Source organism: Bacillus sp. 01N45, assembly GCF_056399205.1.
The window spans coordinates 1-57,671 of sequence record NZ_JBFTQW010000018.1; the positions used below are offsets into that span (position 1 = coordinate 1).

Sequence of the window (57,671 nt, forward strand, 5' to 3'; positions counted from 1 at the left end):
GGGGATTCCTAAGTAAAGAGTTCTATCGAACTCTAATTGATTAGGCTAACCCCGCAGTCCTTGCGGTTAGAAGCCTTATTGCTTCATTCTTTATATTGATACTTGCGTTAATATCCCTATCATGGTGTGTACGACAAGAAGGACAGTCCCATTTACGTAGGTTTAGRTTTTTAACGTCTTTGTTTTGATATCCACAACAAGAACATAATTGGCTGGAAGCAAATGTTTTCGATACGACAATGACTTGTTTGCCATACCATTTTGCTTTATATTCCAACATGGTTCGAAACTGTGACCAAGATACTTCACTAATTGCTTTTGCTAACTTACGATTTTTTAACATATTCGATACTTGCAAATCCTCTATACCGATAACATCGTGGYTTTTGATGATTTYAGTTGAGATTTTGTCTAAGTAATCTTTTCTAGCATTTGATATRTATTCATGAATTCTAGCTACTTTTACYCGTTGTTTATTCCAACGAGAAGATCCTTTCATTCTTCTAGAAAGAACACGCTGTRCTTTCGCCAACTTATCTTCTAATGATCGGAAAAACTTCGGATTTTCATAGGGKGTTCCATCTGACAAAATRGCGAAATCTTTTAGTCCTACATCTATCCCAATGTAAGAATGTGTTTTCGGAAGTTCTTGTACTTCTGTTTCAACTAATAGTGACACAAAATATCTRCCAGAAGGGTTCCGTCTAACTGTAGCATTTACAATACGTCCCGTTATTTCACGACTTTTGGCAAATCGAACAAGACCTAGTTTTGGCAATTTTATTTTGTTTCCTACAACGGCAATGTTTTCATTTGTTTGTTTTGTGATATAAGATTGTACGTTATTCTTCTTGGATTTGAAACGCGGGGCACTATTTTGTTTTTTGAAAAATCGTGTATACGCATCCGCAAGGTTGCGAACAGACGACTGAATCGCAATACTATCCACTTCTTTGAGCCAAACAAACTCTTTCTTCATGGCAGGAAGTTTGGCAGAGCATGTACCATATGTTAAACCTTTTCCAGTTTCTTTATATGCGTGATCCCATAGGGATAGGAAATGATTAAATACGAAGCGAGAACAACCTATCGTTTTATTAATTAGAATTGCTTGTGCTTGATTTGGATAGATACGAAACTTATAGGCTTTATTGATCATCATTTCATTCACCTCCATTTCGGTATATAACTATTATACAGAACATATATTCGACAGATAGTAAAGTAACACCTTCTGTATGTCGAACAATTAAGATGGCTTCCTGCCATCCCTTGTTCGAAGCCAATTCATCTCCCACCTACTCACTTCGCGTTCCTTGAGGAAGGAGTCTTCTTGGCTAAAATGATAAACAATAAGATTCTTAGAGAATAGTTTAAAAAAAGTTAAGGAAGTTTAAATAAATGTGGTTGCAATTATTTAAACCATTGAAGTTAAAAAACTTTTATGAATTTTTCGCTAGATTATAAGCTTTAAATGTTGAAATTTATTTACTTATTTCGCCAAATGAATACATTTATACAATTAGATGGAAGTTATGGGTGTTGAATCAAAACATAATAGTTTGTTATTGATGAGTTTATCGTAAAGTTGTTATTTAATGTGTCATCAAATAGTATTTGTATACAATGATAAATAAAGAAAAGGAGATTATTATGAGAAAAAATAGATTAAAAGATACAACATAGATAGCATGAATAGCTTGGGGTGTAAAAACATAAAAAACAAAAATCCTTAAGTGCATTAAGGAAAAATGAGGGAGTTAATATGGGGAATAATTCAAAACATAAAACTAGAAAAATACTTGCAGCCACCGCTACAGTAACTATGCTTGCAACTGGAATGATTTCTACAACAGATATCATTGCAGAGGAAACGCAGCAGCAAAATAAAATATCGACATCACTTCAAGAGGAAAAGTCAGTTAAATCAGAAAACAGGACATATACAGTCCCAGGAAAAGGGGATGTAGAGGTACTGAAACAACAGGAAAGAAAAAGTATGGCATTTAGTCCATATGAACCGACTGGTTTATATGCAAAGCCAAATGAACAAATAACGATTAATGTAGAAGGAAATCAAAATATTCAAGCATACATTGGAACGTATTCGTATGATGCTTCTTGGAGAGAAGATTCTAAAATAAAATCATTTACATTAAAACCAGGTATAAACACAATCCAATCTCCAAATGGAGGAATGATTTATTTTTACAATAAACAACAAGGTGGTACCATTCGAACAACAGTCACAACTGGTGGAACGACTACTCCTCTCTTTGAACTAGGCAAGCATACAAAACAAGATTTAATAGACATGCTGAACCAATACCCAAATGCACATGCAGTGGAGCTAAAAGGAGAACGTGTATTAATTACGGCCAGCCCTGCACGTGTTAAGAAATATTTGCTAGGTTCTAATACAGATCCTGTACAACTCTTAAAAAAGATGGATGAAGCTACCCGAATTCAAGACAAAGTAGCTGGATTATCCGAAGAACAAGCAGACAAGCATTATATTCATTACGTAGAAGAAAATCATTCACCAGATTATTATATGTATGCGACTTCTTATCGAACTGCATATGTAGGAGATGCAATTCAATACGTGTTAGATATTAATAAATTTATAAAAGATGGTTGGGGTCCTTGGCATGAGGCAGGGCATTTGAGACAGCAATCACCATGGAAGTTTTATAATATGACAGAAGTACAAAATAATATTTACAGCCTTTCTGTAGAAAAAGCATTTACATCTAATCAACCTTTTAGATTGCAACAAGAGGGCGCTTATACTAAGGCATTTCAATACTTAGAACAACCTAATAAAAATTATGACGAAGTTAGTGATGTTTTTGTTAAGCTTGTTATGCTCTGGCAACTACAGTTAGCATATGGAGAAGACTTCTATCCTAAATTGCATCAATTGTATAGAGATATGCCTTCTAATGAACTTCCACAAACTGATGAAAATAAAAAACAATTATTTATGATCTCAGCATCAAAAGTAGCCAAACAAAATTTGATGCCTTTCTTTGAGAAGTGGGGATTACGTCCAAATAATGATACCATTCAAAAAGTGGCTGCATTAGGATATCCGATTTTAACAGCAGAGATTTGGAAGGGGACGGATTCTAATCCGATTAAACCAGATATGCCTAATGTAAATAATATTTTAGAAGGAAACCAGTTTGCATGGTCGCTGAAAGGGATTGGAGATTTTGAATTCGCAAAAGTAAATTTAAATAAATCAACAGAAGAAATGCAAATTGATCTAAAAGCAGGTGTACCACATAACTACTTTGATAGTACATATGCAAGTATTAAAGTGCAAAACACATCAGGTAAAGTAGTATATAACAAGGAGTTTTATGGGAATAAACAGCAAAATGCTGGAACACAAAAAGTTTCAGTAAAGACCGGCGATTTTATTGAGCTTACACATTTAGAAGGTGGAGAGAGGGCAACATTAATAAATTTAGATAATAATAAACGTGAAAGCCTTGATAAAAAAGTAATGTATGAAGTTACAAAGGATGGCCTGAAAAAAGTAAATCAAATTGTTAATCCGAAACCAGATACAGAAGCTCCCACACAGCCACAAGGATTATATGCAAGCAACCTTACTTCTAACAGTGTAGAGCTAAAATGGAATCCTTCTACAGATAATATAGGTGTAAAAGAATATCAGGTATTACGTGATGGACAATTGATTCAAACTGTACAAGGAACGACATTTATTGATCAAAACTTAACAGCTAATAAGGAATATAAATATGCAGTGAAGGCTGTAGATGCAGCTGGAAATACATCTATTCAAAGTGAAATTCTTCCGGTAAAAACCAAAGATCAAAATGTATCTTATGAAAAATGGGATCCAAAGAAGGCATATACAAAGGGCGATAAAGTAGAACATCAAGGGACAGTGTATGAAGCGGTTCAAAATCATCAAGGAAATGGTGACCCGAATTGGATATTTGCGTTATCTTTATGGAAACCACTTACAATAAAATAACATGTAAGAATCAGATGTGAAGATAGAACAACATAAAATTGGGGCAGTATTTTAAAGATTTACTGGATGTTGCTTGAATTTTGATAGATTTCTCTACTAAGTTATTATTCAATATTGAACTACTCACCACTTAACGCCCTTACGGACTTTTTGAAGTGGGAGATTCCTGCGAACACCGGTGTATCCACCGGTTATCTTAGCAGGCTCTACCCGTAGTCCCTACGGTGAGAACATAAGTATCTTGTACGTTAACGCACCATACTCCCTACTTTAGCTTGGTTTTCGCAACTTCGGCAAGCATGGGGCGATAGAACGTTGAAGATTTTACGGTTGCAACGTTTTTCTGCAACCAACCTCATATCTTCAGTTTTCGAAGAGCAATCTGTACAAGTAAATGATAGCAAACATCTTGGCTTATGCCAACCGACATTCATCTCCCACCTAAAATTGGTGTTTCACACCTTCACATTTTTGAGGAAGGAGTCTTCTGTCGGAAAACGATAAAAATTAGAAAAGGATGTAGATTAGTGATTAGTCAGAAAACGAAGAAAAGATTTAATAAAGTTATTATAATGACCGCAGCATGTAGCATGTTTTCTATGTTTGGAACGTCTATTTTGCACACTAAAGCTGCAACACATTCAGCTGCTCCAGCAGTTTATGTGAGTCCCAAAAATATACCTGCCTCAGATATTATTAGTATAGACTGGTCACCAGTTCAGACACCACCTTATACGTACTGGGCTGTACACAACTGGAATGCAGGTGGTGAAGCTGGAGGATATGCTGGTTTTCAACAACAAAGTGGGTTTGATGAAAATGGAAAACGTACTTTACATTTTGCCTTATGGGATCCAATTTCCTCTAAAGAAGCAATAAAGGCCGAATACTTATCTCCGAATTCGCAAGCTGGACCCTTTGGAGGAGAAGGAACAGGAATGAAGGTTCAAACAACTTATGGTTGGAAAGACTACAATTGGTACACAATGACAATGCGTTCATGGCAAGAAAATGGTCATACTAAATTTGGACAATGGATGAAAGATGTAACAAAGAATAAATGGCATCAAATTGCAATTATGGACTTTCCGGTTGCTAATGTTGCATTTAATCATGGATTAGGAATGTTTCAAGAAGACTGGGCTGATAGTGGACAGAACGTTCGAGAAGCGCGCCTAAAAAATGGTTATAGCCGAAAATTAGTTGATAAACAATGGAGTTCTTGGAATAATCAAAGTATTTCTGGAACGCATGATAATACTTATCAATATGATGGAGGATCTACTTCAGAATATGTATGGGTCAAAGCAGGAGGTAATACGCAGTCTACTATTGGGTCAGGAAAAATATTCACGCTAAATCAACCTACTCAACCTGAAATAGGAAAACTAGATTTTGATATCCAATCTATATATTATGAAAATGAAAAATTAAATGTATCTTGGAAACTAAAAGAAAATAGTACACCACAATTTAAGGGGAAAATTGAAATTTATAACAATGAAAATATGACGGGCCAACCTATTAACGTAATTAATGATATTAAATCTTATCAAAATGGAATCAGTCAATCTATATCATTACCAACAAATGCTTATGCAAAAATTGTATTAACGGATATATTTGATCAAACTGTTGAGAAAAAGGTACAAATCAAAAATGAATCTCCAAACATTTTTGAAGGTAATGAATTTGCATGGTCGCTGAAAGGGATTGGAGATTTTGAATTTGCGAAAGTAAATTTAAATAAATCAACAGAAGAAATGAAAATTGATCTAAAAGCAGGTGTACCACATGACTACTTTGATAGTACATATGCAAGTATTAAAGTGCAAAACACATCAGGTAAAGTGGTCTATAACAAAGAGATTTATGGAAACAAACAGCAAAATGCTGAATCGCAAAAAGTTCCAGTCAAAGTAGGCGATTATATAGAGTTAACACATCTAGAAGGTGTACATAGAGCTACTTTTACAAATGTAGATAATAGTAAACAAGAGAGCTTTGGAAAAAAAGCCATATACGAAGTTACAAAGGAAGGCCTGAAGAAAGTAGAAAAAATGCCAGAAGCAACAATTTTAGAAGGAAACAAGTTTGCATGGTCATTAAAAGGATATAGTGATAGAGAAATTGCAAAAGTAGATTATGATAAAACGGTAGAAGAGATGAAGGTAAAACTAGAAGCAGGTGTACCACATTCCTATTTTGCTAGTACGTATGCGAGTATTAAGGTCCAGAATTCTTCTGGTAACGTTCTGTACAATAAGGAAATCGTGGGAAATAAACAACAAAATGCTGAAAGCCAAACTGTGCCCGTTAAGGTAGGGGATTACATTGAATTTACCCATATAGAAGGAGAAGCAACAAAGGAAAAAACGCGAGCAACTTTAATTAACCTTGAAAATAACAAAAATGAAACCATTGGAAAAACAGCAAGATATCAAGTTACAAAAGAAGGCTTGAAGAAAGTAGAGAAAATGCCAGAAACAACGGTTTTAGATGGAAATCAATTCGCTTGGTCATTAAAGGGATATAATGATCGAGAAATCGCGAAAATAGAATATAACAAAGCAACAGAAAAAATGCAGCTTAAATTAGAAGCGGGTATACCCCATTCTTATTTTACTAATACGTATGCAAGCATTAAAGTCCAGAATTTATCCGGTAATATTTTGTACAATAAAGAAATTATAGGAAATAGACAACAAGATGCTGAGAGCCAAACCGTTTCAGTCAAAGTAGGAGATTGTATTGAGTTTACTCATATAGAGGGAGAAGCACAAAAGGAAAAGACACGCGCCACACTTACTAATCTTGAGAATAGTAAACAGGAGTATATGGGAAAGAAAAGAATATATCAGGTTACCTCTATGGGATTATTAATAAAGTCATAGATTTCACTACAAAAGTTAAATTATAGATTTATATATTATATAAAAATCTTAACCATTATACGCATTAAAAAATTCTCAAGAGATTATAGATTGGCGGGTATAGTATGAACATATTCAAAGGGTTTCTAATTTCATCAATTGCAATGACCACATTTGTAGGAACAGATCTAATTCTACAAAATGATAGTATTCATAATAAAGTTTACGCTGAATCTTATAATGTCACATACAAAGAAAGAGATTCACAGGAAGAAAGATTAGTTGTAAAGTTTAAAAATCAAATTGACTTACCTTATGAAGATGGTATTGAGAAACGAATAAAAAATGGGGATTATGATAACAATTTAAAGAAGTTATTTTCCGAAAATACAGAACTTACTTTGAATCGTCTGTTCTCATCTGTAAATCCGATAGAGATTGAAAAGTTATCAGTACAATCTAAATCAGTTGTTAATGAATCAGCTAATAATTTATTAAATTATTATATTGTACAAGCTCCTAATAACATAGAAATAGAATTATTACTGAAAAAATTTGAAACATCTCCTCTCGTAGAGGAGGCTTATATACAAGAAAAACAAATTTTGACACCCCCTGAAATACAGTTACCAAATTTATCTGTTAATCCGTACGATGATCCTAGATTTAAAAATCAAGGATATCTTGAAGCGGCACCAAAGGGAATTAATGCCTCGCATGCTTGGAGCATTAAAGGTGGTGATGGGAAGGATACAACTTTTGTGGATATGGAATATGGATGGTTATTGAATCATGAGGATTTAGTCAATAAAAATATTAAGCTTATGTCGGGACAAAATATAAGCCAGCATAGAGCTCATGGTACTTCTGTATTAGGAATTGTTTCATCTGAAGATAATCAAATTGGAAATATTGGAATTGCACCAAAAGCAAATGTAAAAGTAATATCCCAGATCAGGGATAATGGAATTTATAATACGGCGGATGCTATTTTAAGTGCTGTACATAATTTACAAGCGGGAGATATTCTTTTATTAGAGGCACAAGCTGCGTATGATGGGTATGGGGATAAATATTTACCTGTAGAAGTACATCCAGATATTTTTGATGCAATTCGTGTTGGTGCAGATAAAGGGATTATTATTATAGAAGCTGGCGCAAATGGTTCAAACGACTTAGATAATTTTAAAGATCGTAATGGAAAAAAGATCTTAAATCGAAATAGTCCAGACTTCAAGGATTCAGGTGCTATTATGGTTGGGGCGGGATCATCAACTGTTCCACATAAACGTTTATGGTTTTCAAATTATGGAAGTCGATTAGATGTATATGGATGGGGAGAAAATGTTGATACAACATCAGCAAATCCAAGTCAAAATACTACAAATTTATATACATCAACATTTAGTGGAACATCAAGTGCTTCACCAATTATTGCTGGAGCAGCAACTTCGATTCAAGGTATTGCTAAAGAACATCGAGGTTCTCCTTACACACCAGCCGAATTAAGAAATATCTTAAGTAATCCAAATACAGGAACAAAATCTCAAGATCCGTGGAATGATAGAATAGGTGTTTTGCCTGATCTAAAATCTATATTAGATAACTTAGATTTTAATTCAGATATACCGAACTCTTCTAGTATTTTAGAAGGAAATCAATTTGCATGGTCACTAAAAGGAATAAGTGATTTTGAGTTTGCTAAAATCAATTTCAATAAGTCGACAGAAGAAATGCAAGTGGACTTAAAAGCAGGCGTACCGCATCATTATTTTAATGAAACATATGCGAGTATTAAAGTACAAAATGCATCAGGCAAAGTAGTATACAATAAAAACATTTATGGAAACAAACAACAAAATGCTGAATCGCAAAAAGTTCCAGTTAAAGTAGGAGATTATATTGAGTTAACACATCAAGAAGGTGTGCATAGAGCTACTTTAACAAATGTAGATAATAGTAAACAAGAAAGCTTTGGAAAAAAAGCAATGTACGAAGTTACAAAAGAAGGTCTGAAGAAAGTAGAAAAAATGCCAGAAACAACGGTTTTAGATGGAAATCAATTTAGTTGGTCTTTAAAAGGATATAGTGATAGAGAAATTGCAAAAGTAAATTATAATAGGGTAACAGAGAAAATGCAGGTGAATTTAGAAGCAGGCGTACCACATTCTTATTTTAATAATACGTATGCGAGTATCAAAGTACAGAATTCATCCGGTAGTGTTGTGTACAATAAGGAAATAGTGGGAAATAGACAGCAAACTGCTGAAAGCCAAACTGTGCCGGTCAAAGTGGGAGATTATATCGAGTTTACCCATATAGAAGGGGAAGCAGTAAATGAAAAGACACGGGCTAAACTTACTAACCTTGAGAATAATAAACAAGAATATATAGGCAAAAAAAGAATCTATCAAGTTACTTCAACGGGATTAAACAAAATAGATTAACATGAAAAACATTCAAATTTTTAGTTTGATGCTTAATAGTCGTTCATTATGAACGACTATTTGGCATTTATTTAATATAAAGTGAAATTAATTTTAAAAATATGTTTGAGGACTGAGTGATGTTTAGGTGCTATAGATTTGAGAAAAAAGAAACAGAATAATAAGGTATTTGTTGATAAAGACTCTATTGTATTACAATATTTTACATATTTGGTATGATGTATATGAGTGCTATATAATAAGGGAGGAATGAGAATGAAGTGGTTCATAGCTCATGCAAATGGTAATAATATCTTTAAAAAGTTAGTTTTAATGGTGTTACCAATGGTTCTAATGATAATGATGATAACCCCATCGAATGATGCATTGGCAGCCAACCAATCAAATGCAAGTTCACTAAAAGGTGTGAATCTATTTAATGGAAGCTGGACTGTTGCTATACAAGCTGCAAATTTACAATATGTGTCTGCTGAGCCATCGGGCAATGTAGTAGCAAATCGTAATGCAGTTAATGAATGGGAGAAATTCGAATTAATTCCGACTGGGGAATTATATACGTATGCTTTAAAAGCGAAAAGTAATGGCAAGTACGTTTCGTTTGAGCCAAATGGTAGAGTAGTAGCAGATCGTACATCAATTGGGGCATGGGAAAAATTTATTTTATATAATGGTGGAGACAATAGGATATATGTATTACAAGCGTTAAGTAATGGTAGATTTATATCAGCAAATAGTGGTAGAGAATTAACTGCTAATAGTTATGTAGCTGGAAGTTGGGAAAGATTTGTTATTGTGTATTTCTAAATTTTGAAGTGTTTTATATATAAATAATAATGACTGGTTTAGTTCATATGCATGCTAAATAAAGAGTTAAGTACTTAATACAAGTGTATATTAAGGTGTAAAAAGGACTGACTGCAAGTAATTGTCAGTCCTTTTTGTATGTTAAATAAGTAATTACGGAGGATATAATGAGAAGAAAAAGAACCCTATTGGGTTCTTTTTCAAGGCATATTAACAGTAAGGAGAATCATGAAATGCTACTTCAAATCTTTATTAGGGGAAAGATTTTGAAAAAGCTTAACATACATCTATTTTTACATAAATGTAAGATATAGTAAATTGATAATGTTTATACTTACTATTACTAATATTCAATTAATATAGTTAACACTATGTTTATAGTGTTAATTGATGTTTCGTGTAGTATACATTTAGAAATCTAGTATTAGATTATAATTGTCAAAAAAGCTAATAGATTTATCATTTCAAATTCTAACTAACATTTAAACGATTTTAATTGAAATGGGGTGTGTATTAACTCTTATAAGCTAATGAAAGTAAATAAAATAAACAAAGACCCTGTAAAAAAATACAGGGTCGGATACAGGGTTAAGGGAACGCATAGTTTCTTAAAAACATAATAGCATATATATTTTGTGTAGCTATATGAGGATTTTGACAAAATTAAGAACAAGACAGAAAATCTTTAAGAAATTATATTGGTGGAGATATGATTTGGAAGTGAACTGTTTACCTTTTGATTTAGATGAAAGTTTTTGAGCACTGTGATCAAACGGTCTTTAAATAAAAGGTTTAGGCTAGTGAGATAATTGAATCTTCCTGAAAAAGAAAAATGTTTCTTTATTAAAAGAAGAAAAGACACCTTTCGGGTGTCTTTTCTTTTGGTATACAGCTTACATATTGCTGAATTAGATACGAAATCATAATTCGACTATGAAATAAACAACTTAAGAAATTTTAACATAATATGGACTGAAAAGAATATGTAATAGTGCATTTTTAGTTTTCAATTTATTTATTGGTATAGAAAAGCAGTATAAATAAAAAGGGCATGCAGTCGTATCTGCCGCCCCTTTTAGGAGGAATTCAAGACACCGATAGAACACGTATTGGTAAAAAGGCTCAAAAATAGTATATGTAAAAAGAAAAAGTCCTATACCAAAAGTGGACTGAGCCATATCTTTTTACTTATTTAAAAATTAAATTTCATTCTTTTCAAAATCAGTACGGTAAACATATGGTTTGGAATGAAATTAGAAAAAGTATACATGAAAATGGCAGACAACAATTTTGTCGTCTGCCAGTGCCAATGGACTGAATGAGTTAGTCAATTACTATATATTGCTACCCCATTACCAGAAGAGTGAAGCCGCTAGTTCAAACGGCTTAAACCTAGTGTGCCTAATAAAGAAAAAATTATGAGTAGAAATTTTGTTTGCACTATATGAAAAGATAAATAGATATTCATCAGACAAGGATAATACAGCATACCTTGAATAGGGTGTAGGAACGAATTAAGGAAAAGAATGTAATGTTATTAGGGAAGGGACTGAATCAGGAGTGGGAATTTCGGACAGGATTTGGGGAGCCGTGGTTGCCTTTGGTATTGCGACTAATATCACTGCTTGTATAATGGCATTATACATTCAAAAGTATGAGCTAATGATAAACTGCCTTATAAATATTTTATTTTTAATACTTATAGCTAAAACGTTTATTAAGATGAAAATTAACAAATGGATGGCATTAGGATTTACGTTGGTTGTAATAGAAAAAGGTATTAAGGCAGGTTATGACTTCTACACACATGATTACTATGGTGTCAGTTGGAGTTTAGCTATCATTATCTATTGCATATACGAGATGGAAAATTATTATGTTGAAACAAATAATTAGCCGCAAAAATAAGGATTAGTAGGCGTAATTCTTATTAAAGTATACAATTTTTTTGAACAATGATATTACGATCCTGTTTTTTCTTCAAGAACATAAAAAAAGACGCCATAAGGCGCCCCCAAATTGGGTAAATGAGGTTTTAGTTTTCCAATCTAAAGAAATTATGTATCAGCTCACAATGAGAGTATATCATAATATGTAATCAAAATAATATGCATTATTACATATCCGAGTTTAACAAAAGTAAGATGAGAGTAAACTAAAATATTATAAAAAAGACACTACAAGAGTGTCTTTTTTGGGGAAATACTCTATAATTAACTTTGGGGAAGGCAATGTTAGAGTATTCGTTTAGCATTATCTTTATATTTGATAAACCATGAAATCGAAAGATTTTGTGGTTTATTTTTTGAACAATAGATATTACAGTATTGGCAGTGAGCTATTGATTATTATAAGCATTGGGAGAGAAGGGATTAAAAGTCTAACATCGAATAACGGTTCCGGAATATAGTGTTGCGAAATGATCTCCCATATCCCAAACGGTACTTGCTTGTATATAGCCCTTAAAGCCTTCTGAAGAATAATAAATCTCTTTTGGTATACTTTCTTTAGTTTGGAAATGTGCTTTAGAGTACTTTACATAATGGTTTTTAATAACTTTTGATTCTGGAACAATAGTGTTTTTTTGTTCCAATGTTTGCCTAGCACTAGAAGGTGGTATGAATCTTACAGTGTCTTGGTAATTATGATCTAAGGTGTCAGCCTGTACACTGTGTGACGACACAAAGACGCTTAAACCACTTCCCACAATTAATGTTGCAAATGCTAACTTTGAGAATTTTGTTAATCTACTCATTTTACAATCTCCTTTTCATTATTTTGTAAGGTATCTCCTTACACCTCACAGTCTATATCCACTACAAAAGGGTGTACATACATATTGATAGACAAAATTCTACAAAATACCTCATCTTTTTGGGGATTGTGTATAATAATCCAATGTTTAATAATTTATCAGAAGTAAAAAAGTAGGTCTTATATAAAAGAAAATGAATAATTTATGCAAGTAATGTATATAAAATTATTGTTTAAATATTCTAAAATGAGTTGATAAAGATGTGGGAATTTTTTTAGAAAATAAATGATTCCAAAGATTAAATTTGGAAGTTAGATACTTTTTTTAAGTTTATTTTTATAGTATTATTCACATGTGTGAATTATTAAGATTTAAATATAAAAAAGTGAGAAAAATGATAAACATTCTTCTCACTTTCATCAATTAGGGTGGCATATACATAAATATGCGTTTAAGAGGATTTTTGGATGAAAAATCCACATGAATAGTATAACAAAATATTTAGAACTATTCGCATGTAATATTGCATATGAAGAGTCGGTAGTTATAATAGTTAGCGTATTTCCATTATTGTTTAACAGATTTTCCTAAAAGATTCACCTTCCTTAAGCGTGTACAGGGTGATACGTGAGAGATAAATTTTTATATGTAAAGCCCCTCCGAATGGAGGGGCTTTACATATACTTACATTAAGTTTGTTGTGGTGCACCACCATGATCGCCAACACTATATGTGGGAGCGGGGTAATGTCCATGAGTAGCAAACTGATCCGCTTTAGAAAATTGAGAAATTCCCACCGTTAGAACCCCAATAAAAGCAATACCCGATAATAATAGGCTGATTTTTTTCATTATTTCAGCACTCCTTTTTCGATTGATTTTCGTCTTGCTTGGTAACAAATATGGAAATAGTCACTTACCTTTTGGTGGTTCTCTAATTGTCTACATTTTGTGGCAAATAATTCGGCGTATTCGACAACATATTCCCATAATTCTTCTTCCTCAAAGTATAAGATTCCTTCTTGAATGATTTTTTCTAATTCTTCCAGTGGAATATTTTCATTTAATCTTTTTAAAATAGAGAAGTGGTGTGTGTATTCTTCGTTATGAATTCCTCTGCAAATCTGTAATCCCTTATCAATGAGTTTGCTAGCTGCTGATTGTTCTCCTAATTTATAATGTTCCTTAGCTTGTAGGAAGATAGCCTTGAAGTGTGTAGGGATTTTTTCTGTTACTTCTGAAAGGTGACGAATAGCTAACGTAGACATACTTTGATCAGAATACAGCCACCCCATAGTACTTTTTACGTATAACAAGGAATCTTCTTCCTTATTATTCTGTAGTAATTCAATTGCACAATGTAGATATTCTTCTGCTTGTTCGTACTGCTTTAAATAGATACAGCAACCACCTAGCAAATTATTACAAAAGGCTGTTTTTACTTCATAACCTTCATACTTCGAAAAGATTGCCCTTGATTTATTTGCGTATTCGATAGAAGCGAGCATGTTATAGGTATGGTGATAAAAAGTAGCAATTCTATAGTAGAATTCAGCGTGTTCAATTTCATCTGGAATGTTTACTAATATCTTTTCTGCCAGTTTATAATGTTCCTCTGCCTCAGTAAAACTTGATATAAAAGTGGAATGAATGGATTTAAAAAAGTGATAATAGAAGCGTAGAAAATGGTCTGTAGGCATATCATAATCACTAATAGCATCAAAACTATTTTGTTGAATACCGAGGCTATCTGTTAAGACCGTGTAACGAAATTCAAGTAGTGAGTAATAAAGTAACAAATTTTGATCCTGACGTTCTTGATTTGGCTCAATGCTTAACTTATTAATTTTTTCATCAATTTTCTTTTTTAGATTAGTAGCTTTTATCACTTGTTGAGATAGCATAGATCGATACCAGTCGTTCAATAGAGAGGTTAATTGCTCATTTCCCTTTACTGAAACACTCACTATATACGCCCCCATCCTATAGAAATATCTTAATCCTATATAATTGTAACTATCATAGCAAAATAAAAGAAAAAATGGAGGTATTTTACAATGTTTTTCAATAAAATTCATAAAAAACAATCAATTTATGTCGAATGTACTTAGAATTTAACACAAATGTATAAACTTTGCGTATGTAAATAAGAAGAGAATAAAGAAAGAAAAAACTTGTAGGAATTCCTACAAGTTTTTTTAGATAATGTAAAAATGTGAAACAGACTATCTCATTACTCGTAACAGGGAAACTATCTTACTTATGGCTTGCTTTCATTATATAACGAGTTTTAGCATTTAGAATTTTTGTGTTTGAAAATTATGTGAATTTATGCTGAAGATGTACTATTTTAAGGATTTGTTCTCGCTGTGATTAAGACAAATTAAAGAAAGGTAGTGGAAAAGGCGCATAAAAGGGAAAATTTCCTTTAAACGTTCTAAAAAGATGATTCTAAAAGTTAGTTGTCTGTAGAATAAATAGTTCATGAAATTATCCCCATTGGTGAAAGTAAATGAGAGACTCGATATATAAGTAAGAACTTTGGGGGAGTATATACCAGAAAGATATAATTATAAAATTGTTAAAGCTTAGTTTAATTATCGAGATTTTCACCTTGTTTGCTTTTCTAATAGGATAAGTTGAAGAAGATAGGAAGTTTTTCTTTGAAATAAGCTTTTTTGATAGGAAAAAGTTTTTTTCATAACTAGAACAAATAAATGGATAAGTTCATATACTGTATTGTCGTTAAAGTAAGACATTATTCTCTCTGAACCAAGGAATCACTAGCACAATATGTGATTCCTTGGTTCTTAAGTATAATGTCTATGAGTAATTTGAAATAACCGAAGAAATAAAATCTTTGTTAATGGGCAGTCACAGGATTCTAGGTATAATAGGTTCACAATTTAGACTATAAAAGTTAATGTCTCTTTAGCTAAGAAGACTCCCTCCTTAAGAAACAAGCAGTGAGTATGAGTAAGGGGGATAGTTTAAAGTGCGGAATATTGTTTGATTTGGTTAACACATAAATTTAACATCTCTGTACTGGTGTAAGAATTATAATGTTTATACCATTCTATTGTATTTTCTAAAGTCTGTTGTAGGGACCACCTCGGTTGCCAATTAAGCTTGAATTTTGCTTTACTAACGTCAAGGTTTAGTAAATTTGCTTCATGGAAATTCATTGGACCCATATTTTCTGTTGTCCAATCCCCGCAACCCCAAATATCTAGTAAACTCGTCACTAATTTTTCTACTGGAACAATATTGTCTAGGGATGGTCCGAAATTCCATGCACCTGAAAAAATAATATCATTATTAATAATTTTTTCTGTGAGGAGTAAATAACCGCTTAAGGGTTCTAATACATGTTGCCAGGGTCTAATAGCAGTAGGATTTCTAATAATAATCTTTTTATTCGATTCTAATGCTCGTATACAATCAGGAATAATCCTATCTATTGACCAATCACCACCACCAATTACATTACCAGCTCGAACGCTTGCAATTATTTTCTTGTGGTGAGAAAATTTTTCTTCTGATAAATAAGAATTTCGATAGGAAGAAATTAAAAGCTCACAGCATCCTTTACTTGAACTATATATGTCATGACCGCCCATAGGATCAATTTCACGATAACCCCAAGGCCATTCTTTATTTTCATAGCACTTGTCACTTGTCACCATAATTCCTATTTTAGCGGATTCATGTAATCGAATTGCCTCTAGTACATTCATAGTTCCTAGAACGTTTACCTCGTATGTTTCTCTAGGATATTCATATGAATACTTAACTAGCGGTTGTGCAGCTAAATGGAATACAATTTCAGGGTTATAATCTGTAAAAACTTTATTTAGTTTACTAAAATCTCTTATGTCACCGCGAATGTCTATTATATCATTTTGAAGATTGGTAACATTAAAGTTGTCGTTTTTATTTTTAGGATCCAATGAATATCCAATTACAGTGGCACCTAATTCCTTCAACCATAGGGATAACCAAGAACCTTTAAAACCAGTATGTCCTGTAATTAAAATTTTCTTTCCGTAAAAAGCGTTATTAAAGTTTTTGTTTAACAATTAATCCACCTCCTTTAGTACAATATTTTCAGGGGATTAGATATAAATGTGTATTGTTTTTATACCAATCAATAGTTTTAATAATTCCTTCTTCAATATTAATTCTAGGTTCCCAAGAAAGAGATTCTTTAATTTTGTGAACATCTGCTTCAGGAACCCATCTTTCATTTGTTCTAGAGGAAATTGCACCGTAATTTGGTCTGGAATTGGTGTTCAAATGTTTGAATAATAATTCTACATAATGTTTTAAGGGATGAATGGTACCACTCCCAATATTAAAGATATCATTTTGTACAGTGGTATTTTCTACTGCTAGGATACAGGCATCTATTATATTTTCTATATAACAATAATCTCTTAATTGATTGCATAAAGTTAAATTTACATCTTTATTTTGCAACACTTGCAAGATAATATAGCTGAATATTTTATGTGGCTCCTCAGCCTCTCCGAATATGCCAAAAGGTCTTAGTGTTATAAGATTAATATTGTTTTCGCTTGCCATTTGATGGGCTAATATAGTAGCAGCAGCTTTGGTACTTCCATAGATATCCACAGGAGTTAGTAGCATATTTTCATGAATAGGTTCCATTTTATTGCCGTATTCAGAACTACTACCCATATGAATAATTTTTTTACAATTTACTAATTTTGCTGCCTGAATTATGTTACATGTCCCTATAATATTTGTTTCTATAGCGTGCATGTAGTCTATATGGGCAGAATTTACACCATAGGCTGCCAGGTGAAAGATATAATCCGGGTTAACTTTCTTTATTACATCTTGTACTTGTTTTTTGTCTCGTATATCTATTTCATAGGTTTCAATATTTTTTAGAATATCCTTTAGTCTCCAAGAATTGGATGATGTTCTTATAAAAAGAACAATTTTTGCTTGTAAATTTAAAAGTCTTCGTACCAAGTGAGAACCAATAAAACCATATCCACCAGTAATAAGAAAAGTTTTATTTTTAAATGAAGTAATCATAGTGATAATCTATCCTTTATTAAGATGTATTTTTAGTTAATGGAATAAATTCACTTATTTTAACATAAGGAGAATATCAGTCTTAATTGTGATGAGGGGAGGAGTATTTAAAATAATTTTTTATTGTATTTGTATCAATTTGGCCAGCAAATAAAGGGGATGGGGATTTTTGAAAAGTGTTATGAAGGATATGACATGTCTTGTTCAATTGTTCAATATAAGGAATATATATATGATCTAAAATCGTTGGAGGTAATTCTAAAGTTTCATGTTTCCACAAGTCGAACTCATTTGGATTAATAATCTGCATACTTCCAAAATGAAAAGCAATTAATTCATCTTGATCAATAAGAACTTTATTATCTGTTTTTGATATAGAACTGCTATTTAGAATTACATTCCAAGGTGCTGCATCAATACCTTTATGAGTCATGATTTTTATATTAGAAAAAATGTTAGGAATGTGATTTAAATATTTTTGGTCACCCCACCTATTCATTTCAACATCATAATGATTTTTGCAATATTCTAGGCATTTATCTTTCCACCATGTTAAAATTTCTTTACTATTTTGATCGTTTTTAAAGCCAACTAAACCAGCTTGGTATATACCGTGTATGCTTTCAATTTCAGTAGAACTTCTTTGGGGGCATAGGAATATAGAGTATTTCCACCATTCATCAAGAATGATATTAGGTGCTGTAAAGAAATACATATCAGCATCACAATGTATAATGTGATCAACCTCGGGATAAAGACTAAGGACATGTAGACAAAGAGGTGCTTTTAATGTCCAACAATATTCTTGTAAATTTCTCTCATTTTTTATACTGAGGAGTTCATGATTTTCAAGATCTTTTACCGGAATGAGTATGGCGTGCTTTAATTTTAAATTCTCCAATATTTGATAAGTTAAATCATCCATACAACAGATCCATACAGTAAATTTAGTGTTGAGATTTTCTAAGGAATAATAAGAGGTCAATCCTTGAATTAATCGTTCTTTACTTATAATCATAGAAAAGTTCATAAAATGGTTGGATTGATTCATTTTTCTTCTTAATTGTGAATCTTTATATAAGGTTTGAGCTTCATTTATATCTTTTTTACTTAAAAATTGTTTCGTATTTTTATTAAATTTTTCTTTTAATTGCTTTAAAACAAATTGGATTCTCTCTAAATAAGGAGTGTAAATATGGTTTAATATATTGTTTGGTATTGAAATTGCTCCCAAAGACCATAGATCAAAATCATTTTCAGTAAAGATAGTAATACATGCAAAATGGTAAACAACTAGTTTATCATTTTCAATAAATACATCATTGTTACTCTTGTCAATTTTGTAATCGTTATTATATATACAGTTCCAAGGCGCAGCATTTATACCTAAGTTATTGGAAATTTTTACTTTTGGAAAATAGATAGGGATATAATCTAAATACTTTTGATCGCCAAACTTTCCCTCCTCAGGTTCGGCACTACACCAATCTATACATTTATTTTTCCACCAACTTACACTCTTTAGTCCATAGAGATCATTCTTAAATCCAATTAGACCAGCCTGATATTTGCCGTACATTTTTTCTACCCAATCACGATCTCTTTGGGGAGTAAGGAAAATAGAATGTTCACCCCATTCCTCAAAAATAATATTAGGATCAGAGAAAAAGCATAAATCACCATCACAATATAGAATAGATGGTAAATGGTAATTTACCAATAAATATTCTATCAAGACAGATTTTAAAGTCCAACAATATTCATTTACTTTTCTTTTTCTCTTAATTGCTTTTAGTTCACTATCTTCTAATTCTTCAACTTGTAAAAGGTTTACGTTAATTAGATTCATTTCTTTTAATAATGAATATGCAAAAGGATCTATACAACAAATCCACAATGTAAATTTTTCTGAGTACTGCATTAATGATTGCTGTAAGGCAATGATTTTCAAGACATATTCACTACCTACAATGACACAGAAATGATTATTTAGATCATGTTGTTGATTATAGAATTGAGGGTTAATTAGTTTTTGAGTATTTTTAGGGGAGAGATTTGAAGTCTTAATTTCTGTTGAAAGCGGGTTAATTATTTTCTCATTAGAGGGGATATATAATCGAGGTAAACCTATTTTTTTATCATTAAAGCTCAATGTTTATTCAGTCCTCTCCACTAAAATTTATTAGGATTCCAACTTTCATCTACGGTTTTTAAATCTTTAGGTGTATCGACACTAGCCCAAAAATCATTGTGTTCATAGACTGCCAGCTCATTATCTTTTATTAAATTTCGGAGAGGAGCTTCTTCTAGAACACAATCATCACTATTACCTAAATAATTGAATATTTCTTTGTTAAATACAAAAAACCCGCCGTTAATTACTTCATCAAGTAAGGGTTTTTCTTTAAAATCAATAGCAATTCCATTTTCAACCGCCAATAGGCCATATTGACTATTCTTTTTAATTCCAGTTAATGTAGCAATTTTTCCTTTTTCTTTATGGAATGCTATTAGTTGATCAATATCTATATTGGCTAATCCATCGCCATAAGTTAATAAAAAGGTTTCACCCTGTACAAAGGGTTCAAGTTTTTTTAGCCTTGCCCCGGTCATTGTATCAATTCCTGTATCTATAAAGTGTATATTCCAATTTTCTAATTCCTGAAGTAGCGTATATTGACTGGTTTTAAAATTCAAACTAAAGTCATTCTCTTTCCAGCTAAAATCCATAAAATATTCTTTAATTTTCTCACCTTTATATCCTAAGGGCAAAATGAAATCAGAATGTCCATATTTTCTATACCAATTCATTATATGCAAGAGGAGAGGCTTTCCTTGAACTCGAACTAATGGTTTGGGAATGTCCTCTAAAATTCCTTGCATCCGAAGCCCTTTTCCGCCACACAAAATTATGACTTTCATAGATCTATTTCCTTCCTCTCTATATATTTTACTAATTTAAACTATGTAGCTTGTTTGATAAATGTATACACGGTTGTACCATAATGACAATCAACTAAAAAAATATGTTAGATTTATAATTCAAATGCTGATTAAATGTGGAGAATACGCACTGTAGTTTATCATCAATTGTATGTAAATTAGGTTATTTTAAAAATTAATGCTTTAGTTATATTTAATACTAATGAAAGACATTGCTTGTTTGTAAGATAAAAGAGGGGGAGGGAAATCAGGGGAATTGAAGAATCTTATAATGAAAAATCTAAGAAGACAAAATTATACTAAAAATAAGATAAAGTGTGGAAGTAAGTAGTCATGAACATATTACGTAGCAGAATAAACTGATTGTATAAATGATTTCAAAGAAATTAACTATTTAAAGGAAAAGTGAACAAATATTACATTTTACATTCTAGAAATCTAAAAAAGAGCACCGCATAAAGGTGCTCTAGTCATGAAATTAATTTTGTAAAGAACTATTGATCCTATAAAGAAGGACTTATGAATTATTATATGAACGGATAATGAATTAAGTGTGTATCAATTAGAGGGGAATTTTATTTCTCTACGCCTATTTTAATCTACAGACAAAATTATGTGAAAAGTAAAAAGAAAATTAATAAGTTAATGCTATTTTATTTAAAATATAATCCCAATCGGAATCATCACCTTCCCATCTATCCTGATAACGTGGGAGTTCAATTGAACAAACCCTCGGTATGCCCCAATTTTGTTCAACAATATTAGATAGACCCTCCTTAAAATTAACGATAAGAATATTAAAATCTTTATTTGTAATTTTGGATAATACGTTTTCTAATTCAACTGCTTCATCTCGATTTCCCCAAATTCTAATGAATAAAATTGATTCACTACTAGTTATTTTTTCAAGGAATCGATTAATTTTAGTGTCTAATTTAGCTTTAAAAGAAGGATAGATTACTTTCCAATCCTCATCTGAGTTAATAGGAAAGTCATGCATTGAAAAACAATTATAATAAGTGTCCTTTATACAGTGGGTAATTCGTTCTGCCCATTTAGTTTGATTATCAAATTCTGATTCAATAAGACCGTAACTTTCTGAACCTTCTATGACCATATTTTCCAACTTCATAAATTTTTCAAATCGATTTTGAAGTAATCTGTTTACATCTGAAAGTGATGGATAATAAAACCAATCTAAAGGTCCAGAAAATGTTCTTAAATGGTGCCTTTTGATTTGGTTAGTAACTTGGCACAATCCTCCTAAACTTACAATTAGGCCATAGGATTTTTGTATATCCTCTAGGTTCATCCTCATCATCCTTTGTATAGAATAATTTAAATTATCTCTTCAGTATATGATGCAATAATATATTGATGTGGACCTATATATCAAAGTAGATAAAGCCAATACATTCATACAAACTTAAAAAATCAAAATGCCTAAGTTAAGGAATTTAATCTTTGATGTTATATCATGGAGTTGCCATTGGAATGAAAGTGGTAGGGAGATTACACGAGGGTTATATATTCTCCAGCAACCTAAATTAGAAACCTGTCCTTGTTTACTTCAGTAAAATTTTAATCCTTTTAAAAAATCCTTAGATAAAAAAGAAAAATCTATTGGTTAGCATTTAACCAGTAGATTTTTCTTTGAATTAGCATCTTTTACATAATAATTATTGAAGATGGAAAATTCCATTAAGAAATGCTATTAAATACTAGACTAATTTCTAATGGTCCCAGTATCTTTTATTTTGACGTGTGTTTTTACATTTATTTTAGCCTCTGCTAACGATTGTAACCAATCTCCTTTTACTTTTTTCCACTCTTTATATTGAAAGGCTCTAGCGTATAGGGATAATCCAATTGGATCAATTTTATTCTGCTGTATCTCATTTAATATACTTTTTAAATTATTATTAATTTCTTTTTCAATAGCACTTTTTAAATTATTTATATTTTTTTTATTATCATAGTGCCCCTTCTTTAAATTCGGATTGGTTTTTTCTATTAAAGCTACATTGGCATTGATATCGAGATTAAATATAAACTTTCCGTTTTGAAAAGTAACATCTACCTTCCTTGTCGCATTCTGTATGAAGATAGAAGTGTTTGTTTTTTTGTTTGATTTTTTAGGCGGAAGCGCAAGGTGTAGTATCATTCGGCCGTTACTTTTTGGCTTATTTATAAGATTGAAAAATTTAACATCTTTTTTAGGAATATGAGTTAAGTATTTCCCTTGGCGATTTAAAAATGCAATTCCTACCGTGTCGATTTCATTCTTTGTTTTTTTAATAAATGGAACAGTTTGCGTCATTCCTTCTTCKTTTTGTTCTCTCATTAATTGTTGAATTGTAGAAGAGACGGATTGGTTATTTTGAATGGAGGATTCGATTACACCATTTATATAAGATGAAAGTGATGGTTTACTAGGCTTGTGAATTTTAAAAATTTCTTCTGCAGATCCATCTACAAGTACTATTTTAGCATTAATGGTAGCGTAAGGATCACGGTAAGAAGAATCAAGCTCCTGCAACCAATTTGCTTCTTGCGCTAATTTTTTCCCAATTAAAATGATTTCAGCTTTGGAAGCTGTCATAAAGCCCGTTAACTTCGTATCTATCTTACTGAATCCAGTATATACAGTTGATGCTTGTGTCCAATGTTCTATAGTACTTTTTGGCTGTTTATGATGAAAGAGTGGTATACTTGTTCCAACTTTTATGTCTCCATTAGAAGTTCTATCCAGGCCAATTAACAGGATTAATGAAACCTTTTCAAGAGGAATTCTCTGACTACAACCAATTATATATACACAACAAATTACAATCCATATCCATTTTCGAATCAAAGTTGTTTCCTCCTAGTAACCCAAGTAAAAAGAATACTGTAAACGAAAAATAAGATCGGTAATAGAATAAAGAAAATGACATTTAAGATATCCATAAGAGAATAAATAAACAAATATTGATCTACATCGGGATTTACGAAAATAAATAGGCCAACTATAAATAACACAAAAGCAAGTAGCGCCCAATTTCGGGCGTTTTTTTGAAGTGATATGGTCATAGATTTAAAACTGAAAAATAAATACGGATATAAAGTAGTGGAGAATACAATTAAATAGTAAGCGATATAAATAATTTCTAAACGTTCCACGAAAGAAAAACGAACCCCTTTTAACAAATGAAATACGGGCCAAATTACGTCTTTTATCCCCTCGGGACTAAAGTATATATAAGAAAGAATAGTCACATATAGATAGAAAATCATAGTTCCAGTATTAGCTATTAGTAGTCCTTTTATGGCCTTTTGTTTTTTTTGCAAGAACGGATATATATAATATGCAATTTCTAAGCCAGCATAAGGAGTAATAGTTTCTTTTGTTGCCTTTAAAATAGGGTATAATCCCTCTTTAAAAATAGGTAGTAGGTGTAAAGGGTTGTAGTTACTCTTTAGTGAAAAAAGAAGAAATAGTGGCATCCAAGTAGTGAAGAAGAAAACAAGCATAGAATAACTAGTAAGAGCCCTTAACCCACTCAGAGCTAAAATAATAAAAGGTAATAGTAATAATATGGTGATTTGATAAGCAGGAGTGGAAGGGAATATCCACACTTTTACAATATTAGTTGCCTTTAATAAAGTATTGAAGCCAGCAAAAAATAGATAAAAGGCATATAAAAGAAAAAGAATTGTCCCTATCCATTTACCAAAGTATGTTTTTAAGATTTGTGAGAAGTTTTTGTTAGGATTTTTTTGTAACATTAATATAATAAACACGCCAATTATAGAAGTAGCTATCCATCCAAGAATAATCGAAATCCAGCCATCTGTCCCTGCCGTGGTAGCAAGTGGGCTTGGCATAATTAACATACCAGATGCAAGTTGCAGTGAATGAATGAAAATAATGAATTCGAATAAAGTTAATTTTTGAAACTTAAGATTCCCCATGTGAACCACCTTCTTTTTTCTTTCTTTGTTTCGGCTGACCTATACTCGAGCGGCTGGTAAGCATAGAAATAGGAAATCTTACAAAAGAATCTTTTAACTCTTGGAGACGAAATGGTGCTATTGGCAATCCGTATGGTGAACCATAAGAAGTTAGTGAAACAAAATGAGCAAATAAGAGCATTAATCCACTAACAATACCTACAATCCCATAAAAGTAAGCCAATAACATCATTGGAAAACGAATAAGGCGTATAGAACTCGATAAATCATAATTAGAAACAATAAATGAGGCAATGGCTGTAATAGATACGATAATAACCATAACGTTACTAACAAGCCCAGCTTGAACAGCCGCCTGTCCAATTACAATTCCTCCAACAATTCCAATGGTTTGTCCAATTGGTTGTGGTAAGCGAATACCAGCTTCACGTAGCATTTCTAGTGTGATTTCCATTATAAAAGCTTCCAATAAGGGAGAGAACGGGACTTTGACTCTTGACGTTGCAATAGAAGTGTATAAATCTATAGGAATGATTTCAAAGTGAAAAGAGACTATAGCAATATAAAATGCGGGTAAAAAAATAGCTATAATAAATCCCGCAAATCGTAATACGCGAAAAAATGAAGCAATGAGCCAATGAATATTATAATCATCTGGAGTTTGAAAGAATCCAATTAAATTCATTGGAACAATCATTGCACCAGGGGATCTATCCATTAACACTGCTACTTTTCCATCGAGTATATGATTTGAAATGGCATCTGGGCGTTCGCTTAAATAAGCCTGTGGAAAAGGAGTCCAATTTTGATCCTTTGTAAAATTAGATAGCTCACCAATGCTTAATATCGCATCCGTTTTAATTCTACATATTCTGTTTTCTATTTCTTGGACTACATCTACGCTCGCGACATCACCTAAGTAAATTAAATAGACGAAAGAAGTGGCTCGTTCTCCAATCGTCAGCTTTTTGATTTTCAACTCTGTAGAAGGAAGATATCGACGAATTAAGCCTATATTTTTTGTGGCATTTTCAATAAATCCATCATGGGATCCTTTAATAGTAACTTCTGAAATTGGTTCTTGAATTGCTCTTTCTGCCCAACCTTTTGTATTTATTAAAAGTGACCGCTTTTCTCCTTCCATAAATAGAACACATTGACCCTCAAGTAATCCTTCTTTAATTTCATTCCATGTATATACTATTTTGGTATGAGTAGCAATAATATTAGAATTAAATATTTGACTGTCTTCATTTACTTTTTGTAATAATGGTGTAACAACATTTCCTTTTAAAGCGACACCATCTGTAAGGCCTTCAAAATAATATAGTAAAATATTCGTGTTTGTTTTTAATTGCAAAGGGTGTTCAATTAAATCGGCACTAATATCAAAGATATTATCTAAAGTATTTTTAAGTTCTTTTAAGTTACTTGTTTGGATTTTTTCAATGGTATTATTGGTTTTAGTTTCTAAGGTTTCTTCATTTAAGGACAATATTGACACCTCTTTAATATGTAACGATTAGTTGTATTTATTATTTTTAGTTGATGTAATTTTATTCACAAATTTAAACAACTTGGGAATAAAAATTAATAGTTGAGAGCAAAAAAGTAGAGGTAATTTGTGTGGAAATCTAAGTATTGAGTTAGAATTGAAATTTGAATGATTATAATAAAAAAGAACCCTTGATGGGCTCTTTTTTATAGTTGGTAAATATGTTATCAACAATAGATGGCATTTAAGGCAGTAATTTAGATCTCTTTAAGTTAATCAGCTGAATTTTCTAGGAAGAATTTTTTTCATATCTTAATGCTCGATAAAAAAGGAAATTACAATTATTTGGGTGTTCTAGTGTAATTGAACTTTGCACGCTAACAAATTTTGTTTAGGGACAAAATGTTTTTTCTGAATTAACAGAAAAATATATGTGCAAAATTCCTATTGGTTATTTTGTTAGGTATCAAATATTTCTTTGGCCTTACTTTCTTGATATTACCGTACGTTTATATGTTTCTAAGGGAAAGAAATACTTTCAGTCGTATTACCATCTATTGTTTGATTAAGATGGTAACATGAAAATGAAACGTTTACAACCAGAAAATAAAGAAAGAATATTAAATTACGACTTTTTTCGACATTTTTTCTGTATTAATATCTAATATTTTTATAGGAAAAGGTGGAGGGAAACGTACCTTTTCCTATAAAAAGTTGTGTAAGAATTAGAAATAATTAAAGTAGTAATAATAGCTTAAAATATAATTCAATGAATTTGAGCCCAAAATCATTGAAACGATTGCTAACGTTATAATTGAATTTTTGAGCTGTAAGAGTTTTAAAAATATGGTCAAACTTTAGTCCACTTTGCGTTTCTTCCTTTTGTAACTAGCTTAATATGGCCAAATAATTGCAAGGAATTTAAAGCCTTACTAATTGTACTCTCTGCAATGTCTGGATATCTGTTACGAATACTTTCCTTAGTAAAGGGTTGTTTTTGTTTAAATATAAAATCCTGAATTCTCTCAACTTTAGTATGTTTACATATAGAATCTAGAACGGTGTTATGCAGATCTTTGTAAGCCTCTAATATAATAGTTAAAAACGTTTTTAACCAAAAGCTACTATTATGTTCCTCGCAGTACCAATTTACCGAAGATTTATAAATCGAATTGTAATATTCAGATTCATTTTTCTTAATATACTTATCCAAACATACATATTTTACAAATGTATGTCCACTCTTAATTAGCAACAACTGCATTAACATAAATGCTAGCCTGCCATTACCTTGATTGAAAGGGACTATGCAATAAAAATTTAATATAAAACGAGCTATTAATAAAAGCGAATGTAGCCCCTTACTAGTATTTAATGAGTTGTATTGATCACATAATTGCTCCATAAACTGTGGGATAAGTTCATGTGGAAGAATGCGGTAACTATTCAAGTGCATTCCATGCTCGGGAATACCTGGAATAATAAAAGGTTTTTCACGCCAATTGGCACTGTCAGAGGTAAGGTAATGTATTAGTTGAAAATGTAATTCCTGTATAGTTGCTGGATTAATTAATAAAGTACAGGAGTTTTTATGTACAAAAGAAAGTGTTTGATAATAACAAAAAATAGCATCTTCCGAGATATTTTGAGGTACTATATCATCTAAAATAAGCTCTTTTAATCTTTTATGAGGAACTTTTACATCTTCATAAATAGTTGTGAAATTTTTTATGTAATGTAGTGGTATAGTTCTTTCTAAATTATTAAATATGTCAGGGTTTTGTTCCTGATAAGCAGCTAATTTTCCTTTGAATTCGCTAATTTCACTTATTAAATTGATTAACCTCCTTTTTAATTCAATATTTTTATACTTATCATCAAAAAAGTCTCTCATTTTTGTTCCCCCTGTAACCCCTTAACACGTTGTTGCATATGTCTTTCCATTCTAAAGGTATTTCATGACATCATTGTGAAATAACGACATTTTTGTTTTGATTTTGATCGTGTTTTAGAATCTATATTTTTATTTGATAATAAAAATATAGGAATTATAAAGAAGAATCGTTGGGATTCAATTTTAATAGGCATAATCCTAACATCAAATGTATAAATGTACAATAAAAAAATAAAAAATATAAAACAATTGACTCATTTGAAAGATTATTAATTAATTGTGAGTATAGATGTGTTTTAGTTTAAGTGTAAATATTGAAGTGGTAATAAAGTTTTCATGGTTGAGAAAATGGATAAGTCATTAATTTGTGACAGTTATGTGCCTAATCTATTCATTTGCTATTATGAGAATTCTAAAATTATATCTCAATGAGCTTTAATTCCTATATTTAGCATAAAGATTAGGGGAGATAAGTTGATGAAATGTATCATTAAATATAGAAATATGTAACGTTTCATACTTGTATTGTAAAATATTTTGACATAAGTTAATTTAAATACTAGGTACAGGGACATTTAATAAAATTCAGTAATGTACCCTTTAAACGTTTCACCCTAAAAACGTTAGTGAAAACCTCAAACATACTGAAGTTTTTCCCTTTGTTTCTGTACCTTATTAGGTAAAAATAATATAATAAATTGGTAGAAATTTATGGTTAAAATTGGATTTATAATTCTCTTTTCTTATCTTACATAATCAATCTCTTGATGATTTGTTTAAAATAAGGATTAATAGGGTAGGAGATGACTATTAAAAAGGACTATAAAGTTAAGTTGGACAAAACGATCAGGGAAACGAAAGGTTAATTTCGTCGTGTAACTGAGAAGCCCCCACTTTATGTTTTGCTAAGTGGTGAGTAGTTCATTTTGCCTGGTAATTTTATTATATGAGTTTGAACATTCTGAAGTAAATCAATATATAAATTACAGTAGTTATGTGGTTATAGGAGTAAATGTCTAAGATTAAAGGATTTGTGTGCATTCACCATGTGAATATAAGTAGGTTATTTATTGTATTTTTTAAGATTTAGAAAATATGCGTGAATTTAGCTTTAGAAATGACTTATTTGCAAGTTATATAATGGGAATGTGAAGTCTGGAAGGAACTGATAATATCAGTTTCTTCCAGACTTTTTTACTTTAAAACTGTATTTTTTTACATAAGGTTAAATATAATTCTTTAAATTAACATTTGAATTTTTTGTGAAAATAAGAGGGGGTTTCATTGCTCTATTAATACATAATGTTACAAAATAGACTTATTGTATTTATTTTATTTTTATATGAGATTAAAAATAATAATAAACGTACCAATGTATGAGAGATATTAGTATATTTATTAGTAATTTGTTCGTTTATCTCTATATTGCTATTATATTAGCGATAGCAATAATATATTGGGGGGACAAGAATGAATTTGAAATTTACATCTAAATTTGAAAGATTAAGAAAAAGTAAAAAAGGCATTGGTGCTTGTGTTTTAGCCGCAGGGGTGACGGCTATTACTATGATTCCTCAAAGTGCTTATGCACATGGATTTGTTGAAAAGCCAAGCAGTCGTGCTGCTTTATGTAGTCAGAATTATGGAGCGTTGAATTTAAATTGTGGAAATATAATGTACGAACCTCAAAGCCTAGAAGCACCTAAAGGGTTCCCAGATGGGGGACCGATTGATGGGAAAATCGCTTCGGCAGGAGGACTGTTTGGAGGAATTCTTGACCAACAAACATCAAATCGCTGGTTCAAAAACACGATTAAAGGTGGAGCAAATACCTTTACATGGAAATATACAGCTGCACATCCTACAAGTAAATGGCATTATTACATTACAAAAAAGGGATGGGATCCTAATAAACCATTAACACGTGCTGAATTAGAGCCAATTGGAACTGTGAAACATGATGGTTCTGCCGCATCAAATAATTTAACACATACAATTAATGTACCAACTGATCGCAATGGTTATCATGTTATTTTAGCTGTATGGGATGTAGCAGATACGTCAAATGCGTTTTATAATGTAATTGATGTAAATCTAGTAAATAATGAAACTCCCGATACAGTAGCTCCAAGTCAACCAACTGAATTAAATGCGTCTAAAGTTACTGCCAATAGTGTTGCACTAACATGGAAGGCTTCTACGGATAATATAGGTGTAAAGGAATATCAAGTGTTACGCAATGGGGAAGTAATTGATACGGTACCAGGTACAACATTTATAGATAAAAAACTAAAAGCAAATACGGAATATACCTATACAATAAAGGCGTTAGACTCTGCTGGAAACATATCAAAAGAAAGTGAAGAACTAAAGGTTAAGACAACAAATGAAATCCCAGATATAGAAGCTCCGACCCAACCGAAAGGATTACATAGTATGAGTACAACAGCGACCACTGTTGATTTGATGTGGAGTCCGTCTGAAGATAATGTAGGTGTAGACCATTATATTGTATATAGAGAAAGCTTTGGAGTTATGAATAAAATTGGGACAACGGCTAATACATCCTTTATGGATAAAGAATTAAAGGCTAATACATCGTATAAATATGTAGTGACGGCGGTTGATTTAGCTGGAAATGAATCTAGTAGAAGTGATGTATTAAATGTAGTAACAAAGTCAGAGGATTCCACATATGAAAAATGGGATGCAAGAAAAGCATATACAAAAGGTGATAGAGTAGTACATGAGGGAAAAGTGTATGAAGCAGTTCAAGATTATCAAGGCAATGGTGACACAAATTGGATTTTTGCCCTATCGCTTTGGAAGCCAGTTTTGAATAAATGATAAGTGGGAAAATGTAGTTAACATTTTTAGGTTTTTCTTTGAAAGTAAAGGGTCGTTGCAAATAGAAATCCGTTAATGGTTTAAATGATATGCTAACAAATTTAATTACCATTCTAATGTTGACGAAATGAAATCAGAAAAGAATCCCAGCGGTATTCCTTCAAAAAGGAACTCCAATGGGATTCTTTTATTTTCTAATTTGTAATAGCGTATATTTTCACAGTGAATTTGCTAGTGGCACCAATTGGACTTGCGATATAATATTTAGTATTTGTGTAAGCCTCAGTCCTAGATTCATGTGAAATATTTTTCCAACGAATAGAATCGGTACCTAAGGAAACATCAATCATTACATTGAAAGAGATAGTAGAAGGATGATCTTTCTCTGAAGGCTCAATAACCCATTTTAATTCTTTAGTACCTACAGGTAAATTATCAATTTTAAAGTTTTGACTAGAACGATTTTTTTGTCCAGATAAAGGACTAGATTCGGATGGAATTTGCGAAATTAATATCTCTTTTTCATTCGAATGTACACCATTTAATTTAATGATACTATCAATTAAACCTGGCCCAGGAAAATCAGCTGCGATAATACCAGAATGTCTAATTCTACCTTGCTGTAAGAGTTCTGTCCCAAGTGTATTCATCCCACCATAATATACTTGCCCATTTCTATCGCGGGGAAAATCACTCCACGAATTAGTGAAATTTGTTTGAATTAACTTAGGACTACTATCAGTATTTCTATTCTCTTTTCCGCTTGCAACAAACCAAGGATATACATTATTTAAAAATGCGGCTGCACCACCCGTACCACTAAAATGATTAAGATATATTTTTCCATTATTATAGTTAGTATTTGCACTTTGTAAATGGTTTTTTATCGCATCCCATTTTTCATATATTTCGTCTGGTCCGCTTCCAATTTCAAATTTATCTTGTATATTCAAACCATCGTAATCAATACCGTACAATTGAGAGGATGTAAAGTTTTGTAAGATTACAATTTTACCCCGGATATCTCCTAAAGTAGGGTTGTTTCTGTCTATAGTTGGTACAGAATTAGGATCCCAAAAATATGAAGCATTAACGTTTTTATATTTTAAAAATATCTCCTCAAATGATAGGGATCCACTTTCGGGAGTAGTTTCTTCCTTTAAGCGCATTAAAATTGTTTCTGTAGGATAATCTCTCAAAAATTGAATTGCTTCTTTTAATACATCTTCAAAAACTGCTTTTTGATTGACAATACCATGGTACATTGCAAAAGAATCTTTTACACGTTTAACACGCATATCTACATATCGAATTCCAGAATTTAATTGTTGGGGTAGACTCATAGTTTGATTTCTTGTCAAATTTTCATCAAGAAAACTTGCTCCATGTAAAGCCATTGTGCCATGAGTTCCTGGAATAGATATTTCACTTAATTTTGTTGAATCTGCTACTTCTGACATCCATGATGGATTTTGGTAACCTAGATTAGGTTCATAGGAATAACCTGGATGACTATCAGCTAAAATAGTAGATGGTGTACTTAAACTAGCCAGTGTAAAACAAGTGAGGATGCTATCTTTAAAGAAATTTTTCATTTTCATTTTAATCATTATATCTCTCCTGATTTTTAAACAATAGCTATAATAAGATGGTTCTTTACTATATTTATTGTTTATTATTCCTAATGCAATGAATTTTTGTAATTGAAAAAAGGGTAGTGAGCTAACTTGAAATATTATTAGTTTATTGTAATGAATTGTATCTAATAGCCAAATAGATTCTTAAAGAATTGAAGCAAAGATAGGTAAAAAATAAGCTTTTTGCTGTATTGTATACAAACAAAACAGAAGCCTTAAAAAGACTTCTATTTTGTGACATATTATGAATGAAAAGGTGGTTAACAAATTAAGATAATGTGAGTGAGCGGTAAAAATCTATTTATAGCTGTTTCAGGAATTTCTTAAAACAAGGCTATTCAGGAAAAGTGGTCCCTACAATGCTAATAAAAATTAAAAGATTCTACTCATTAAAACTTAGACTAACTACAGTTGCGATAGATTGAGCTGCATGTTCCCAGCTTCCGTCTATAACTTTCCCAAGCTGCTGACCAAGTGCATTTAAATCATTTGGATTAACTGGAATTCCATTATACGCAGCAAGAATTGATAAAAGTGGAGCAGCAAATGGTGTCCAACCACCTCTATCAATATTAAATACAGGCTTATCTACTACTTTTCCATCTTGCACAGTAAACTCATAATAAAATTGATCATCTGGACGGAAACTTAAATGATGAGAAATTTGTCCTTTAACATATTTTTTTCCTCCACCTAGATTTACTACTTCTATTTCTTTTACATTAAATTCATGCTCAAATACTTTTATTTTTTTGACTTCTGGACCATTTAAGGCAGCATTAACAGCTGTTTCTAAATTATTTTGTGCTAATGGTTGAATACTCATTTGTGCCTCTTTTTGTTGGATAGGAGCCTCTTTTTCTGCAGCAAACACTGATGTAGAAGGTAGTGCACCTGTAGCTAACGTAGCTGCAAGTGCTGTTGTCATCATGATTTTTCTTTTCATCTTCATAGTTTATCTTCCTCTCTTAAAGTTTTGATATATAATCTTTTAAAGACTGACATTGTGTAATATTCTATTTAATAATGCACAAAAAACTGGTTTAAGAATTATGTGGAATTATGTCAGAGAATTAAAATTAATTATATATGTATTTAAGATGATATCTATCTACACATATTTTTTCAATTTTTCGACAAATGCAATGGTAATGACTTCTTAAGAGTCAATTTAGTACCTTGTTTATCAATAGAAATCCTATAAATAAACTAATTTCATAGTGAATGTAGTATATTTGATATCAAATGTCTTACATAATGCTATAAGATTTCACAATTTTTTATTTTAAAGAATGAAGCGATGAGGCTTCAAACCGTAAGGGATGCGGGGATAGTCAAATAAATTAGAGTTTGAAAGAATCTTTACTTAGGAATCCCTCATTTTTAAATGAAGTGAAAGTGGGGGGAATTCAAAGGGAGTACGCTTTTGAACGATTTTTTAACTGTAATAATTGATCCATTAACTAGTTCTATTCTTGCTAGAATGGTAGCTTTTATAATAATGAGAAAGAATCAAAGTTAAGATGCATTGAAAGAAAAGAGCGTAATAATTTTACGTACCTTGGTTAATTGTCAAAAGTTCGGAACAATCTTCCGTCCCTTGAAATAACAAGTGAAAATAAAAAGCACTCCCGTGAGTGCTTATTCAAATTCGATTTCTGTTTTACCATCTGATGTGAAGTATCTTATGGTTGTTTTGTCGTATTCTTGCAAGCCACTCTGCGCAACGGCGTCTTTTAACTTTGTTCTTGTTCTATAGCTAAAATTTTTCCGTAGGCCTTCGTCAGCATTTGACAATGCTGTTTTATCAACGAAAACATATAAGACATACAAGTTACTTTCTTTATTTAATTCAACCGTTGTTACAATACCACCGAAATATTCTATAATCTCCTTGGTTCTACGTTCAACACTTTTCACCATTCGTGTCTGCTCATCTTTTGGTTGTTCTGTTTTCGCCGTTGTTTGTTGTGTTTTTGGTTGCTCCTTTTGAACTATTTCTTTTTCGTCGCAAGCTGCTAGCATTACAACCGATAAACCAACTGCTAATACTGATTTCTTCATCATCTAAATCCTCCTAATATCAATATCTATATATTAGCATATTATGAGATTGATTGCTGGATATGGAGTGAAGATGCCAATTAGGTCATCTTCACTCCATATCCGTAATCTTTTCCAGTAAATAATGCAGTAGGTCTATCTTTTAATTTTATCTAACTTCTCAAAAAAATTAGATCGATCATTAATAGTACTCGCATCACCAAATAGCCAATTTTTATTGATTATAAACGATGGTTGTCTTCTCTAAGTAGGATGTTATGAAAAAACTTCTGGGAAGTCCTATATTAAAGAGTGTCTAGCATTTTCTATAACTAAGACTTAATAATATATAGACTACTTCTAAAGGAGAAAAATTAATAAATGACAGAATTGAAATAAAATTAGAAAAAATATCAATGCAGTGGTAGAATATGGTTGGTTAACCTATAGATGTATAATCAATAAATCTAGTATTAAAGGGGGAATTAATTTGGGTAATAAGAATAAAGGAATGAAAATTTATTTTCAAAGGTTAGTAGCTGTAAGTGTATGTTTTTTGTTTTTTTTTCTGGGGAGCAATTATTCAAAAGCCGAAACTGTTGCACCTATAACATTAAATCCTAAAGATGTAGAAGCATTTACCAATAAAGTAATTCCAGAGAAAATGAAAAAAGAAAACGCAGCTGGTGTAGCTCTTGTCGTTGTAAAGGATAATCAAATTTTATTTCAAAAGGGATTTGGATTTTCCGATAAAGAAAAGAATACTCCCATCGATCCTAAAAAAACAGTTTTTCGATTAGCGTCAATATCAAAAGTTTTTACTGCTAGTGCTGTCATGCAGTTAGTTGAACAAGGTAAAATTGATATAAATAGAGATATAGTAAATTATATGGGGGGATTAAAGTATCAAAATAAAATGGGTGAACCAGTTACAATGGGACATTTACTTACCCATACAACAGGGTTTGATTACGTAGATCCTAGACCAGAGGATATCCATTATCAAGAGAATGATTATACTATGCTTAAAGATTATGTAGAAGATAATATGCCCACAGTAGTGAGAAAGCCAGGAGATACATATACATATGATAATTTTGCTTCTATGCTTCAAGGGTATATTGTTCAAAGTCTGACAAACACACCTTTTTACAAATATATGGCCAAGAATATTTTTTACCCTTTAGAAATGCATAATAGCAGTTTTGTTATGACTAATTTTATTAAAGAAAAGCTTGCAACAGGATATGATGCTAAAGGTAATGCCATTCCATTTTATCAAACAAGACCAACAGATATGCCACAAGGGAGTATGTTTTCTACAGGAAGTGATGTAGCCAATTTTATGATTGCTCAATTGAATGATGGTAAATATAAAAATAACCAAATACTACAAAAAGAAACCGTAGAAGATATGCAAAAAACAAAATTTGCTTTACATCCCAAATACCCTAATATGACATACGGATTTGAGTTCTTTTCACCGCAAAGTCATAATGGGCAATATGTGTTTGGGAAAGGTGGAAATATACCAGGTTTTTCATCTTTAATGTGGTTAATTCCTGAGCATAAAATTGGAGTTTTTGTAGTTACAAATAAAGATAGTTCAGCACTACCTGTTGAAGTATTTGATGATTTTATGAATGAATATTTCCCAGATAAGACAAAGCCTGAATATTTAAACCCTAATGAAGAAGAATTAAAGAAATTTGAAGGGGTTTACCGTGATTTGAGATTAAAAAACCTAGTGTCACATGTGAACATAAGTGAAGGAAAGTTATATGTAACTGATAAGGTTTATGGTAAACAGGAGCTAAAACAAATAGACCCTTTACTATTTGAGGATGAAAAAGGGAATTATATGGCATTTAAACTTCACAAAGATGGTACTGTGAAAGAAATGATACATTGGAACTCTGGCAGCTCAGCGTTAAAGTTAAGTGAGCCTGAGAGATTTAAAGACGTAGATGAAAATCATCCATATGCTAAATTTATAGATCCCTTGCATCAATACGAGGTATTACAAGCCAATAAGGAGGGGAATTTCACTCCAGAATCTTCTCTTACACGAGCAGAATTTGTTTATTGGTTATCTCAAATTGCTTACTTTGCACCACCTTCAAAAAAAGAACCAGTGTTTACTGATGTGAAAAATCATCCGTATGCACCACATATTCAAAAGTTATATGAAATTGGTATTTTATATGAAAAAGAAGGAGAACAATTCCATCCAGACCGTGCAATTACTAGACAAGAAGCAGCATGGATTACTTGGCAGTATTTAAAAATGTTAGGAGCGCCATCTGCAGATGCAACATTAAAGGGAGACACTGATGATTGGGCAATAGAATCCGTGAAAAACATTGTAGGTCATCGTTTAGTAGGGCCTGAGGTTATATATAATGAAGATGGATCAGCAGATTATCTATCAAAACAAAGTATGAAACGGCAAGAAGCTGCTGCATTGTTATTTTACGTTTTGTTATCTAGTTAATTTGTTTTGAGGTAAATTTCACAAAAAGAAAACATCTAAAGAGCTTGAAATAATACACAGAAAAAGAATAGTCTTTGACCAATGATTTATCGTAACAAACAGGGGTGAATGAGTTATAACCATGCTCCAAATCTTAAGTAGAGCTGGTAATAGAATGATTTCTTAAATGTTTTGTAAGGTAAGGAGCTCCTTTCAGGGGAGCTTTTTTTATTTTATTATTAATAATTTCATATACCGTAATTATTAATAATAAAATAAAAATCTACAACAAGGGGATTCAGTCCATGCCCATCAACTTAAGTTTTTAATGTCCCCCCAAAACGATAAAAATAAACTTGGTTGCCATAAAAGACATCACGTTTTTATTCTGAAAGCATTATAAAAGTTTAACCTAATGATTATATAGAAGGTACCGATTATTAAGGAAATTATACAATAAGATGTCCGGAGATAATATAGTTGTTTAATTTACATTATCAAGACCTAAATCAAAAAAAGTCATAAAAAATAAGGAGTGATACATATTAGTCATTGACTAATATGTATCACTCCTTTACTTCTTGCTCCACAATCGCACCCGATTCTGGAAAATTTAAAAAACGTTTATTTTTCTTTTAACATTGAATACTTTCGATAAGTTTTATAGAAATTGATACCAAAAAAAACAAACAGAAGTGTGGAAGACAACTTCAAAAGGACAAATGGAGTTTCAAATAAAAATGCCTTCCAAAATAATGAACCTTTCATACTCCAAAGACCTTCATGATATAATCCCGAATCCTTGTAAAACATATAAGAATAAGCTAAACACAGCATAACCAACCAAAATGAATAATTCATTAATTTTTTATAATGATTATCCTTTGATTGGCGATCCGAGAAGATTTCATTTTGATCATCATCTTCTTTTTGCCAATACCGTATTCCACTAAGCCAGGGCCCTTTTATATAGTTCCAACCGAAATCCTCATATATCCCTTTGTATTCAACCAACTTTTTCTTAGGTAAATAATCTTGATAATCAAGTCGTATAACATATCTCTTGTCAGTTTTTTCGAAAGTGTATATTCCTAATCCACTAATATTTGTACAACGATAGCCTTTTTGTAATTGCTCGTTCAGCCATTGCTCCTCTTTTTCAATATCAAAAAACATCTTACTAAATTTCTTCATTCGATTCACTTCCTTCGTACAGGGATAAAATATGCAATAACCTGTTTTGTTCCATTTTCAAAATAGCGCTTCCTTCTGCAGTTATCATATAAACTTTTCTCCGACCGGACTCTCCAACAGGTTCAATCCAACCATGCTTATTCAAGTTTTCAATCGCACCGTATAATGTACCAGCTGCTAAAATAACAGTACCGTTACTTATCTTTTCTATCTTCTGCATTACGGCATAGCCATGGAGTGGCTCACGCATGGCTAATAAAATATAATGCATGGTTTCAGACAACGGTAATAATTTATGTTTCATATACTCACCCTTTATTCAGTTTGACTATATAGTTCAACTTAATAATAACTTAATACAGTTCAACTGAATAGTCAACAACATTTTCAAAATTAGTCAAAGGAACTTAAAGTAAAAAGCTTGATAACAAGGGGGAAATCAATCGAAAAAGTCACTTTCCTTACGTAAGGGAAAGCGACTTTTTGTGTAGTCTTATTCAATTAAATGGTCGATTGTTTAATAATAAATTCCTTATAAACTAGAACTTTTTATAAACCTCTGCATAAGCAACTTTCAATTGCTTACGTAATTTTTTATTTTCTTCTTCTAACTTCTTATTCTTACGTTTAAGCGATTCAATAAGAGCTTCCTTATTGTTATCGTTCATTTTACGTTTTATTTGTTGTTGAGTTAAGGATTGCGATTGTTGCTGACGTAATGTCTCGATTCGTTCCCTAAGGTCGGAATGGTTATATAATGTTGCCTTAGCTACACCAGCTTCACTTGCAACGCTATTAAAATTAATGTTCTCATTAGCTCTTACGAGCCTTTTAATAGCCTCATCGACCTTTATATAGGTCTTCTCTTTTCTTTCTTGATGAAGCTGTTTTAAATGCTCTTTACGGTTATAATTAACTATTCGAAACACCTTGCTTTCTTTTTATCCGATCTAATCTTCCGAAAATAATATTACCTTGTTTTAAAGTTTGATAAAGTTGATGGGCATGGGGTACCGCCAGCATTTTGGAAAAAAACCACGCTAAGAGCATACGAGATTTTATACAGTTTTTCGGTTAATCCAGTAACAAACGAGAAACCTAAAACCGCGCCATAATAGGAATGCATAAAAAGATGAATAGCTTTATAGAAAATAAAAAAGGGGATTCCTTCTGAGAGTAAGGATTCCCCTTTTTCCTTGCTACCGATAATAGGACGTTATGTTAACCGAGAATGTATAGGATATACAATCAAAAAAACACCGCACATCACTTTTTAAGAATGGTATAATAAGGAAAATAACTGGGGTGAAAAGCTAATGGAAGACTCTATGTTTGTGTTTCGAGTTATTTTCAATGCACTAACATTATTCTTTTCCAACGGGGTCTGGGTCGTTTTGTTCTTCTTCTTGTTAAATAAAACATATGAAAACAAAACTTTTAGAACAGCATCAAATATTATTACTGTTGTTATCTTGGCATTTTATTTGTTTTATTGCATTCGGAATAGCATGTAATACCTTTTTTACTTCCAATAACGAATTTTATGTAAATAAGCTGTCCATCTGGACAGCTTATTTTTTGCGTAGCGTGGTTTTTTTCCGAAATGCTGGCGATCCCCCATATAATCATTAAACATTTAGTTTGGAACTTATATAAATTAATTTTAGTAAGTTTACAAAATTTATTTTTATTTTTTCTAGGTGGCTCGTGAAATAATATCTTGTTTATCTAGTAATAACTTTAAGTCTAATAAAGAGGTTGATTGGAAATTATCTTTTGACATACGTTTTCGGTAGTGCGTAGGAGTTTCCTTAGTCACTTTTTTAAATATGCGGCTAAAGGCTGCTAAACTATGAAAACCCACCTGATAAGATATATTTTCTACCGATTCATTAGTCATTGAAAGTAAATACGCTGCGTGATTAATACGCATCCTTATAATCCAGTCCTTCATGCTCATCCCAAAATGATTTTGAAATACTCGAGAAAGATGGCTTCGATTGACCGCAAGGTGATTTGCTACTTCACTTACGGTAATTTCCTCTATATAATGCTCTCCAATATAAATCATGGCATCATTTGCGAGTCGTGAAAATTTTTGTTTTACTCCTGGTGAGAGTGAGCTACCATCTGTAAGAAATAATCTTAAAAAACGATAGGTTAACTCATTCAATTTTAATTCATCTTCTAATGTACTGTAGGAGCAATTCATACACTCCAAAATAATCTCCAAATATTGTTGAATATTAGTTGAGGTAACAGCGTAGTTATCACCTTTAAAATTTGAAAAGTTAATAATTTCTTCTGCAACCTTCCCGCCAAATGAAAGCCATGCATACAGCCATGGTTCCTCTGCGTCCGAACGATAAAAGGTAGACTCTCCTGGAGGAATAAGAAAAAGATCCCCTTGCTTTAATGAATATTTTTTATCTTTTACATAGTACTTCCCTTTTCCATCCAGCACGACATGAATAATGTAGCTGTTACGTACAGCAGGACCAAATGCATGAAAAGGTAGTGTTTTTGAAAACCCACAAAAATCAAAATAAAGTTCGCTCGAGAAGTGGTGGTGTTCTTTTTTTATAAATACGGCTTGTTCCATGTGCTTCTCCCTTCTTCGAGATTACTATAACCAATATACCTTTTGAAGGAAGAAATGCAACAAAAGGTTAAATCAAGGTCACAAAATGATATAAAACAGAAAACGTTTTCTTGTTAAACTATACATGAAAAAGATAACCATAGGAAGATTAATGTAGTTCGTTATTTTTTTATGCGCAACTTTGAAAACGCTTTCTCTCTGTTATTAAAACCAAGCGGAGGGGAACTTCACAAAAAGGGGAATGAAAATGGATGGTAAATTAAAACAACGTGTTTCCTATGCTTTAGGTGCATTTGGTCATGACATATTTTATGTAACTTTGAGCACCTATTTTATGGTCTTTGTTACGAGTGCGATGTTCACTGGGGCAGATAAAGAAACAGCGGGAAAAATGATTGGAATTGTTACGAGTTTAATTGTAGTAATCCGATTGGTAGAAATTATTTTCGATCCGATTATTGGAGGAATAATTGACAATACAAAAACGAGATTCGGAAAGTTTAAGCCTTGGTTAGTTGTTGGTGGCTTAGTTAGTTCTATTCTTCTTGTATGCATATTTACCAATTTCTTTGGTCTTGCAATTCATAATACTACGTTATTCATCATTTTGTTTGCAATTGTTTACATCTTACTCGATAGTTTTTATTCATTTAAGGATATTGCTTTTTGGTCGATGATTCCAGCGCTAAGCACTGAAACCAAGGAAAGAGAAAAATTAGCAACGTTTGCACGACTTGGTTCATCACTTGGTGCGAATGGGACTACGCTCGCAGTTGTACCGATCGTCACCTTCTTTACTTTCTTGATAACTGGAGAACATTCTCAAGGCGCCTCTGGTTGGTTTTGGTTCGGTTTAATTGCAGCTGTTATTTCTGGAGGGACAGCCATTATTGCAGCGTTTGGCACAAAAGAAAATGAAAGTGTAATTCGTCAGCAACAAGAAAAAGCAACCTTTAAAGACATTTTTAAAGCTATTGGGAAAAATGATCAGTTGATGTGGTTAGCACTATCATATATTGCATATGCCATTGCAAATGTTGCAACTACTGCTGTGTTATTCTTCTACTTCAAATATATTTTAGGAAATTCAGGTGAGTTCTGGATTGTGGGATTAATTGCAGCTGTACTAGGTGTAATTGCTGTTCCGCTTTTCCCAACACTCACGAAGTTAATTTCAAGACGTTTTGTATATATTGGCGGTATTGTAATGATGATTCTGGCATACGTATGTTTCGCTTTAGCTGGAACAAGTTTACCGATAGTCATTGTGGGATTGGTGCTCTTCTATTTTCCTCAGCAACTAATTTTCCTTTCAGCTTTAATGACTATTACTGACTCAGTTGAATATGGACAATGGAAAAATGGTACCCGAAATGAAGCTGTGACATTATCAATTCGTCCATTACTCGATAAAATTGCGGGAGCTTTATCAAACGGAATCGTTGGGTTTGTAGCTGTTGCTTCTGGGATGACTGGCAATGCTACAGCAGAAGATATTACTGCTAATGGTGTTTCGACATTCCATCTTTATGCGTTTTATCTTCCAGCAGTACTCATGATTTTTTCCGCTATTATTTTCGCATGGAAGATTACATTGACAGAGAAAAAGCATGTACAAATTGTCAAAGAATTAGAAGCAAGGCTAAATCATGATAAGAAAGCAGCGGATGATTTCAATTCTAGAGCTGCACTTGCTCATTCTCACTCTAAATAAAGGAGTAGGTGATATCTAAAATGAACATTACAACAAAAGATTTCGGTGCTGGTTATACGAGTATCACTATTACCAATCTGAACGGCCTGCAATTGACAGTTTCAGACCTAGGAGCTCGTATTACGAGTTTGAAGGTACCGACATCGAATGGCTTACGTGAGCTTATACTTTGTTTTGATACAGCAAAGGAATACCTTGAAAAGGATTTATATATTGGTGCCTCAATCGGACGTGTAGCTGGACGAATTCGAAATGGAACTTTTCAAATTGACGGGGAAATCTATAAAGTACAAGTTGATGAGAAAAACGGGAACACTTTACATGGCGGTACTCCAGGATTTGAAAGTAAAAAGTGGCAATATTGTGTTGTCGAGAATAATGATGAGACCTCAGTGATATTTCATATGGTGAGCCCACATGGTGAAAATGGCTTTCCGGGGAACCTTGATATTGAGATACGTTATACATTGACTAACACCAATGTTTGGAAAGTGGAAACTAGAGCGACAAGTGACAAAGATACCTTATTCAATCCAACAAACCACGTATACTTCAACTTAACTGGTGATGTAGCGCAACCCGTAAATGAACACACATTATGGGTGGATAGTGATAGGTTTGCACCACTAGATTCGGAAGGTGTTCCAATTGGTGTGAAGTTACCCGTAGAAGGGACTGCATTTGATTTTAGAAAGCCAGTTAAACTCAAAGAAACCTTCAGTAGTAATTTTGTTCAAAAAGAATTAGTGGGTGGAATTGATCATCCTTTCTTCTTGAATCAACCTGAACTATCACATAGTTCAGTGAAACTCACTAGCCCAGATGAAGTGGTTTCTATTGAAGTAGCCACAGAAGAACCCAGCGTCGTCATCTTTACAGCAAATTTTGGTGGGAATACACCGCTCATGCATGGTAAGCAACTTGCAAACCATGGAGGAATTACTTTTGAAACACAGGTTTGTCCAGGTGCTGAACAGTTTTCTGATTTTGGGGATATGGTTCTTAGGGCGGATTCAACTTATCAAACAGCGACAGAATTTCATATTATTTGAGAGCATATTTTTGATAGTCCCTTAAAATATGAAACATGTATAGAAGGATTAGATACCGCTATCGAAACTTATTTAAAACGGATGCAAAAGGGAGGTTTATATTTATGGAAAAGAAACGTGAGCTGGCTTTAAAATTTTCTGAGATATTTGGAGATCAAGAAACAACTCAATATTTTTCTCCAGGACGTATCAACTTAATCGGTGAACATACAGACTACAATGGTGGGTATGTATTCCCAGCTTCTATTACATATGGAACTTATGGAGTGGCTAGGCGTCGTGAGGATGATAGAGTATTAGTTTATTCAACGAACTTTGAGAAGCTTGGAGTGATTGGCTTTACCGTAAATGAACTAAATTACGATAGAAATGATAATTGGGCAAATTATGTAAAAGGGGTAATTTTAACGTTGAAAGAAGCTGGCCATAAAATAGACTCTGGTTTTGAATTATTAGTTGAAGGGACGATTCCAAATGGCGCAGGACTTTCAAGTAGTGCTTCACTTGAATTACTTGTGGGCGTAGTATTAGAAGACCTGTTCAACTTAGATGTAACACGACTCGAATTAGTAAAAATGGGTAAAAAAGTTGAGAATGAATTTATTGGTGTGAACTCTGGTATCATGGATCAGTTTGCCATTGGATTTGGTGAAGAAGACAAAGCAATTCTCCTAGATACCAATACGTTAGAGTATGAAATGGTACCAGTGGTTTTGAATGATTATGCTATTGTAATTATGAATACAAATAAGCGCCGAGAACTAGCAGATTCAAAATATAATGAACGCCGTGCTGAATGTGAAGAAGCACTCGCATGTCTCCAAACAAAGTTAGAAATTAAGACACTTGGAGAACTAAGCAAAGCAGAATTTGATGAAAATCAAAATCTTATTGGGGATGAAACCTTAATTAAACGCGCCAAGCATGCAGTTTATGAAAATGAGCGCACAAAAAAAGCAAAAGAAGCTCTTACTGCAAATGATTTAGAAGAATTCGGAAAGCTATTGAATGCTTCTCATGCATCTTTAAGAGATGATTATGAAGTTACTGGGTTGGAATTAGATACATTAGTCGCCACTGCACAAAAACAAGAGGGTGTACTTGGGGCACGTATGACTGGGGCTGGATTTGGTGGATGCGCCATTGCATTAGTAAAAGAAAGTAAAGTCCATGCTTTTAAAAACAACGTTTATGATGAATATCTTAAATTTGTAGGATATGCGCCTGTCTTTTATGTAGCACACATTGGTAGTGGAACTACAGCAATCGGATGATGAATGGGGTGAAAAAGATGGAAACAAGCCAAGCAATTTATGATTTTACTACTCTTGCAATTAATAATGGAGCCATTGAGGAAACTGACCGAATTTATACGCACAATCAACTATTACGTTTGATTGGCGAATCGGACATGGGGGAGATTACTAGCGTAGTCGAAATGGACCCACATGTGCTGTTAAATACACTGATAGATAAAGCGATGGAAAATCTAAAAATCTCTAAAAATCCAGTTAATTGTGAAATGCTTGAAGCGCTTTTAATGGATGTGATTACGCCACTTCCATCTAAGGTTAATGCAAATTTTCAGAGGGCATATCGTAAAAGTCCTAAACAAGCAACGGATTATTTCTTTGAACTTAGTAAACGAAATGATTATATAAAGACACGTGCGATTGAAAAAAATATTCAATATGTAGCAGAATCAAAATATGGCGAACTGGAGATTACTATTAATTTATCCAAGCCAGAGAAAGATCCCAAAGAGATCATGGCAGCTAGAAATACAACGAAGGGTAATTATCCAAAATGTTTACTTTGTATTGAAAATGAAGGGTATTTCGGTCGCTTGAACCATCCAGGTAGAAGCAATCACCGAATTATTAATATTGAGCTAGATGGGGAAGGGTGGGGGTTTCAATATTCACCATATGCATACTTTAATGAACACTCCATCGTATTATCCAAAAAGCATCGTCCAATGAAAATTTCTCGTGAGGCATTTTCTCGTTTGTTTAGTTTTGTAGAAACAATGCCACACTACTTCATTGGTTCAAATGCGGATTTACCTATTGTAGGAGGGTCTATCTTAAGCCATGATCATTATCAAGCCGGACGCCATAACTTTCCAATGGCAAAGGCTAACGTTCTTAAAACATTTGAATTGCCTGCCTATCCAAATACTTCTTGTGGTATCGTCAACTGGCCAATGAGTGTGATTCGTCTGTCTTCTCTAAATAAAGAAGAACTCATTAATGCCAGTACCTATATACATGAAATTTGGAAGAACTATTCAGATGAATCCTTACAAATTCGTGCGCAATCAAAAGATGGTACAAAACATCATACAATTACACCAATTGTGCGGCGACGTAAAGAAAAGTACGAAATTGATCTTGTACTTCGTGATAATAATGTGAGTGAAGTATACCCTGATGGAATTTTTCATCCACATCCAGATGTACAACATATTAAAAAGGAAAATATAGGACTTATTGAAGTCATGGGCCTAGCAATTCTCCCCCCACGTTTGATTATGGAGCTTTATGAAGTAGAGCTGTATTTGTTAGATAAGGGGGGAAATGTTCCAAAAATCCATCAAAAATGGGCAGATGAATTAAAAGTCCAGGGGGGATATACAGAAGAGAACATTAAAAGATTTCTTCAAATTAAAGTTGCAAAGAAATTTGAACGCGTCTTAGAAGATGCGGGTGTTTATAAGGTGAATAAAGAGGGTAGAGCAGGGTTTGATCGTTTTATCAAGGAATTACAAAGTATAAATCGATAGGTAATGACTAGATGCCAGTATTTATTTTAAGTGGTGCAGGATATATTGGCTCACATGTCGTCATGCAATTAATCATCAATGGCTATGAAGTAGCTGTAATCGATAATCTATTGACTGGTCATATCGAATCGTTACATGAAAAAGCACGTTTATACGAGGGGGGGATAGACGTCATAAGAAATTCATGTATGAAGTCTTCTCTCAAGAAAAGAAAATTGAAGGTGTAATGCATTTTGCGGCATTTTCACTTGTTGGTGAGTCAGGCAAGTGACATGAATTATGTAGTACTTCGCTATTTTAATGTTGCAGGTATCAAAGAAGATGACTCAATTGGAGAAGCAAATAATCATGAAACACATTTGATTATGATTATTTTACAGGTAGCACTAGGTAAGCATAACGAGTTCATGATTTATGGGTTGATTTTAACACACCGGATGTAACGAGCATCCGCAATTATATCCCTGTTTTTGGTTTAATCAATACGCATATCAAAGCGCTAGAATATTAAAGGGAGGAAGGAAATCAGAAATGTTTAATCTTGGCATCCATTCGGGTGCTTTTTATTTTAAAGGAGGATAAAGAATAGGAGATACATAGTTACATTTAACAAATGAAGTTTTAATAATAAAAGGAATTGAATGCAAACTCGTTTTTATATATTTTCTTGAAACATACGTTCTGTATAGTGAAATGAAATTTAAGTGGGAAGAAATAGATGAATTACTTAATATATCTGGCAATGAGAGGAACAGAATTAAAGCTAGTATTTTAGCTGTTTTCTTAGACCATAGCAGCATTGATTGAAGTTTTTGAGCTTATTGGTATGAATGAAATAACTAAACGTTTAAAAAGTTTAAGAAAGTTAAATTTTTGTGGTAAAATATGCAAGGTTATATTAAATAAAATACGTGCGCTAATCACGATAAACTAGCAAAGGAGTGTGTGTTATGGCAGAAAATATTAACATAAACGTTAATGCAGGAAGTAACTATGGACCAGAATCAAAATGGGGACGTCAGTCTTTCTTTGATGGTGGCCTTTTGAGCTTCATTGGTTGGAGTATCTTGGGAACACTTATTACAGTGTGCACGTTTGGTATTTGCTATCCGTGGGCGTTATGTATGGTTTACGGCTGGAAAATTAACCATACGGTGGTTGATGGGCATAGAATGGAATTTAACGGTTCAGCGGTTGGCTTGTTTGGTAACTGGATTAAATGGCTACTTCTGACAGTTATTACACTAGGTATCTATGGATTTTGGGTTAGCATTAAACTTGAAGACTGGAAAGTCAAAAATACAACCTTCGTTAATTAAGGGGAAATTTTGATTAAGTACCATAAGAGTTAGCATTGTTTTAATACTTACGATGGATTATAGTAATTGTTAAAAGAAATATGTAAGGTTTTATGGTTTTAAATTACATATTAAGTATTCGCAATAATTCTCATAAATTTCTATTAGTGATTAATATAGACAAATGATTTTTGAGTTGTCAAAGCTTTATCAAAAAGCAAGCTTCCTCCAGCGGACTTGCTTTTAGCTATTTATTAAGTATGTAAAACACGTCAACGTTCCAAATTAGGAAAATATCAAACAGTACAATAAATTTATAATAATAATTGGAGTAATCCTCAAAAAGATTTATCTATATGAGAGGACGACAGTTAAAAAATCAAAGTTTAAATCGGGAGAGTGCGCCAGTCAACTTCCGTATTAAATATATTAACAATATAAAATAGCCTATGCCGTAGTAATCTACAACAAAGGCTATTTTATATACAACTATTGTACTCATTTTATAAGTTAGTCTCGGTGATATCCGGAAAGCTATCCAGATTTTAAATGGAGTTTTTATGATGGTTGTGCCTTTGCTAGTAACTGCACAATCCACGCCAATAGGCAAACGTAAACGTATCTGCCACTATAAATTTACTTGCTGATGAAAAGAGAACAATATATTCTGTTTGCATGAATAAAAAAGGAAAGTGGGTATAAAAAAACATTTAAATTTCGCACGAAATACCAATTTTACGAACAATAGTATAGTTAAATAAAAATCTAATACAGTATTTAGGGATTTCGAGCTTAATTGCATAAATCATAGCATATTGGTATGTACCTATATAATTCATACTTTATATAGAAATCATTAAATACAGAGTTACTCATTAATAATTTTTATAGTAAATTACATTTTAATTTATAAGATTTTTTCTTATGTTGATCTATTTAACTCCTCATAATCATGATTAAATTAACCAATTCGTATTTTATACCAATTTTTAAACTGTTTTCATATATTCATTTTGTATGAATTTATATATAAAAATTGTTTTATTTTACACACCTTTAAATGTGATTTTTGTATTAATTTTATAGCCTAATACAGATTTATTACTTGCTTATCTATAACTTTTATTAGAATGACTACACTATCCTTATTTCATTTCAAGCATATTTTAGAATCCCATAATTTAATTATGTAAATAAGTTTGTGTAAAAATTGAATTTAATGCGAACTTGTGTTCTATACATTTTTCTGTTATAGTGTATATGAGGTGATTTTTATGGATTACAGCAAGCAACGTCAAAAATCCGTACATCGTAAAAAATTATACGAAAATTTAAATGAAATGCCCTTTTACATAGAAGAATTTGTGGAGTACAAAGAATTGCATGATGCCTCTCCCTCCACCCTACTGAATTATGTATATGATTTCAGAGTCTTCTTCAATTGGCTATTATCTGAACAAATTATTGAATTAAAGCCCATTAAAGACATATCCTTCTCTGATTTGGAGAATTTAAAGAAAAAAGATGTTGAGAACTTTATGAGGTTTCTAAAACTACAACAAAACATGCAAAATTCCTCTGTTAACAGAAAAATTTCGGCCTTAAAGTCTTTATTTAAGTACCTTACCTCCCTATCAGAAAATGAAGATGGAGAATGTTATTTTTATAGAAATGTAATGGCTAAAATAGAAATACATAAAGATAAAGAAACATTAAATGCTCGTGCAAAACGTATGAGATCTAAAATATTCCATAATGATGACGATCAAGAATTTTTGAATTACGTTAAGTACGAACATGAAAAATCTTTAACAAAACATCAGTTGTTCTATTTCCTAAGAGATAAAGATCGTGATGTAGCTATCCTCTCCCTTTTTCTTGGTAGTGGTATTCGTGTAAGTGAATTAGCCGATCTTCGTATGGAGGATATAAACCTAAAAGAAAGACTAATTGATGTAATCCGCAAAGGAAATAAAGAAGATTCAGTATGGATTACCCCAATTGCATTGAATGACCTTGAAAAATATATGGAAATTAGAGCTAACAAATATGCTCCAGGGAAAGAATTAAAAAATGTGTTTTTATCGAAATATAAACATACTGCACAACCTCTTTCAGTTAGAGCAATCCAAGATATAGTAGAAAAATATACTAAGGCCTATGGAAAAAGAATGTCTCCTCATAAATTAAGACATACATTGGCAAATAAATTATATATGGAAGAAAAAGATTCATTACAAGTGATGCAGCAACTTGGTCATACGAGTCAAGATACAGCTTTGCTATATACACAACTTGGGGAAACAACTATTAAAGATAGTTTAGGAAGAATAGGAAAGAATAAATAATAAAAATTCAGCAATTTTGTATTGCTGAATTTTTATTATTTCCCATACATTTACAAGAGGTTTTTATTTCTATGCATTATTCATTATAGTATTTGGGTCTCATTTTGCACTTCTATAACGAATAACGCGAAAATTATTATGAATTAATTCAATTTATCACCATAGTCTTATATACATAAGGATTACTATTAATCCTTTCAATTACTTTAGCCGATGGTAATCTATCTAATTCAATGACCATAATATTATTTATCTTTTGAGATGAACAATGAATTTTTATAATATTAATTACATGATCATTGAATAAGGATGTTATAAAAGCGAGAAATTTACAACTGTTTTTATTTCGTACTAAAAGATGTGGATTGTTTTCTGATATTTTAACATTAAAACCATTAATTTCTGAAATAAGTATTTTTCCCACATCATTTTTATATGTAACAACTTCTATGCTTTCTGTTCCATTTAACAAAGAAATTTTTGCAGTATAAGGATAACTTGTTTTTGCATACTCTTCTACAAATTTAATTACAGTACGATTATCAATATTAAAAGGAACTTTTTTTAACATATCCTTTTCCGAGAAATTAAATATTCCTTTCAAAAACGCTATTTGTAATTCATGTTTATTCTTGACGTTTTTAAAGCTTCCATAAACTGAAATATTCACTTCTTCTGGTCTTAAAATAAATAATTCTTTAGCTAACTTACCCATTTCAGTCCCCATAATTACAGGTGATAAATTATTAGTTTTTACAATATCGAACATAGAACAACTTTCCATAATTAACTCCCCCTTACTTAAAATACCCCATTTTTATATGGGGGTATTTTAAGTAGTAAACCACATGTAATTTTAATATCGTAAAATATCATTTAAATTATAATCAAAATAACTATATATAAGGAATTTAAAATAATAATATTATACTATGACTTGTTCTTCCTTCAAGAAAGGTATATCAAATGCAATAAATACTTCAGTCAGTGCATTTGTTAATTGTATAATTTGTTCTTCAGTGTGATTTGGAGTAATGTTTACCCTAAATCTCTCGGTCCCAATTGGTACAGTTGGTGAATTAATTGGTTGTAAATATACATTATGTTTCTCAAGTAACTGACGTGCAGCCGCTTTACACTTTGTTGCATCACCAATTAAAACTGGTAATATATGTGTCTCACTTGAATTCATAATTGGAATTCCCGCTCTTTCAAAAGAATTCCTTAACATTTCTGTTTTTTTATGTAAACCATCTCTTTCTACTTTAGAAACCTTTAAGTGCTCAACACTTGTATAACATGCCGCTACTATAGCTGGTGGTAGTGAAGTCGTAAATATAAAACCTGAGGCAAAAGATCGGATTGCATCAATCATTGGTCCCGAACCTGTAATATATCCTCCGATAACACCAATTCCCTTAGCCATAGTCCCTTGGATAATATCAACTGAATCTGCAATACCTAAATCAGCAGCTATCCCCGCTCCTCTAGGCCCATACATACCAATTGCATGAACTTCATCAAGGAATGTTAAAGCGTTATACTTCTTAGCAAGTTTAACAATTTCTTCAATTGGTGCAATGTCACCATCCATAGAATAAACCGACTCAAAAACAATTACTTTTGGTCGATTATATGGTTGTGATGCGAGTAATTGCTCTAAATGTTCTGTATCATTATGCTTGAAAATTGTGCGCTCTACCTTCGTACTACGTATCCCATTAATTATAGACGCATGATTAAGCTCATCAGAAAAAACAATACAATCTTCAAATAAACGTAGTAAACACTGTAGTGTTGCATCATTTGATCCATATCCTGTCGGGAATACAAGCGCTGATTCTTTACCATGCCATTCAGCTAATGATGACTCCAATGCCTCATATTGGTAATGTGTACCACCAATATTTCTAGAACCACCTGATCCTGCGCCATATAAATCAATTGCGTTATGCATAGCCTCAACAACAACTGGATGTTGTGACATTCCTAAGTAATCATTACTGCACCAAACAACAACAGGCTGACTATCTTCTAATCCATTTAGCTTAGCTAAAGGATATTGCCCACGAATTCGATTTAAAGTTACAAACTCACGATATTGCCCACTTTTTTTCAGTTCTACTAGTTTTTCATTTAATATTTTTGTATACATATTGTGCCTCCAATTATAAGTTCTCTAACTATCAATTTAAAGGGGGTAATGTAAAAAAATGTTAATAAAGCTGTGGTGCTCTCTCATTATAGGCATAATACACAAAAAAAACAAACGAAAATTTTAAAAATAAAATTTTTTCGGTAAATTATATTTTTACTCTTCCTATATATATATATTTATATTAAATTTTAAGTTTTAATACGATTAGAAACAGTGAAAAGCTGATAAATAGAGTGTTTACACCTATTTATCTAACAAGAAAATAAATTTTTTGTTTTAAAAATTTATTTCTAAAGAGTTAGAAAATTAATATTGATATAATATTTAAGTCATGATAATATTTGGCTCGTGAAAACTAATTTTACAAAAAAGGTATTTTTAGGTTTTTAAAATTAATAGTTTTAACGATTAACTATACATTCTCAAATTAAGTTTATGATTGTATAAATGATTTATCATAATATTTTGATTCATGAATAATTGAGGTGTATTTAGTCAGGTTATTATAACCCCTAAAAATACAAATCCATCACACAATGAACTTTAGGAGGAAATTTGATTATGCAAAAAAAATTATTGATTCGTAAAGCTACCATTCAAGACACTGAAGAATTAGTGGAATTAAGAAAGATTTTATTATCTAGTGGTGACACACATTATGCAGCAAAAAGTGAAGAAGATAATTTGGCCTGGCAAAATGCTTATCGCGATTGGATTAAAGAGAATATTTCAAATGAGAATGTACTGATTCAGGTCGGTCAATATGATGAAGATGAAAAAATATGTACATGTGTTATTGGAATAATTGATTTACGCGCTCCTATGGTAGGTGCACTTAACGGACGAGTTGGTTGGGGACAATCTCTTGTAGTAAGCAAAGATAAACGTGGCCTAGGAATTGCAGAAGCCATGATGGATGCTTTTCATAATTGGTTTAAAGAAAATAATGTTCAAAAAATTGTTGTTCAATCTAGTAAAATGGCTGAAGAGTTCAATAGAAAAAGAGGTTATCTCCAAACTGGGGAACAGTTATTATTTAAAACAATAGAATAGGAGCGTACCAAAATGAAAGTCTTAATTATTGGAATGGGTTTTTCAGGGCAAATGTTTTTAGAAGCTTTCCAGAACATCTCACACCTCTACAATAATGATATTGATATTGCTTATACTTCAAGATCTCAAAAAGATATTAATTTAGTGTATTATCCGACTATCGAATCTGCTTTAGAATTATTTAAACCAGATATTTTAGTAATATCCGTTAATGACGAAAATCATGTAGAAGTATTATTTTCAATTCAAAATTTCAACGGATTTGTAATATGTGAAAAGCCTTTTGTTGATCCAAATTTCAAATTAGAAAATGCAGAGAAACTATTAAAATACACATCGGGCTTTTGTTTAAATATGGTTGCAAGATATTCACAAGCCGCTCGATTATTAAAAACATATGTAAATGAAAATAATTTAAAATTAGTACGTGCCAACTTCTTATGGGAAAAAAATAGAATTAATGATTATAGACCTACAACAGGAGTTATCAGTGAAATTATACACTCTTTAGATCTTGTTCAATGGATCAATGGTAATTCACCATTACAATTAAGACATATTCAAGGAGTAAAATCTGATTATTCAATCTCTGGAGATGAAATTCCAGATAGCGTTTCTGTGATGGGTGAAATTAATGGTGCTGTAGTGACAGGATACAGTAGTTTTGTAAACTTATTCAGAAGAAGAGAATTAGATTTTGTTTTTCAAGGTGCTAATAATCAATTAATTTTTGCTCAACTATCTTATGACACACCAAACTGGTATGAAGATTCAGTAAAAATTTGGACAGAAACGAGCACACAATCTGAAGAACTGTTATACTTTAATTCCCTTGAACATGAATATAATGGGGATAGAAAAATAGAACGAATTATAAATGTAGTCAAAGATGTTACTGATTTTGTTATGTTGAAAAAAGAACCTTCTTTTGGTTTTCCAAATCTAAAAGATGCAGTTCGCTTACAGGAATTACTTAATGAAATTGATTCTAAGAAATCGAGCTTTTATAGAGTTAAATATAACAGTTCAGAGAAAAGGGTCTTGCTTAACGAAAAAAGCGGATTTGGACGATTAGGATAAAAAATAGCAAGGAACTTAAAATAAGTTCCTTGCTATTTTTATAAATTCCTGAACATAATAGCCTTCTGCTTGGGTTAATTCTGTAGAATGTTTATAAGATATGTATATATTTCTATAATGTCGATCCGGTAATTCATATATTTTTATATTATCAAATGATTTTAAGAATAGCTTTGGTCCTATAGAAATACCTATTCCTAAATCAATCATTTTCACTATTGTATTGCAGTCACTTATATATGAATGAATCCTAGGCTCTATACTGTGCTGATTAAAAAACTTCTCGACTTGATTTCTGTATGGCGCTGCTGGCATAATAATATTATTTTGATCAAAGAAATCTTTTAAAGAGCAATCTTCAGGAATTAACTTTAAGTCATTTGGTGTTGCTATAACTAGCTCATCTTCCCAAAATGGAACAGATTCACATCCGAATTCCCCGTTAATTGTAAATCCCAGGTCAATTACTTTATTAATAACCCATTCTTGAATTTCATCATAAGTTCCCTCAAATATAATAATTTCAATAAACGGATACAATTTATTAAATTCTTTCATAATTGGAGGTAATATATGTTTTTTTACACTTGTAAAGGCCCCAATCTTCAGTGTTTTAGGCAATAATTCATTATTAAAATTAGTCTCTATTAATTTACGGTTTATTTTTAATATCTGACCAATATACTCATAAGCTTTAGTGCCATGAGGAGTTAAAGTAATTGTTCGACCAGTTCTTAGGAATAAGGACGTTCCTAATTCCTTTTCTAAGCTAGAAATTGCATGGCTTACTGCAGATTGCGTCATGTTTAATTTTTCGGCAGCCTTTGTAAAACTCCCCGTTGTAATAACTGATTCAAAAATTTCATACTTAATAATACTCATGAGTTTTTTTCATCCCTTGCATTAATATTATTCATTTTATTTAATCCCATTCATTAAGTATACTAATATTAACCTACTTAAGCTAGACGAGTAATGATTACCAAATGTTATATTCCCTTAATTTAATCTGCAGATTTTTTAATTACTATGGCATTATTTAATAATTATATATAGCTCAATTATTATAATTGAAAATACAATCTATATAGAGTTATATATAAATTTAATAATCATTCTCTATCTGTATAAAACTAGCAACTAGAGTGTATAAGATTGATAATTTATTTTATTCTTGACAATGTAAAGGTGGCAAAACTATGAAAAAAGTTATTTTTTTAGCTATTGGTATGTTTGCCTTGGGATTCGATGCTTATATTATTGCTGGACTTGTTCCTGGAATTAGTGATACCTATCAAAAAAGTGCATCCCAAGTCGGGCAAGCGGTAAGTATATTTACATTATGTTATGCAATATCCGCTCCACTGTTTGCTTCTCTCTTAGCGGGTAAACCTATAAAAAAAGTTCTATTGATTTCTATAATTATATTTGGTCTTGCAAATGCATTAACTGCAGTATCTCCAAACTTTTCGGTATTCTTAATATCAAGGGCAATTGCTGGTGTTGGTGCTGGATTATTTTCTCCTTTAGCTGTCGCAGGCTCAACTATGTTAGTACCTGTAGAAAAGAAAGGACGAGCACTTGGCTTAACAATCGGTGGCATGAGTATGGGAACTGTATTAGGTGTTCCTATAGGCCTTTATATCGCAGACAAGTTTGATTGGCAATCAGCAATGTGGTTTGTGGTACTACTTAGTTTAATCGCTGCTATTAGTATTCTTAAGTTTCTACCACATGTTCCAGTCACAGCACCACCTGCTATGAAAGAAAGACTTGCAATGTTTTTAGATAAAAGAGTTACTATCACTGTTTTAATAACATTCTTTGCAAGTATTTCAAGTTTAGGTTTATATACCTATCTATCTCCATTACTACAAGATCTTGATAACTCAAGTGATTTAACAATTTATTTATGGGCTTGGGGATTGGGTGGATTATTTGGAAGTATAACAATTGGATATTTAATTGATTACTTCAAAAAACCAAAAACTTTAATGGCTCTTATTTTAATTATTTTAACTGTCTCAGTTGTATGTATTCCGATAATGATTAATCTAACAATTATAAAGTACTTACCATTTTTCATATGGGGAGCAATGGGATGGGCATCAGGAGCACCACAGCAACATATTTTATTATCCTATCAACCTAAACATGGAAGTGCAGCCGTGGCCCTCAATAGTTCCATTAACTATCTAGGAAGTTCGGTAGGTGCCACATTAGGTGGAGTAGTAATTTCTCTTGGAATGGGGACTATGGCTCTAATCTACTTTGCGATAATTTCTATGATTATTTCATTAGGCCTACAATTTTATAGCATGAGAAGTAATACCTTTAAAATAGCTACTACTAAAAAAGCTGTTTAAAATAAATCTATTACAGTTATAAAATATAGAGATGGGTATTAATTAATCTGCATCTTTTTATAGAGAAACAAAAAGAAGACGGTTCTTTTGAAACCGTCTTCTTAAAATAATAATACCATCTATCATATACCTAGTTATTTAATGTTTTTTTATTAGAGAATTTGATTAAACCATTTATATTTCTATCATTCCTCTATTATTTCATATTCATCTGAAATAATATTTTAATCCCACCATATTTATAAATAAGCACCGATTTTTATATTAAATTCTTTATTTTATCTAGTTATCCCGAAAAAACAGGCTTTCAGATTCGTTTGTATCATCTTTTAAACACCACGACAATATTAAAACATGTACAACAACTTAAATGTCTATTTTAAGTTGTAAAGGTGTTTAAAAAGAAAGCGACTGTTTTTAAACGGTTTTGCTAAGAAATTTCTATTTACTATAAGCTAATCTTTCCATTTTTTTCCTTGATTTCTTCTAAGTCCTTTTTAACTCCCTTTTCTTTTGTAATATGCTTCATTTTTAATGAATGTAATTAGTATACATTCATTATACTTATTTTAACTTTTTGAAGAATTTCCATATGATTGAGTGTTTCTATAAGCACTTCATTAATATAGATTAAATGGTAAAAGTATTAATTTAAAACCTCTTTGGATGTTAGTCTTTAAACTTTAATTAAACCTTCATTTTCTTAGAAATTTATAAATCAGTTGAAATATTTATATCAAATTCATCTGGTATTTTAGCATCTATTTTTTTCCCATCT

At 31.9% G+C, this 57,671-nt stretch carries 42 protein-coding genes and 2 pseudogenes (1 of these 44 running past the window's edge); 18 read left to right on the plus strand and 26 right to left on the minus strand.

Annotation, left to right across the window (positions count from 1 at the left end):
* Window positions 1–40: 40 nt before the first annotated feature.
* Entirely contained in the window at window positions 41–1,162 is a 1,122-nt protein-coding gene (tnpB, locus tag AC1DMU_RS27100; protein WP_476941644.1) for an IS200/IS605 family element RNA-guided endonuclease TnpB, read from the minus strand.
* Between the two features lies 1 nt (window position 1,163).
* Complete coding sequence (locus AC1DMU_RS27105) at window positions 1,164–1,286, minus strand: hypothetical protein (protein WP_372471158.1); 123 nt, start codon at window positions 1,284–1,286, stop codon at window positions 1,164–1,166.
* A 479-nt stretch (window positions 1,287–1,765) separates the two neighbouring features.
* Here AC1DMU_RS27105 and AC1DMU_RS27110 point away from each other — a divergent pair, with 479 nt between their 5' ends.
* The 5 genes from AC1DMU_RS27110 to AC1DMU_RS27130 all read left to right on the plus strand — a co-directional run bounded on the left by AC1DMU_RS27110 (window position 1,766) and on the right by AC1DMU_RS27130 (window position 12,032).
* Window positions 1,766–4,012 carry a M60 family metallopeptidase gene (locus tag AC1DMU_RS27110; protein ID WP_372471156.1) on the plus strand — a complete coding sequence of 749 codons (2,247 nt, stop codon included), beginning with the start codon at window positions 1,766–1,768 and terminating at the stop codon, window positions 4,010–4,012.
* Between the two features lie 527 nt (window positions 4,013–4,539).
* Entirely contained in the window at window positions 4,540–6,906 is a 2,367-nt protein-coding gene (locus AC1DMU_RS27115; RefSeq protein WP_215559207.1) for a putative mucin/carbohydrate-binding domain-containing protein, read from the plus strand.
* Between the two features lie 104 nt (window positions 6,907–7,010).
* Complete coding sequence (locus AC1DMU_RS27120; protein WP_372471154.1) at window positions 7,011–9,332, plus strand: putative mucin/carbohydrate-binding domain-containing protein; 2,322 nt, start codon at window positions 7,011–7,013, stop codon at window positions 9,330–9,332.
* Window positions 9,333–9,587: 255 nt separating this feature from the next.
* Window positions 9,588–10,136 carry a fascin domain-containing protein gene (locus AC1DMU_RS27125; protein WP_088123170.1) on the plus strand — a complete coding sequence of 183 codons (549 nt, stop codon included), beginning with the start codon at window positions 9,588–9,590 and terminating at the stop codon, window positions 10,134–10,136.
* Window positions 10,137–11,696: 1,560 nt separating this feature from the next.
* The gene (locus tag AC1DMU_RS27130; protein ID WP_340438639.1) at window positions 11,697–12,032 is read left to right on the plus strand and encodes a hypothetical protein; all 336 of its coding nucleotides are present in this window, start codon (window positions 11,697–11,699) and stop codon (window positions 12,030–12,032) included.
* Between the two features lie 484 nt (window positions 12,033–12,516).
* Here the strand turns inward: AC1DMU_RS27130 and AC1DMU_RS27135 are convergent, their stop codons facing one another.
* From AC1DMU_RS27135 to AC1DMU_RS27190, 12 genes are all read right to left on the minus strand, one after another.
* Window positions 12,517–12,891: a hypothetical protein gene (locus AC1DMU_RS27135; RefSeq protein ID WP_088065106.1), complete on the minus strand. Its 375-nt coding sequence runs from the start codon at window positions 12,889–12,891 to the stop codon at window positions 12,517–12,519.
* 689 nt (window positions 12,892–13,580) lie between these two features.
* A complete protein-coding gene (locus tag AC1DMU_RS27140; RefSeq protein WP_088065107.1) occupies window positions 13,581–13,742 on the minus strand; it encodes a hypothetical protein in 162 nt (53 codons plus the stop codon).
* On the minus strand, window positions 13,742–14,857 hold the full coding sequence (locus tag AC1DMU_RS27145) for a response regulator aspartate phosphatase (protein WP_215559211.1): 1,116 nt from the start codon (window positions 14,855–14,857) through the stop codon (window positions 13,742–13,744). The genes AC1DMU_RS27140 and AC1DMU_RS27145 overlap by 1 nt, the downstream gene beginning before the upstream one ends.
* Before the next feature lie 1,023 nt (window positions 14,858–15,880).
* Complete coding sequence (rfbG, locus tag AC1DMU_RS27150) at window positions 15,881–16,969, minus strand: CDP-glucose 4,6-dehydratase (protein ID WP_088065109.1); 1,089 nt, start codon at window positions 16,967–16,969, stop codon at window positions 15,881–15,883.
* 28 nt (window positions 16,970–16,997) lie between these two features.
* Entirely contained in the window at window positions 16,998–17,957 is a 960-nt protein-coding gene (locus AC1DMU_RS27155) for an NAD-dependent epimerase/dehydratase family protein (RefSeq protein WP_340438641.1), read from the minus strand.
* Between the two features lie 82 nt (window positions 17,958–18,039).
* Entirely contained in the window at window positions 18,040–20,109 is a 2,070-nt protein-coding gene (locus tag AC1DMU_RS27160; protein ID WP_476941645.1) for a glycosyl transferase, read from the minus strand.
* Between the two features lie 20 nt (window positions 20,110–20,129).
* Complete coding sequence (locus AC1DMU_RS27165; protein WP_098649382.1) at window positions 20,130–20,879, minus strand: sugar phosphate nucleotidyltransferase; 750 nt, start codon at window positions 20,877–20,879, stop codon at window positions 20,130–20,132.
* 655 nt (window positions 20,880–21,534) lie between these two features.
* Complete coding sequence (locus AC1DMU_RS27170) at window positions 21,535–22,212, minus strand: papain-like cysteine peptidase (RefSeq protein WP_340438645.1); 678 nt, start codon at window positions 22,210–22,212, stop codon at window positions 21,535–21,537.
* A gap of 414 nt (window positions 22,213–22,626) precedes the next feature.
* Window positions 22,627–23,754 (minus strand): Ger(x)C family spore germination protein, encoded by a 1,128-nt coding sequence (locus AC1DMU_RS27175; RefSeq protein WP_476941646.1) that lies wholly within the window; start codon window positions 23,752–23,754, stop codon window positions 22,627–22,629.
* Window positions 23,751–24,854 (minus strand): GerAB/ArcD/ProY family transporter, encoded by a 1,104-nt coding sequence (locus tag AC1DMU_RS27180; protein ID WP_097891992.1) that lies wholly within the window; start codon window positions 24,852–24,854, stop codon window positions 23,751–23,753. Before AC1DMU_RS27180 ends, AC1DMU_RS27175 begins: the two co-directional genes overlap by 4 nt.
* On the minus strand, window positions 24,841–26,349 hold the full coding sequence (locus AC1DMU_RS27185) for a spore germination protein (RefSeq protein WP_476941647.1): 1,509 nt from the start codon (window positions 26,347–26,349) through the stop codon (window positions 24,841–24,843). Before AC1DMU_RS27185 ends, AC1DMU_RS27180 begins: the two co-directional genes overlap by 14 nt.
* Before the next feature lie 850 nt (window positions 26,350–27,199).
* Window positions 27,200–28,243: a Fic family protein gene (locus tag AC1DMU_RS27190; protein ID WP_097891985.1), complete on the minus strand. Its 1,044-nt coding sequence runs from the start codon at window positions 28,241–28,243 to the stop codon at window positions 27,200–27,202.
* Between the two features lie 1,470 nt (window positions 28,244–29,713).
* On the opposite strand from AC1DMU_RS27190, the gene AC1DMU_RS27195 reads away from it, so the two are divergent.
* Window positions 29,714–31,090, plus strand: a complete 1,377-nt coding sequence (locus tag AC1DMU_RS27195; protein ID WP_088063493.1) for a lytic polysaccharide monooxygenase — start codon at window positions 29,714–29,716, stop codon at window positions 31,088–31,090.
* A 194-nt stretch (window positions 31,091–31,284) separates the two neighbouring features.
* Here the strand turns inward: AC1DMU_RS27195 and AC1DMU_RS27200 are convergent, their stop codons facing one another.
* From AC1DMU_RS27200 to AC1DMU_RS27215, 4 genes and pseudogenes are all read right to left on the minus strand, one after another.
* On the minus strand, window positions 31,285–32,700 hold the full coding sequence (locus AC1DMU_RS27200) for a phosphatidylinositol-specific phospholipase C (RefSeq protein WP_476941648.1): 1,416 nt from the start codon (window positions 32,698–32,700) through the stop codon (window positions 31,285–31,287).
* 409 nt (window positions 32,701–33,109) lie between these two features.
* Window positions 33,110–33,679: a methyltransferase gene (locus AC1DMU_RS27205; protein WP_073515827.1), complete on the minus strand. Its 570-nt coding sequence runs from the start codon at window positions 33,677–33,679 to the stop codon at window positions 33,110–33,112.
* A gap of 689 nt (window positions 33,680–34,368) precedes the next feature.
* Window positions 34,369–34,794, minus strand: a complete 426-nt coding sequence (locus AC1DMU_RS27210; protein ID WP_476941649.1) for a hypothetical protein — start codon at window positions 34,792–34,794, stop codon at window positions 34,369–34,371.
* A 104-nt stretch (window positions 34,795–34,898) separates the two neighbouring features.
* Window positions 34,899–35,007 (minus strand): annotated as a pseudogene (locus AC1DMU_RS27215) (NTD biosynthesis operon regulator NtdR); the annotation flags it as partial.
* A 274-nt stretch (window positions 35,008–35,281) separates the two neighbouring features.
* On the opposite strand from AC1DMU_RS27215, the gene AC1DMU_RS27220 reads away from it, so the two are divergent.
* Window positions 35,282–37,264 carry a serine hydrolase domain-containing protein gene (locus AC1DMU_RS27220; protein WP_215559297.1) on the plus strand — a complete coding sequence of 661 codons (1,983 nt, stop codon included), beginning with the start codon at window positions 35,282–35,284 and terminating at the stop codon, window positions 37,262–37,264.
* A 603-nt stretch (window positions 37,265–37,867) separates the two neighbouring features.
* Here AC1DMU_RS27220 and AC1DMU_RS27225 read toward each other — a convergent pair.
* The 3 genes from AC1DMU_RS27225 to AC1DMU_RS27235 form a co-directional block, all read right to left on the minus strand.
* Entirely contained in the window at window positions 37,868–38,437 is a 570-nt protein-coding gene (locus AC1DMU_RS27225) for a DUF2812 domain-containing protein (RefSeq protein ID WP_000714572.1), read from the minus strand.
* Window positions 38,424–38,741 carry a PadR family transcriptional regulator gene (locus tag AC1DMU_RS27230; RefSeq protein WP_017151361.1) on the minus strand — a complete coding sequence of 106 codons (318 nt, stop codon included), beginning with the start codon at window positions 38,739–38,741 and terminating at the stop codon, window positions 38,424–38,426. Before AC1DMU_RS27230 ends, AC1DMU_RS27225 begins: the two co-directional genes overlap by 14 nt.
* Before the next feature lie 235 nt (window positions 38,742–38,976).
* The gene (locus AC1DMU_RS27235; RefSeq protein ID WP_098134184.1) at window positions 38,977–39,357 is read right to left on the minus strand and encodes a DUF6262 family protein; all 381 of its coding nucleotides are present in this window, start codon (window positions 39,355–39,357) and stop codon (window positions 38,977–38,979) included.
* A 396-nt stretch (window positions 39,358–39,753) separates the two neighbouring features.
* On the opposite strand from AC1DMU_RS27235, the gene AC1DMU_RS27240 reads away from it, so the two are divergent.
* Window positions 39,754–39,951 carry a hypothetical protein gene (locus AC1DMU_RS27240; RefSeq protein WP_350453587.1) on the plus strand — a complete coding sequence of 66 codons (198 nt, stop codon included), beginning with the start codon at window positions 39,754–39,756 and terminating at the stop codon, window positions 39,949–39,951.
* Window positions 39,952–40,133: 182 nt separating this feature from the next.
* On the opposite strand, the gene AC1DMU_RS27245 is transcribed toward AC1DMU_RS27240, so the two are convergent.
* Window positions 40,134–41,039: an AraC family transcriptional regulator gene (locus AC1DMU_RS27245; RefSeq protein ID WP_215559220.1), complete on the minus strand. Its 906-nt coding sequence runs from the start codon at window positions 41,037–41,039 to the stop codon at window positions 40,134–40,136.
* 247 nt (window positions 41,040–41,286) lie between these two features.
* Between AC1DMU_RS27245 and AC1DMU_RS27250 the strand changes: the two genes are divergently transcribed.
* The 7 genes and pseudogenes from AC1DMU_RS27250 to xerS all read left to right on the plus strand — a co-directional run bounded on the left by AC1DMU_RS27250 (window position 41,287) and on the right by xerS (window position 50,236).
* On the plus strand, window positions 41,287–42,753 hold the full coding sequence (locus AC1DMU_RS27250) for a glycoside-pentoside-hexuronide (GPH):cation symporter (protein WP_476941650.1): 1,467 nt from the start codon (window positions 41,287–41,289) through the stop codon (window positions 42,751–42,753).
* Window positions 42,754–42,773: 20 nt separating this feature from the next.
* Window positions 42,774–43,805: a galactose-1-epimerase gene (locus tag AC1DMU_RS27255; RefSeq protein ID WP_215559222.1), complete on the plus strand. Its 1,032-nt coding sequence runs from the start codon at window positions 42,774–42,776 to the stop codon at window positions 43,803–43,805.
* A gap of 104 nt (window positions 43,806–43,909) precedes the next feature.
* The gene (locus AC1DMU_RS27260; protein ID WP_097890962.1) at window positions 43,910–45,079 is read left to right on the plus strand and encodes a galactokinase; all 1,170 of its coding nucleotides are present in this window, start codon (window positions 43,910–43,912) and stop codon (window positions 45,077–45,079) included.
* Window positions 45,076–46,590 carry a UDP-glucose--hexose-1-phosphate uridylyltransferase gene (gene galT / locus AC1DMU_RS27265; protein ID WP_088063484.1) on the plus strand — a complete coding sequence of 505 codons (1,515 nt, stop codon included), beginning with the start codon at window positions 45,076–45,078 and terminating at the stop codon, window positions 46,588–46,590. The genes AC1DMU_RS27260 and galT overlap by 4 nt, the downstream gene beginning before the upstream one ends.
* Before the next feature lie 11 nt (window positions 46,591–46,601).
* Window positions 46,602–47,148, plus strand: a pseudogene (locus tag AC1DMU_RS27270) (NAD-dependent epimerase/dehydratase family protein); the annotation flags it as partial.
* A gap of 392 nt (window positions 47,149–47,540) precedes the next feature.
* A complete protein-coding gene (locus AC1DMU_RS27275; protein ID WP_088063483.1) occupies window positions 47,541–47,909 on the plus strand; it encodes a DUF898 family protein in 369 nt (122 codons plus the stop codon).
* A 1,253-nt stretch (window positions 47,910–49,162) separates the two neighbouring features.
* A complete protein-coding gene (xerS, locus tag AC1DMU_RS27280) occupies window positions 49,163–50,236 on the plus strand; it encodes a tyrosine recombinase XerS (RefSeq protein ID WP_088063482.1) in 1,074 nt (357 codons plus the stop codon).
* Window positions 50,237–50,384: 148 nt separating this feature from the next.
* Here xerS and AC1DMU_RS27285 read toward each other — a convergent pair whose 3' ends face one another.
* Window positions 50,385–51,020 (minus strand): ACT domain-containing protein, encoded by a 636-nt coding sequence (locus tag AC1DMU_RS27285; protein WP_088063481.1) that lies wholly within the window; start codon window positions 51,018–51,020, stop codon window positions 50,385–50,387.
* Window positions 51,021–51,161: 141 nt separating this feature from the next.
* Complete coding sequence (hemA, locus tag AC1DMU_RS27290) at window positions 51,162–52,391, minus strand: 5-aminolevulinate synthase (RefSeq protein ID WP_088063480.1); 1,230 nt, start codon at window positions 52,389–52,391, stop codon at window positions 51,162–51,164.
* 564 nt (window positions 52,392–52,955) lie between these two features.
* Between hemA and AC1DMU_RS27295 the strand changes: the two genes are divergently transcribed.
* Window positions 52,956–53,447 carry a GNAT family N-acetyltransferase gene (locus AC1DMU_RS27295; RefSeq protein ID WP_088063479.1) on the plus strand — a complete coding sequence of 164 codons (492 nt, stop codon included), beginning with the start codon at window positions 52,956–52,958 and terminating at the stop codon, window positions 53,445–53,447.
* Window positions 53,448–53,459: 12 nt separating this feature from the next.
* Window positions 53,460–54,527, plus strand: a complete 1,068-nt coding sequence (locus AC1DMU_RS27300; protein WP_476941651.1) for a Gfo/Idh/MocA family protein — start codon at window positions 53,460–53,462, stop codon at window positions 54,525–54,527.
* A gap of 15 nt (window positions 54,528–54,542) precedes the next feature.
* Here the strand turns inward: AC1DMU_RS27300 and AC1DMU_RS27305 are convergent, their stop codons facing one another.
* Window positions 54,543–55,409, minus strand: a complete 867-nt coding sequence (locus AC1DMU_RS27305; RefSeq protein ID WP_088063477.1) for a LysR family transcriptional regulator — start codon at window positions 55,407–55,409, stop codon at window positions 54,543–54,545.
* 317 nt (window positions 55,410–55,726) lie between these two features.
* Between AC1DMU_RS27305 and AC1DMU_RS27310 the strand changes: the two genes are divergently transcribed.
* Complete coding sequence (locus AC1DMU_RS27310; RefSeq protein ID WP_074569851.1) at window positions 55,727–56,893, plus strand: MFS transporter; 1,167 nt, start codon at window positions 55,727–55,729, stop codon at window positions 56,891–56,893.
* Window positions 56,894–57,604: 711 nt separating this feature from the next.
* On the opposite strand, the gene AC1DMU_RS27315 is transcribed toward AC1DMU_RS27310, so the two are convergent.
* Window positions 57,605–57,671: the 3' end of a phosphodiester glycosidase family protein gene (locus AC1DMU_RS27315; protein WP_215559223.1), read on the minus strand. It continues 1,031 nt past the right edge of the window; only the last 67 of its 1,098 coding nucleotides appear in the window; its start codon lies beyond the right edge, outside the window; its stop codon occupies window positions 57,605–57,607.

Bases quoted from the DNA above. Each gene is read 5' to 3' on its own strand.
- AC1DMU_RS27285 (WP_088063481.1), bottom strand. From the start codon at position 51,020: ATGGAAAGTTGTTCTATGTTCGATATTGTAAAAACTAATAATTTATCA.
- xerS (WP_088063482.1), top strand. From the start codon at position 49,163: ATGGATTACAGCAAGCAACGTCAAAAATCCGTACATCGTAAAAAATTA.
- AC1DMU_RS27275 (WP_088063483.1), top strand. From the start codon at position 47,541: ATGGCAGAAAATATTAACATAAACGTTAATGCAGGAAGTAACTATGGA.
- AC1DMU_RS27305 (WP_088063477.1), bottom strand. From the start codon at position 55,409: ATGAGTATTATTAAGTATGAAATTTTTGAATCAGTTATTACAACGGGG.
- AC1DMU_RS27170 (WP_340438645.1), bottom strand. From the start codon at position 22,212: ATGAACCTAGAGGATATACAAAAATCCTATGGCCTAATTGTAAGTTTA.
- AC1DMU_RS27120 (WP_372471154.1), top strand. From the start codon at position 7,011: ATGAACATATTCAAAGGGTTTCTAATTTCATCAATTGCAATGACCACA.
- AC1DMU_RS27295 (WP_088063479.1), top strand. From the start codon at position 52,956: ATGCAAAAAAAATTATTGATTCGTAAAGCTACCATTCAAGACACTGAA.
- AC1DMU_RS27210 (WP_476941649.1), bottom strand. From the start codon at position 34,794: ATGATGAAGAAATCAGTATTAGCAGTTGGTTTATCGGTTGTAATGCTA.
- AC1DMU_RS27165 (WP_098649382.1), bottom strand. From the start codon at position 20,879: ATGAAAGTCATAATTTTGTGTGGCGGAAAAGGGCTTCGGATGCAAGGA.
- AC1DMU_RS27190 (WP_097891985.1), bottom strand. From the start codon at position 28,243: ATGAGAGACTTTTTTGATGATAAGTATAAAAATATTGAATTAAAAAGG.
- AC1DMU_RS27310 (WP_074569851.1), top strand. From the start codon at position 55,727: ATGAAAAAAGTTATTTTTTTAGCTATTGGTATGTTTGCCTTGGGATTC.
- AC1DMU_RS27260 (WP_097890962.1), top strand. From the start codon at position 43,910: ATGGAAAAGAAACGTGAGCTGGCTTTAAAATTTTCTGAGATATTTGGA.
- AC1DMU_RS27220 (WP_215559297.1), top strand. From the start codon at position 35,282: ATGAAAATTTATTTTCAAAGGTTAGTAGCTGTAAGTGTATGTTTTTTG.
- AC1DMU_RS27125 (WP_088123170.1), top strand. From the start codon at position 9,588: ATGAAGTGGTTCATAGCTCATGCAAATGGTAATAATATCTTTAAAAAG.
- AC1DMU_RS27110 (WP_372471156.1), top strand. From the start codon at position 1,766: ATGGGGAATAATTCAAAACATAAAACTAGAAAAATACTTGCAGCCACC.
- galT (WP_088063484.1), top strand. From the start codon at position 45,076: ATGATGAATGGGGTGAAAAAGATGGAAACAAGCCAAGCAATTTATGAT.
- AC1DMU_RS27140 (WP_088065107.1), bottom strand. From the start codon at position 13,742: ATGAAAAAAATCAGCCTATTATTATCGGGTATTGCTTTTATTGGGGTT.
- AC1DMU_RS27155 (WP_340438641.1), bottom strand. From the start codon at position 17,957: ATGATTACTTCATTTAAAAATAAAACTTTTCTTATTACTGGTGGATAT.
- AC1DMU_RS27245 (WP_215559220.1), bottom strand. From the start codon at position 41,039: ATGGAACAAGCCGTATTTATAAAAAAAGAACACCACCACTTCTCGAGC.
- AC1DMU_RS27230 (WP_017151361.1), bottom strand. From the start codon at position 38,741: ATGAAACATAAATTATTACCGTTGTCTGAAACCATGCATTATATTTTA.
- AC1DMU_RS27200 (WP_476941648.1), bottom strand. From the start codon at position 32,700: ATGATTAAAATGAAAATGAAAAATTTCTTTAAAGATAGCATCCTCACT.
- AC1DMU_RS27180 (WP_097891992.1), bottom strand. From the start codon at position 24,854: ATGGGGAATCTTAAGTTTCAAAAATTAACTTTATTCGAATTCATTATT.
- AC1DMU_RS27300 (WP_476941651.1), top strand. From the start codon at position 53,460: ATGAAAGTCTTAATTATTGGAATGGGTTTTTCAGGGCAAATGTTTTTA.
- AC1DMU_RS27240 (WP_350453587.1), top strand. From the start codon at position 39,754: ATGGAAGACTCTATGTTTGTGTTTCGAGTTATTTTCAATGCACTAACA.
- AC1DMU_RS27225 (WP_000714572.1), bottom strand. From the start codon at position 38,437: ATGAAGAAATTTAGTAAGATGTTTTTTGATATTGAAAAAGAGGAGCAA.
- AC1DMU_RS27135 (WP_088065106.1), bottom strand. From the start codon at position 12,891: ATGAGTAGATTAACAAAATTCTCAAAGTTAGCATTTGCAACATTAATT.
- AC1DMU_RS27255 (WP_215559222.1), top strand. From the start codon at position 42,774: ATGAACATTACAACAAAAGATTTCGGTGCTGGTTATACGAGTATCACT.
- AC1DMU_RS27195 (WP_088063493.1), top strand. From the start codon at position 29,714: ATGAATTTGAAATTTACATCTAAATTTGAAAGATTAAGAAAAAGTAAA.
- AC1DMU_RS27205 (WP_073515827.1), bottom strand. From the start codon at position 33,679: ATGAAGATGAAAAGAAAAATCATGATGACAACAGCACTTGCAGCTACG.
- AC1DMU_RS27250 (WP_476941650.1), top strand. From the start codon at position 41,287: ATGGATGGTAAATTAAAACAACGTGTTTCCTATGCTTTAGGTGCATTT.
- hemA (WP_088063480.1), bottom strand. From the start codon at position 52,391: ATGTATACAAAAATATTAAATGAAAAACTAGTAGAACTGAAAAAAAGT.